Annotated in this window: 51 protein-coding genes and 1 tRNA gene (1 of these 52 only partly in view); 24 read left to right on the forward strand and 28 right to left on the reverse strand. The window is 73.1% G+C overall.

Going from position 1 to position 57,120, the window contains the following annotated elements; genetic code table 11:
- Positions 1-127: 127 nt before the first annotated feature.
- Both leuA and AB0B20_RS06505 read right to left on the reverse strand, forming a co-directional pair.
- The gene (gene leuA, locus AB0B20_RS06500) at positions 128-1,873 is read right to left on the reverse strand and encodes a 2-isopropylmalate synthase (RefSeq protein ID WP_357385337.1); all 1,746 of its coding nucleotides are present in this window, start codon (positions 1,871-1,873) and stop codon (positions 128-130) included.
- 238 nt (positions 1,874-2,111) lie between these two features.
- Entirely contained in the window at positions 2,112-3,386 is a 1,275-nt protein-coding gene (locus AB0B20_RS06505; protein ID WP_357468699.1) for an MFS transporter, read from the reverse strand.
- A gap of 71 nt (positions 3,387-3,457) precedes the next feature.
- Between AB0B20_RS06505 and AB0B20_RS06510 the strand changes: the two genes are divergently transcribed.
- On the forward strand, positions 3,458-4,444 hold the full coding sequence (locus AB0B20_RS06510; protein WP_357468702.1) for a DUF5937 family protein: 987 nt from the start codon (positions 3,458-3,460) through the stop codon (positions 4,442-4,444).
- A gap of 10 nt (positions 4,445-4,454) precedes the next feature.
- Here the strand turns inward: AB0B20_RS06510 and AB0B20_RS06515 are convergent, their stop codons facing one another.
- Positions 4,455-5,219, reverse strand: a complete 765-nt coding sequence (locus tag AB0B20_RS06515) for a hypothetical protein (RefSeq protein WP_357468705.1) — start codon at positions 5,217-5,219, stop codon at positions 4,455-4,457.
- Between the two features lie 237 nt (positions 5,220-5,456).
- Here AB0B20_RS06515 and AB0B20_RS06520 point away from each other — a divergent pair, with 237 nt between their 5' ends.
- A complete protein-coding gene (locus AB0B20_RS06520; protein ID WP_357385345.1) occupies positions 5,457-6,722 on the forward strand; it encodes an aspartate kinase in 1,266 nt (421 codons plus the stop codon).
- Between the two features lie 6 nt (positions 6,723-6,728).
- Entirely contained in the window at positions 6,729-7,790 is a 1,062-nt protein-coding gene (locus AB0B20_RS06525; protein WP_357385347.1) for an aspartate-semialdehyde dehydrogenase, read from the forward strand.
- A 37-nt stretch (positions 7,791-7,827) separates the two neighbouring features.
- On the opposite strand, the gene AB0B20_RS06530 is transcribed toward AB0B20_RS06525, so the two are convergent.
- Complete coding sequence (locus AB0B20_RS06530; RefSeq protein ID WP_357468709.1) at positions 7,828-9,285, reverse strand: diguanylate cyclase; 1,458 nt, start codon at positions 9,283-9,285, stop codon at positions 7,828-7,830.
- A 179-nt stretch (positions 9,286-9,464) separates the two neighbouring features.
- Between AB0B20_RS06530 and AB0B20_RS06535 the strand changes: the two genes are divergently transcribed.
- The 3 genes from AB0B20_RS06535 (at position 9,465) to AB0B20_RS06545 (ending at position 13,087) form a co-directional block, all read left to right on the forward strand.
- Positions 9,465-10,244: a phosphodiesterase gene (locus AB0B20_RS06535; RefSeq protein ID WP_357468714.1), complete on the forward strand. Its 780-nt coding sequence runs from the start codon at positions 9,465-9,467 to the stop codon at positions 10,242-10,244.
- 5 nt (positions 10,245-10,249) lie between these two features.
- Positions 10,250-11,029: a histone deacetylase gene (locus AB0B20_RS06540; RefSeq protein WP_357385353.1), complete on the forward strand. Its 780-nt coding sequence runs from the start codon at positions 10,250-10,252 to the stop codon at positions 11,027-11,029.
- Between the two features lie 315 nt (positions 11,030-11,344).
- Positions 11,345-13,087, forward strand: a complete 1,743-nt coding sequence (locus AB0B20_RS06545; protein ID WP_357468717.1) for a bifunctional metallophosphatase/5'-nucleotidase — start codon at positions 11,345-11,347, stop codon at positions 13,085-13,087.
- Positions 13,088-13,182: 95 nt separating this feature from the next.
- Here the strand turns inward: AB0B20_RS06545 and AB0B20_RS06550 are convergent, their stop codons facing one another.
- The gene (locus tag AB0B20_RS06550; protein WP_357385357.1) at positions 13,183-14,472 is read right to left on the reverse strand and encodes an MFS transporter; all 1,290 of its coding nucleotides are present in this window, start codon (positions 14,470-14,472) and stop codon (positions 13,183-13,185) included.
- 110 nt (positions 14,473-14,582) lie between these two features.
- Between AB0B20_RS06550 and AB0B20_RS06555 the strand changes: the two genes are divergently transcribed.
- Entirely contained in the window at positions 14,583-15,056 is a 474-nt protein-coding gene (locus AB0B20_RS06555) for a hypothetical protein (RefSeq protein ID WP_357468720.1), read from the forward strand.
- Positions 15,057-15,128: 72 nt separating this feature from the next.
- On the opposite strand, the gene AB0B20_RS06560 is transcribed toward AB0B20_RS06555, so the two are convergent.
- The 4 genes from AB0B20_RS06560 to AB0B20_RS06575 form a co-directional block, all read right to left on the reverse strand.
- Positions 15,129-16,232, reverse strand: a complete 1,104-nt coding sequence (locus AB0B20_RS06560; protein ID WP_357468723.1) for an ionic transporter y4hA — start codon at positions 16,230-16,232, stop codon at positions 15,129-15,131.
- Positions 16,233-16,266: 34 nt separating this feature from the next.
- Positions 16,267-16,989, reverse strand: a complete 723-nt coding sequence (locus tag AB0B20_RS06565) for an HAD family hydrolase (RefSeq protein ID WP_357385363.1) — start codon at positions 16,987-16,989, stop codon at positions 16,267-16,269.
- 80 nt (positions 16,990-17,069) lie between these two features.
- Positions 17,070-17,146 (reverse strand) — tRNA-Pro (locus tag AB0B20_RS06570).
- A gap of 130 nt (positions 17,147-17,276) precedes the next feature.
- On the reverse strand, positions 17,277-18,170 hold the full coding sequence (locus AB0B20_RS06575; RefSeq protein ID WP_357468726.1) for a metallophosphoesterase: 894 nt from the start codon (positions 18,168-18,170) through the stop codon (positions 17,277-17,279).
- A gap of 25 nt (positions 18,171-18,195) precedes the next feature.
- On the opposite strand from AB0B20_RS06575, the gene AB0B20_RS06580 reads away from it, so the two are divergent.
- Positions 18,196-18,651, forward strand: a complete 456-nt coding sequence (locus AB0B20_RS06580) for a GatB/YqeY domain-containing protein (RefSeq protein WP_357385383.1) — start codon at positions 18,196-18,198, stop codon at positions 18,649-18,651.
- A gap of 76 nt (positions 18,652-18,727) precedes the next feature.
- Here AB0B20_RS06580 and AB0B20_RS06585 read toward each other — a convergent pair whose 3' ends face one another.
- On the reverse strand, positions 18,728-21,169 hold the full coding sequence (locus AB0B20_RS06585) for a transglycosylase domain-containing protein (RefSeq protein WP_357468731.1): 2,442 nt from the start codon (positions 21,167-21,169) through the stop codon (positions 18,728-18,730).
- 404 nt (positions 21,170-21,573) lie between these two features.
- Between AB0B20_RS06585 and AB0B20_RS06590 the strand changes: the two genes are divergently transcribed.
- Positions 21,574-21,894: a WhiB family transcriptional regulator gene (locus tag AB0B20_RS06590; protein ID WP_043327856.1), complete on the forward strand. Its 321-nt coding sequence runs from the start codon at positions 21,574-21,576 to the stop codon at positions 21,892-21,894.
- 9 nt (positions 21,895-21,903) lie between these two features.
- Here the strand turns inward: AB0B20_RS06590 and AB0B20_RS06595 are convergent, their stop codons facing one another.
- The 3 genes from AB0B20_RS06595 to AB0B20_RS06605 are packed head-to-tail and all read right to left on the reverse strand — an operon-like array spanning position 21,904 to position 24,712.
- Complete coding sequence (locus tag AB0B20_RS06595; protein ID WP_357385387.1) at positions 21,904-23,052, reverse strand: ArsA-related P-loop ATPase; 1,149 nt, start codon at positions 23,050-23,052, stop codon at positions 21,904-21,906.
- Between the two features lie 54 nt (positions 23,053-23,106).
- Positions 23,107-24,081, reverse strand: a complete 975-nt coding sequence (locus AB0B20_RS06600; protein ID WP_357468734.1) for an ArsA-related P-loop ATPase — start codon at positions 24,079-24,081, stop codon at positions 23,107-23,109.
- A gap of 49 nt (positions 24,082-24,130) precedes the next feature.
- Entirely contained in the window at positions 24,131-24,712 is a 582-nt protein-coding gene (locus AB0B20_RS06605) for a hypothetical protein (RefSeq protein ID WP_357468737.1), read from the reverse strand.
- A 334-nt stretch (positions 24,713-25,046) separates the two neighbouring features.
- On the opposite strand from AB0B20_RS06605, the gene AB0B20_RS06610 reads away from it, so the two are divergent.
- From AB0B20_RS06610 to AB0B20_RS06640, 7 genes are all read left to right on the forward strand, one after another.
- Complete coding sequence (locus AB0B20_RS06610) at positions 25,047-25,478, forward strand: hypothetical protein (RefSeq protein ID WP_357468740.1); 432 nt, start codon at positions 25,047-25,049, stop codon at positions 25,476-25,478.
- A 62-nt stretch (positions 25,479-25,540) separates the two neighbouring features.
- On the forward strand, positions 25,541-25,696 hold the full coding sequence (locus tag AB0B20_RS06615) for a DUF4177 domain-containing protein (RefSeq protein WP_013289021.1): 156 nt from the start codon (positions 25,541-25,543) through the stop codon (positions 25,694-25,696).
- A 5-nt stretch (positions 25,697-25,701) separates the two neighbouring features.
- Positions 25,702-26,163 carry a RidA family protein gene (locus AB0B20_RS06620; RefSeq protein ID WP_174535414.1) on the forward strand — a complete coding sequence of 154 codons (462 nt, stop codon included), beginning with the start codon at positions 25,702-25,704 and terminating at the stop codon, positions 26,161-26,163.
- Positions 26,164-26,299: 136 nt separating this feature from the next.
- Complete coding sequence (locus tag AB0B20_RS06625; RefSeq protein WP_357385582.1) at positions 26,300-27,082, forward strand: MBL fold metallo-hydrolase; 783 nt, start codon at positions 26,300-26,302, stop codon at positions 27,080-27,082.
- A complete protein-coding gene (locus AB0B20_RS06630) occupies positions 27,079-30,660 on the forward strand; it encodes an adenylate/guanylate cyclase domain-containing protein (protein ID WP_357468743.1) in 3,582 nt (1,193 codons plus the stop codon). Before AB0B20_RS06625 ends, AB0B20_RS06630 begins: the two co-directional genes overlap by 4 nt.
- A 135-nt stretch (positions 30,661-30,795) precedes the next feature.
- On the forward strand, positions 30,796-31,254 hold the full coding sequence (locus AB0B20_RS06635) for a hypothetical protein (RefSeq protein WP_357385396.1): 459 nt from the start codon (positions 30,796-30,798) through the stop codon (positions 31,252-31,254).
- A 30-nt stretch (positions 31,255-31,284) separates the two neighbouring features.
- Entirely contained in the window at positions 31,285-32,751 is a 1,467-nt protein-coding gene (locus AB0B20_RS06640; RefSeq protein WP_357385398.1) for a serine/threonine-protein kinase, read from the forward strand.
- Here AB0B20_RS06640 and AB0B20_RS06645 read toward each other — a convergent pair.
- Positions 32,738-33,202: a hypothetical protein gene (locus tag AB0B20_RS06645; protein WP_357385400.1), complete on the reverse strand. Its 465-nt coding sequence runs from the start codon at positions 33,200-33,202 to the stop codon at positions 32,738-32,740. The genes AB0B20_RS06640 and AB0B20_RS06645 overlap by 14 nt on opposite strands.
- A gap of 235 nt (positions 33,203-33,437) precedes the next feature.
- Between AB0B20_RS06645 and AB0B20_RS06650 the strand changes: the two genes are divergently transcribed.
- Positions 33,438-35,216 carry an alpha/beta hydrolase gene (locus AB0B20_RS06650; protein WP_357468746.1) on the forward strand — a complete coding sequence of 593 codons (1,779 nt, stop codon included), beginning with the start codon at positions 33,438-33,440 and terminating at the stop codon, positions 35,214-35,216.
- 137 nt (positions 35,217-35,353) lie between these two features.
- On the opposite strand, the gene AB0B20_RS06655 is transcribed toward AB0B20_RS06650, so the two are convergent.
- Genes AB0B20_RS06655 through AB0B20_RS06685 form a run of 7 tightly spaced genes read right to left on the reverse strand, consistent with a single transcriptional unit; the run spans position 35,354 to position 44,453 of the window.
- Positions 35,354-36,517 (reverse strand): acyl-CoA dehydrogenase, encoded by a 1,164-nt coding sequence (locus tag AB0B20_RS06655; protein ID WP_357468749.1) that lies wholly within the window; start codon positions 36,515-36,517, stop codon positions 35,354-35,356.
- Positions 36,514-38,529, reverse strand: a complete 2,016-nt coding sequence (locus tag AB0B20_RS06660; protein ID WP_357385406.1) for a biotin carboxylase N-terminal domain-containing protein — start codon at positions 38,527-38,529, stop codon at positions 36,514-36,516. The genes AB0B20_RS06655 and AB0B20_RS06660 overlap by 4 nt, the downstream gene beginning before the upstream one ends.
- Before the next feature lie 14 nt (positions 38,530-38,543).
- Positions 38,544-40,151: a carboxyl transferase domain-containing protein gene (locus AB0B20_RS06665; RefSeq protein WP_357385408.1), complete on the reverse strand. Its 1,608-nt coding sequence runs from the start codon at positions 40,149-40,151 to the stop codon at positions 38,544-38,546.
- On the reverse strand, positions 40,148-41,287 hold the full coding sequence (locus tag AB0B20_RS06670) for an acyl-CoA dehydrogenase family protein (RefSeq protein ID WP_357385409.1): 1,140 nt from the start codon (positions 41,285-41,287) through the stop codon (positions 40,148-40,150). The genes AB0B20_RS06665 and AB0B20_RS06670 overlap by 4 nt, the downstream gene beginning before the upstream one ends.
- The gene (locus AB0B20_RS06675; RefSeq protein WP_357469057.1) at positions 41,284-42,960 is read right to left on the reverse strand and encodes an acyclic terpene utilization AtuA family protein; all 1,677 of its coding nucleotides are present in this window, start codon (positions 42,958-42,960) and stop codon (positions 41,284-41,286) included. Before AB0B20_RS06675 ends, AB0B20_RS06670 begins: the two co-directional genes overlap by 4 nt.
- A gap of 53 nt (positions 42,961-43,013) precedes the next feature.
- Positions 43,014-43,808 (reverse strand): TIGR03084 family metal-binding protein, encoded by a 795-nt coding sequence (locus AB0B20_RS06680; RefSeq protein ID WP_357468752.1) that lies wholly within the window; start codon positions 43,806-43,808, stop codon positions 43,014-43,016.
- 33 nt (positions 43,809-43,841) lie between these two features.
- Positions 43,842-44,453 (reverse strand): TetR/AcrR family transcriptional regulator, encoded by a 612-nt coding sequence (locus AB0B20_RS06685; protein WP_357385413.1) that lies wholly within the window; start codon positions 44,451-44,453, stop codon positions 43,842-43,844.
- Positions 44,454-44,592: 139 nt separating this feature from the next.
- Between AB0B20_RS06685 and AB0B20_RS06690 the strand changes: the two genes are divergently transcribed.
- Positions 44,593-46,632, forward strand: coding sequence for an aminotransferase class I/II-fold pyridoxal phosphate-dependent enzyme (locus AB0B20_RS06690; RefSeq protein WP_357468755.1), 2,040 nt, complete (start codon positions 44,593-44,595; stop codon positions 46,630-46,632).
- A gap of 14 nt (positions 46,633-46,646) precedes the next feature.
- Here the strand turns inward: AB0B20_RS06690 and AB0B20_RS06695 are convergent, their stop codons facing one another.
- From AB0B20_RS06695 to AB0B20_RS06725, 7 genes are all read right to left on the reverse strand, one after another.
- A complete protein-coding gene (locus AB0B20_RS06695; protein WP_357468758.1) occupies positions 46,647-47,417 on the reverse strand; it encodes a class I SAM-dependent methyltransferase in 771 nt (256 codons plus the stop codon).
- A 4-nt stretch (positions 47,418-47,421) separates the two neighbouring features.
- Entirely contained in the window at positions 47,422-48,495 is a 1,074-nt protein-coding gene (locus AB0B20_RS06700; RefSeq protein WP_357468761.1) for a radical SAM protein, read from the reverse strand.
- Complete coding sequence (locus AB0B20_RS06705) at positions 48,492-49,280, reverse strand: methyltransferase domain-containing protein (protein WP_357468764.1); 789 nt, start codon at positions 49,278-49,280, stop codon at positions 48,492-48,494. The genes AB0B20_RS06700 and AB0B20_RS06705 overlap by 4 nt, the downstream gene beginning before the upstream one ends.
- Positions 49,277-49,771, reverse strand: coding sequence for a hypothetical protein (locus tag AB0B20_RS06710; RefSeq protein WP_357468767.1), 495 nt, complete (start codon positions 49,769-49,771; stop codon positions 49,277-49,279). The genes AB0B20_RS06705 and AB0B20_RS06710 overlap by 4 nt, the downstream gene beginning before the upstream one ends.
- A 2-nt stretch (positions 49,772-49,773) precedes the next feature.
- Complete coding sequence (locus AB0B20_RS06715; RefSeq protein ID WP_357385424.1) at positions 49,774-50,235, reverse strand: glycosyltransferase; 462 nt, start codon at positions 50,233-50,235, stop codon at positions 49,774-49,776.
- 76 nt (positions 50,236-50,311) lie between these two features.
- The gene (locus tag AB0B20_RS06720) at positions 50,312-51,055 is read right to left on the reverse strand and encodes a metallophosphoesterase family protein (protein WP_357468771.1); all 744 of its coding nucleotides are present in this window, start codon (positions 51,053-51,055) and stop codon (positions 50,312-50,314) included.
- Between the two features lie 114 nt (positions 51,056-51,169).
- Positions 51,170-51,847, reverse strand: a complete 678-nt coding sequence (locus tag AB0B20_RS06725) for a Crp/Fnr family transcriptional regulator (protein WP_007466162.1) — start codon at positions 51,845-51,847, stop codon at positions 51,170-51,172.
- Positions 51,848-52,066: 219 nt separating this feature from the next.
- Here AB0B20_RS06725 and AB0B20_RS06730 point away from each other — a divergent pair, with 219 nt between their 5' ends.
- The 6 genes from AB0B20_RS06730 to AB0B20_RS06755 form a co-directional block, all read left to right on the forward strand.
- Complete coding sequence (locus AB0B20_RS06730) at positions 52,067-52,774, forward strand: adenosylcobinamide amidohydrolase (RefSeq protein ID WP_357469060.1); 708 nt, start codon at positions 52,067-52,069, stop codon at positions 52,772-52,774.
- A 106-nt stretch (positions 52,775-52,880) separates the two neighbouring features.
- Entirely contained in the window at positions 52,881-54,098 is a 1,218-nt protein-coding gene (locus AB0B20_RS06735) for a CapA family protein (protein ID WP_357385429.1), read from the forward strand.
- A 59-nt stretch (positions 54,099-54,157) separates the two neighbouring features.
- The gene (gene nth / locus AB0B20_RS06740) at positions 54,158-54,937 is read left to right on the forward strand and encodes an endonuclease III (RefSeq protein WP_357468774.1); all 780 of its coding nucleotides are present in this window, start codon (positions 54,158-54,160) and stop codon (positions 54,935-54,937) included.
- Positions 54,934-55,539, forward strand: a complete 606-nt coding sequence (locus AB0B20_RS06745) for a TlpA disulfide reductase family protein (protein ID WP_357468777.1) — start codon at positions 54,934-54,936, stop codon at positions 55,537-55,539. Before nth ends, AB0B20_RS06745 begins: the two co-directional genes overlap by 4 nt.
- Positions 55,536-56,228 (forward strand): CoA pyrophosphatase, encoded by a 693-nt coding sequence (locus AB0B20_RS06750; RefSeq protein WP_357385435.1) that lies wholly within the window; start codon positions 55,536-55,538, stop codon positions 56,226-56,228. The genes AB0B20_RS06745 and AB0B20_RS06750 overlap by 4 nt, the downstream gene beginning before the upstream one ends.
- A gap of 76 nt (positions 56,229-56,304) precedes the next feature.
- Positions 56,305-57,120 carry the 5' portion of a MarP family serine protease gene (locus AB0B20_RS06755; protein WP_357468780.1) on the forward strand. It continues 363 nt past the right edge of the window, so only the first 816 of its 1,179 coding nucleotides appear in the window; its start codon is at positions 56,305-56,307; its stop codon lies beyond the right edge, outside the window.

The following is a 57,120-nucleotide window of genomic DNA, read 5'->3' on the forward strand; positions in this document are numbered from 1 at the left end:
CATCCGCTGGGAAATCCGCGACGACATCCACGAAGCCTTCCTCAGCCTCGCCTGCGCCCTCATCTGCTGGCGCCAACTCCAACGTTAGGAGTTCTAAGAAGGGGCCCTTCCTTACACCTCAAGCACCTCAGGCGCGGGTGCGGTTCACCGCGCTCGTGACCGCCTTGATCGAGGCGGTGACGATGTTGGCGTCCACTCCGACGCCCCACACCGTGCGGCCGTCCACCTCGCACTCCACGTACGCGGCGGCCTGCGCGTCCCCACCGGAGGACAGCGCGTGCTCGTGGTAGTCGAGCACCCGTACCGCCACGCCCAGGGACTGCAACGCGTTGACGTACGCGTCGATCGGGCCGTTGCCGACGGCGGTGAGCGCGCGGGTCTCGCCGCCGAAGCCGACGCGGGCGTCGATCTCGACCTTGCCGTCGACGGTGCCGATCGTGTAGTCGGCCAGCTTCACGGCCGGGTCGACCTGGTGGTCGACCAGGTAGTTGCGGGCGAAGATGTCCCACATCGCGCCCGGCTCGACCTCGCCGCCGTCGTGGTCGGTGACGTGCTGCACCACGCCGGAGAACTCGATCTGGAGGCGGCGCGGCAGGTCGAGCTGGTGCTCGGTCTTCATGATGTACGCGACGCCGCCCTTGCCGGACTGCGAGTTGACCCGGATGACCGCCTCGTACGTGCGGCCCAGGTCCTTCGGGTCGATCGGCAGGTAGGGCACGGCCCAGGTGAAGTCGTCCACCGGCACCCCGGCCGCCGCCGCGTCGGCGTTCAGCGCGGCGAAGCCCTTGTTGATCGCGTCCTGGTGGGAGCCGGAGAACGCGGTGTAGACCAGGTCGCCCGCGTACGGGTGGCGCTCGTGCACCGGCAGCTGGTTGCAGTACTCGACGGCGCGCTTGATCTCGTCGATGTTCGAGAAGTCGATCATCGGGTCGATGCCCTGGGAGAACAGGTTCAGGCCCAGCGTCACCAGGTCGACGTTGCCGGTGCGCTCACCGTTGCCGAACAGGCAGCCCTCGATCCGGTCGGCGCCGGCCAGCAGGCCCAGCTCGGCGGCGGCCACGCCGGTGCCCCGGTCGTTGTGCGGGTGCAGGCTCAGCACCAGGCTGTCCCGCCGGGGCAGGCGCCGGTGCATCCACTCGATCGAGTCGGCGTAGACGTTCGGCATCGCCATCTCGACGGTGGCCGGCAGGTTGATGATCAGCTTGCGGTCCGGGGTCGGGTCGATCACGTCGATGACCGCCGAGCAGACCTCCAGCGCGTACTCCAGCTCGGTGCCCGTGTACGACTCCGGCGAGTACTCGTAGTGGATGTCGGTGTCCGGGGTGTGGATCTCCGCGTACTTCTGGCACAGCCGCGCGCCCTGGGTGGCGATGTCGGTGATGCCGTCGCGGTCCAGCCCGAAGACCACCCGGCGCTGCAGCGTCGAGGTGGAGTTGTAGAAGTGCACGATGGCCCGGCGGGCGCCGCGCAGGGACTCGAAGGTGCGCTCGATCAGGTGCTCCCGGCACTGCGTCAGCACCTGGATGGTGACGTCCTCGGGGATCAGATCCTGCTCGATCAGCTGCCGTACGAAGTCGTAGTCGGTCTGGCTCGCCGACGGGAAGCCGACCTCGATCTCCTTGTAGCCCATCTGCACCAGGAGCTGGAACATCCGCCGCTTACGCTCGGGCGACATCGGGTCGATCAGGGCCTGGTTGCCGTCGCGGAGGTCGACCGCGCACCAGCGGGGCGCGGCCTCGACGCGGCGGGTGGGCCAGGAGCGGTCCGGCAGGTCGACGCCGAACTCCCTGTCGTACGGGACGTAGCGGTGGACCGGCATCCGGCTGGGGCGCTGGCGGGCGAACGGATCGGTGGCGGTGACAGGTTGAGCCATCTCGGAGTGCTCCCTGGAACATGTGGCGTCAGCAGATCGGAAAGGTGTCGGCGGGATGCCGGGCGACGGTGCGCGGCGGTGCCGAGGAGAAGATCGGATGTGCTGGACGGCGCGTAGCGACTCCGCGACGAGGTGCCGGCCGGTCAGGCCTCGTCGCGGCAGCCAAGGAGAAGGTACGCGCGCCACATGACAAGGTCACCCTACGTGGTGGGACGGGTCGTGGGAAGGCTGGTCCGGACTATGGGATCAGAGTCACGGAGCCGGTGGACCTCGGCACGCCCGGTAGCCGGGGGGTCCGCTCCGCCCGGGTCACCGCCGGCACGATCACCAGCCCGACCAGGACGAACAGCGTCGCCGCCGGATACCAGCCCCAGCCGCCGGTGCTCACGCCGAGCGCGGTCAGCCCGGCCGGAGCGACCAGGAACTGCACCTGCGAGCCGAGCCCGAAAGCGCCGACGTACGCGCCGCGCCGGTCGGCGGGCGGCAGCGTGGCGGTGAGTCCCCAGGCGCCCGCCGCCTCGGTCAGCTCCGCCAGGATGAGCAGCATCGCGGCGGCCACCAGCGCCGCCACGGTGAGCCAGCCCCGGGTGACGCCGGAGACCGGCAGGACCACGCAGAACAGGGCGATCAGCAGCGCGCCCCGGCGGGACGCCCGGGCCGCGCCCGGCGCGGTGTCCGCGCCCCGGCTGGCCCGCACCTGGAGCAGCACGATCAGCACGGTGTTGAGCAGGACCAGCGCCGCGATGATCGTCTTCGGCGCGTCGGTACGGGTGAGGATCCACAGCGGCAGCACCGTCAGGTAGAGCGTCTGGTGCGCGGTGAGCAGCCCGGACAGCAGCGCGACGGTCATGAACGGCCGGTCCCGCAGCACCGCGAGCCGGCTCGTCGGCTCCGCCGGGCGGGTCACCTCCGGCAGTCGCGGCAGCCGGTGCACGAAGACGGCTGTCACCAGGAAGACCACGGCGATGAACCAGACCATCCCGCGGTACGCCCAGATCGTGTCGACGGCCAGCACCAGGCCGCTGATCAGCGCGCCGAGGCCGAAGCCGACGTTCATCGAGGAGCGCTGGTAGGCCAGCGCGGTGACCCGTTCCTCCGGCCGCAGCACATTGATCGAGTAGACCTGGCGGGCGCTGCCGAGAGCGGTGCCGGCCACGCCCAGCGCGATCACCACGGCGAGGAACCCGGCGAAGCCGCCGACGAGCGGGTACGCCGCGAAGAGAGCCGCGTCGAGCAGCAGGCAGACGATCCACACCCGCTGCGGGCCGTACCGGTCGGTGAGCCCGCCGAGCGGGACGCTGCCGAGCAGGGACACCCCGGCGGCGAGCGACAGGCCGAGTCCCACCTGGGCCGGGCCGAGTCCCAGCGCCCGGGTGAAGAACACCGCGCTGCCGGCCTTGAACAGGCCGTTGCCGACGGCGTAGACAATGGCCTGTACGGCCAGGGCGCGGGTCAGCCCGGCCGGCGGTACGACGTCGCGGACGGCGGTGCGGATGCTCTCTCGTGCCCCCATGGCCGGTGAGCAGATCGCGCCCCCCACGCATCGGTCGAGCCTTTTAGGCTGGACCGAATCCGGGGGTGCGCATGTCCGAGTTGCGGTTCACTCCGGCCGATGTAGCCGGCGTGCGGTTCGGCGTGTCGCCGGCCAACGAGACGGTCATGAGCATGTGGGCGCTCGCCGACCCGGCCCGCTACCCGGTGCACCTGCGGTGGATCGACAGCGCCCGGACGACGTTGCGCCGCCCGGAGGTGGCCGAGCGGGTCCGTCCGCTCGTCGAGTTGACCCGGCCGCGGCGCTGGCTGCCCGACTTCCTCACCCCGGCGGCCCGGCCCGGGGCGGAGATGGACGGCCAGCTCGACCAGATCGCGTCGACGCCGCCCGACGTGGTGGTCCGGGACCTGCTGGCCACCACCCCGAGGCGGCCGCTGAACCCGTTCGGGCGGGCGTTGCTCGCCGATCCGGCGGGGCTGCTGCCGCAGCTCGTCGAGGCGGTACGGGTCTGGCACGAGGAGGCGATCGCCGCCGACTGGCCGCGGATGCGGGCACTGCTCGACGCCGACGTCGCGTACCGGGCGGCCCAGCTCGCCGAGGGCGGCGCCGGGCAGCTGTTCGAGCGGATCCATCCCAGCCTGCGGTGGCTCGGTGACCGCGTGGTCAGCGACGACCCGTTCGAGCGGGACTTCGACCTGCGCGGGCGGGGCCTGGCGCTGAACCCGAGCGTGTTCACCGACCGGCGGGTGCTGTGGAACCTGCTGGAGGATTCGCTCCCCGCCGGGGCGTACCCGGTGCGGGCGGTCGGGACGCTGTGGGAACGCGGACCCGAACCGGCCGGCGACGCGCTGGCCCGGGTGGTCGGCGGCGGCCGGGCCGCGTTGCTGCGCCTGCTCGACGCGGCGACGACCACCACGGACCTCGCCCGGCTCACCGGGCTGTCCGCCGGGAACGTCTCCCAGCACCTCTCCGCGCTGCACGCCGCCGGTCTCGTCACCCGGCACCGGGCCGGGCGGCACGTGCTCTACCGCAACACCGAGGTCGGTGCCGCGTTGCTCCGCGCGGCCCGGGGCGGCTGAGCGGGACGGGTCACGGCGTGCCCGGGCTCGGGGCGTCCCGGCCCACCGGCTCGCCCTCGGTCACCGCGCCGGCCAGCTCGACGGTGCCCGGCGCGGCGCCCGGCTCGCCGGTCAGCGTCAGGGTGCCGAACCCGGCCCGTACCGCCGCCGGGGTGCCGTCCGCCCGGAAGCAGTAGATGCCCACGTCCAGCGGCGCGTTCAGCGACGCCGAGGTGCTGTCGACCGTGTAGCACGGGCCGTCGGTGCCGGGCAGCGACTCGGCGGGGGAGACCGCGAGCGGCGCACGCCTGTCGGTGAGCACCTCCAGCCAGTCGGTGAACGGGTGCTGCACGCGGGGGTCGAGCCGGCGCGGCACCGCGTCGTCGGCGTCGCCGAGGCGGACGCAGGTCGCCGCCCGGGCCCAGCCGGCCGAGGGCAGCGCGCACTGGAACAGCCCGTCGGAGGTGGCGGCCAGCGAGACGTCCACGGTGCCGGCGTGCCCCCAGCCGGGCACGTCGACCCGCCAGCTCCCGTCGTTCGCGCTGGTGACCGATACCGTGCGGGGCGTGCCCTCGGCGGGCGTGAAGGCGTACGTGGCGGTGAGGTGCCGGTCCTGCGCGGCGGCGGCCAGCCCGGCCAGTTCCTCGCGGGCGGCGTCGACCTGCACCGGGACCGGGTCGGCGGTGCCGGTGGGCGCCGCCTCGGGGTGGGCGCCGCCGCAGGCGGCCAGCAATGCCGGCAGGGTGAGCGCGAGCACGCCGGTCAGCCGGCGGGCCGCACGTCGATGAGCGTGCACCGGGTCATTCTGCGTCGTGAGGGCGGTCGCGGTCAGCCCACCGTACGGCTGTACCGCTTGGCGTGTCGCGTAGTCCCCGGCTCGTGAGCCGCCCCACGCCCGGGCCGGATGGTGGGATCACCCGGCCCGGCGTCGCGGCCCGCCCGATAGGCTGAGGCGGTCTGACACGCGCCGCCGGACCGAGAAACCCGGCGGCGTCGGCACGCTCAGGGTCGTCGCTGGGAGGGAGTGCACGTCGTGGCACTCGTGGTGCAGAAGTACGGCGGGTCCTCCGTCGCCAACGCCGAGCGGATCAAGCGGGTGGCCGAGCGCATCGTGGCCGCGCGCAAGGCCGGCGACGACGTGGTGGTGGTGGTGTCCGCCATGGGCGACACCACCGACGAGCTGCTCGACCTGGCCAACCAGGTCAGCCCGCTGCCGCCGGGCCGCGAGCTGGACATGCTGCTCACCGCCGGGGAGCGGATCTCCATGGCGCTGCTCGCCATGGCCATCCACAACCTGGGGTACGAGGCCCGTTCGTTCACCGGTTCGCAGGCGGGCGTGATCACGACCTCGGTGCACGGCCGGGCCCGGATCATCGACGTGACCCCGGGGCGCCTCAAGGGCGCGCTGGACGAGGGCGCGGTGGTCATCGTGGCCGGCTTCCAGGGCGTCTCGCAGGACACCAAGGACGTGACCACGCTCGGCCGGGGCGGCTCGGACACCACAGCCGTCGCGCTCGCCGCCGCGCTGGAGGCGGACGTCTGCGAGATCTACACCGACGTGGACGGCATCTTCTCGGCCGACCCGCGGATCGTGCCGAACGCCCGGCACATCAAGCAGATCACCTACGAGGAGATGCTGGAACTGGCGGCCTGCGGCGCGAAGGTGCTGCATCTGCGCAGCGTCGAGTACGCGCGGCGCGCGGGCTTGCCGATCCACGTCCGTTCGTCATACTCGACAAACACCGGCACGATGGTCACCGGATCGATGGAGGACCTTCCCGTGGAACAGGCACTGATCACCGGGGTCGCCCACGACCGCAGCGAGGCGAAGATCACGATCGTCGGCGTGCCCGACGAGCCGGGCGCCGCGGCGTCGATCTTCGACACCGTGGCCGGCGCGGAGATCAACATCGACATGATCGTGCAGAACGTGTCCACCGAGGGCACCGGCCGCACGGACATCTCGTTCACGCTGCCCAAGGCCGACGGCCCGACCGCGATGACCGCGCTCAGCAAGATCCAGGAGACGGTCAAGTTCAAGGGCCTGCTCTACGACGACCACGTCGGCAAGGTCTCGCTGATCGGCGCGGGCATGCGCTCGCACCCGGGTGTGGCGGCCGGCTTCTTCGCCGCCCTCGGCGCGGCCGGCGTGAACATCGAGATGATCTCCACCTCGGAGATCCGGGTCTCCGTGGTCTGCCGGGACACCGACCTGGACAAGGCGGTCCGCGCCATCCACGACGCCTTCGAGCTGGGTGGTGACACCGAAGCCGTCGTCTACGCCGGCACCGGGCGGTAACGCGCCGTGGCGTCGCTGCCCACCCTCGCCGTGGTCGGGGCGACAGGTGCCGTCGGTACGGTGATGTGCCAGATCCTCTCCTCCCGGCGCAACGTGTGGGGCGAGATCCGGCTGCTCGCCTCGGAGCGGTCGGCCGGCCGGCGCGTGCAGTGCCGGGGCGAGGAGCTGACCGTCCAGGCGCTCACCGCCGACGCGCTCGACGGCGTCGACGTGGCGATGTTCGACGTACCGGACGAGGTCTCCGCGCAGTGGGCCCCGGTCGCCGTCGCGCGCGGCGCTGTCGTGGTGGACAACTCCGGCGCGTTCCGGATGGACCGCGACGTGCCGCTCGTGGTGCCCGAGATCAACCCTGAGCAGGTACGCAACCGGCCCAAGGGCATCATCGCCAACGCCAACTGCACCACGCTGGCGATGATCGTGGCGGTCGCGCCACTGCACCGCGAGTACGGCCTGCGCGAGCTGGTGCTCGCGTCGTACCAGGCGGTCTCCGGGGCGGGTCAGGCCGGCGTGGACGCGCTGCACCTCCAGCTCGGCAAGATCGCCGGGGATCGGGTGCTCGGTTCCCGCGCCGGTGACGTGCGCCAGGCGGTGGGCGACGAGCTGGGTCCGTTCCCGGCGCCGCTGGCGCTCAACGTCGTGCCGTGGGCGGGGTCGCTGGCCGACGGCGGCTGGTCCTCCGAGGAGATGAAGCTGCGCAACGAGTCGCGCAAGATCCTCGGACTGCCCGACCTCAAGGTCTCCGCCACCTGCGTACGGGTGCCGGTGGTGACCGGTCACTCGGTCGCCGTGCACGCGGTCTTCGCCACCGAGGTGGCCGCCGAGGGCGCCCGTGAGGTGCTGCGCAACGCGCCCGGCGTGATCCTGGTCGACGACCCGGCGGCCGGGGAGTTCCCGATGCCGATCGACGCGGTCGGCACCGACCCGTCGTGGGTGGGCCGGATCCGCCGCGCGGTCGACGACCCCCGCGCCCTGGACCTCTTCGTCACGGGCGACAACCTCCGCAAGGGCGCCGCCCTCAACACGGCCCAGATAGCCGAACTCCTCGCCAAGGACCTGACCCGCCCCTGAGCGGTGTCCGCTCGCCGCGCCCGGTGTCTATGCGTTGTCAGGCGGCGGAGAGGTGGACGCCGTCTCGGCCGTGGCGCTTGACCGCGTACAGGGCCTGGTCGGCTCGGTGCAGGGTGCGTTCGGGGGACTCGCCGGGTCTGGGCAGGGCCACGCCGACGCTGATCGTCCGGCCGGTACGGCGGGCCGCCTCGGTGAGCCGTTCGGCGATCCGGACGGCCTCCTCCGGGCGGCTCACCTCGATCACCGCCACGAACTCGTCGCCGCCGGTCCGGTACAACTCGTCGCCCTGGCGCAGCGCGCCCTCCAGCGCCCGGGCCAGCCCCACCAGCAGCCGGTCGCCGGCCTGGTGGCCGTACGTGTCGTTGACGTCCTTGAACCCGTCCACGTCGATCGCCAGCAGCGCGGTACGCCCCGGCGTGGCGGTGGCGATCCGCTTCCCGAACGGGCCGGTGTGCCGCAGCCCGGTGAGCGGGTCGGAGCTGGCCTGCTCGCGGAGCCGGGCGAGCGTACGCAACCGGTCCAGGCAGGTCCACGCCTGCCCGGCGAGCAGCTCGATCAGGTTGACTGTGGTCGGGTCGGGACGCAGCCGCTGCTCGTCGGCGACCAGCAGCACGCCACCGGCGGCCGGTGTGCCGACCGGCACCGCCACCAGCGTGCGCGCGCCGGCCCGGGTCAGCGGCAGGTACTCCTCGGTGGGCGGGTGGCCCGCCTCGCCCAGCGTGTACGCCGAGCCGTACCGGTGGGCCCGGTCGATCATGCGATCGAGCGCGGCCGGTCCGGCCTCGTCCAGCTCGGCCCGGATTCTTGCCTCCAACTCGCCGGGTGTGCCGGTGGGCGCACCGAGGCGCGGGCCCTGCCGCCCGGTGAGCACCAGCACCGCGGCGGAGAGCGCCGACACGTCCCGGGCCGCGGCGAGCGCGGCGGTCATCAGGTCCCAGTCGGTCGGCGCTGCGGTGAACGCGGCGGCGTGCCGGAGCAGCTTCTCGCTGCGGCTCTCGGCCGGTGGCCCGCCCAGCGCGGCGATCCGCCCGCCGAGGCGGTCGGCCACCAGCTCGGCGGTCTCCCGCCACGCCGTGAGCACTACCGGCTCGCTCCACTGGAGGTCGAGCACCCCGATCGGACGGCCGTCCGGGTCGCGTACCGGCACGCAGAGTTCGGCGGTGACGTCCGGGCGGACCTCGAGGTAGTCGGGGTCGGCGCTGACGTCGGGCACGGCGGCGGTGATGCCGGAGGCGTAGACCCGCCGCACCACCGACGGTTCGGGCCGGTGGCGACCCGGCGGGGTGCCGTCGGCGGTGGCCGGTACGTGCGAGAAGACCTGCCAGGCGCCGGTGGCGGCGACGCAGCGCAGGCGGTCGTGGACGCGGAGCAGGACGGTGGCGGTCGCCGGCGTGTGCCGGGCGAGCGCGGCGACGGTCCACTGGCACGCCTCCGGGACGGTTGACGCCGTGGGGAGGCGCACCGTGACGTCGCGGAGAACTCGCTCGTGATCCACGTCGTTCCTGCTCGGAGGGGGGTCGGGTCGCGATCAAGGGTACTCAGCGCGACCGCCGCCGGCCTTCGTACACATGTGCTATCCACAGGCTGTGGACGCAGCCTGTGGGCGGAATCGGGCCTGCGCGAGGAGGGCGTACGGCGATAGCGTGAGGGCCCGGGCACCCGAGGAGGCCGCCGATGCTCATCGCCCAGCTCAGCGACCCGCATGTGACCACCGGCCCGCTCGCGGCCGATCCGGCGTCCGGGCTGCACCGGGCGCTCGGCGCGGTGCTCGCCCTGCGCCCGCGGCCCGACTGCGTGGTGATCACCGGTGACCTGACCGCCAACGGGCGCCCCGACGAATACCTCGCGCTGCGCGAGATCGTCGGCGCGTTCCCGCTGCCGGTGCACCTGGCGACGGGCAACCACGACGACCGCGAGTCGCTGCTCGACACGTTCGGCGGCACCCCCTACCTGGCCGGTGGCTTCTCGGCGCACTACCACGTCGACCTGCCGGACGCGACGCTCGTGGTGCTCGACTCGCTCACCCCGGGCGGCACCGGCGGCCGGCTCGGCGACGAGCAGCTCGCCTGGCTGGATGGGGTGCTCGCCGGGCGTACCGACGTGCCCGCCGTCGTGTGCCTGCACCATCCGCCGGTCGCGGTGGGCGTACCCGGCATGGACGCCGTCGGGCTCGCCGACGCCGAAGGGCTCGCCGCCGTGGTCGGCCGGCACCCCCATGTCGTACGCGTCACCGCGGGGCACCTGCACCGCCAGGTGACCAGCGCGTTCGCCGGTACGGTGCTGACCGTCGCGCCGAGCACCTGGATCCAGGTGAGCCTGGCCATGACCGACGAGGAGGTGCTCGGCTTCGTCGCCGAGCCGACCGCCTTCCTGCTCCACCTGATCGCCGACGGCGGCTGCGTGACGCACACCGTCCAGGTCAGCCACGCCGCCGGGCGCACCTGCTGGTTCTGACGCCGATGCTCTGGTATGTCGCGTACGGGTCCAATCTGCACGCCGCACGGCTCGACTGGTATCTGCGTGGCGGGTGTCCACCCGGCGGGCTGCGCACGTACCCCGGCTGCCGGGACCGCCGGCCACCGCGCCGGACGGTCCCGGTGCTGATCCCCGGCGGCGTCTACTTCGCCGGGGAGTCGCGGGCCTGGACCGGCGGCATGGCGTTCTACGACCCGCTGCTGCCCGGCCGGGCGGCAGCGCGCGGCTACCTGGTGACCGTCGAGCAGTTCGCGGACATCGCCGCGCAGGAGATGTACCGGCCGCTCGGCGCCGACCTGGCCGGGATCCGCGTGGCGGTCGAGACCGGCCGGGCGAGGCTCGGGCCGGGCCGCTACGAGACGCTGCTGCGCGTCGGTGTCCACGAGGGCCTGCCGATGCTCACGTTCACCGCGCCGCACCGGGCGGTGGAGGTGCCCTGGACCCGGCCCGCACCGGTCTACCTCGGCCTGCTGGCGCGCGGGCTGCGCGAGGCGCACGGATGGGACGCCGCGCGCACCGTCGGCTACCTGGCGGGCCGGCCGGGGGTCGCCGGGCGGTGGACCCGGTCCGCGTTGCGCGCGCTCGTCGGCGCCGCCTACAGCGGACCGCCGGACCGGCCCTCCGGGGCGTCAGTCGAGTTCGGACAGTTTGCTCGATATGCCGGGCCGTCGAAGATGAACGACCGTTCGGTCGGCGATGGGTGTCCGGCAGGAGGTGATTCGGGCGAAGACGGTTGCCAGCGCAAGGAATTCCGCGTGACATGAGCGTCGGCGCCGGCTCCCTGTCCCTGGGAGCCGGCGCCTTCGACGACGGCCGGCGCCGACAGCGTGCGCCGCGCGGAATTTCATCTGACCGTCATGTCCGACTCGTCCGGCAGACCGGTACCCGCCGTCCGAGACAGCGACGATTCCTGATGCCGCCCCGTTCGACCTGGCGGCTGGTGGATGAGAAGCTACCCCGGCGGGGTGGCGTTCCCCCGAGTACCGCTCTCCGCGATCGACACCTGTCACGGCACGGATAAGGGTCGCCGGGCGAACCATCGTCCGGACGCCACATACCTGCATCTCACGAGGAGTTCCATGTCCGTCACCGGGATGCGACGCCGGGCCGCCGTCGGCCTGGCCGCACTCGCCGCGACCGCGTTCACCGCGGTCGCCGTCACCCCCGACCAGGCCGAGGCCCGCCCGAAGCCGGTCGACGTCCAGTTGCTCGCGCTCAACGACTTCCACGGCAACCTGGAGCCGCCGAGCGGGTCCAGCGGCACCATCGACGGTCAGCCGGCCGGTGGTGCGGAATACCTGGCCAGCCACCTGAAGTCGATGCGCGCCGCCGCGAAGCAGCAGGGCAAGGGCACCGTCACCGTCGCCGCCGGTGACCTGATCGGCGCCTCGCCGCTGCTGTCCGCCGCGTTCCACGACGAGCCCACCATCGAGGAGATGAACCTCGCCGGGCTGGAGTTCGCGAGCGTCGGCAACCACGAGTTCGACGAGGGCGCGGCCGAGCTGCTGCGCATGCAGCGCGGTGGCTGCCACCCGGTCGACGGCTGCGCCGACGGCACGCCGTTCGGCGGCGCCAAGTTCACGTACCTCTCGGCGAACGCGTTCAAGACCTCCACCGGCCTGCCGCTGATGCAGCCGTTCGGCATCAAGATCGTCAAGGGTGTCCCGATCGGTTTCATCGGGATGACCCTGGAGGGCACCCCGAACATCGTCAGCCAGCAGGGCGTCGCCGGCCTGCGGTTCACCGACGAGGCCGACACCGCCAACAAGTACGCCAAGATCCTGCGCCTGCTCGGGGTCAAGAGCATCGTCGTGCTGCTGCACGAGGGTGGTGTGCAGAACGGCGGCGGCATCAACGACTGCACCGGGTTCAGCGGCCCGATCGTCGACATCGCCAACCGGATGGACCCGTCGATCGACGTGATCGTCAGCGGGCACACTCACGCCGCGTACAACTGCAACATCAACGGCAAGCTGGTCACCAGCGCCAGCTCGTTCGGCCGCCTGGTCACCCAGATCGACCTGAAGATCGACCCACGTACCCGCGACGTGGTGAGCGCGTCCGCGAACAACGTGGTGGTCACCCGGGACGTGAAGCCGGACCAGCCCTCGACCGACCTGATCAACAGGTACAAGACCGCGCTCGGCCCGGTGGCCGACCGGGTGGTCGGCGAGACCACCGCCGCGATCACCAAGACCCAGGAGAACCTGTACCAGACCGGGGTCGACGTCAACGGCAAGCCGACGTACCAGACCGGTGAGTCGCCGCTGGGCAACCTGATCGCCGACGCCCAGCTCGCCGCCACCGACACCGAGCAGAACGCGGTCGCCGCGTTCATGAACCCCGGTGGCGTACGCGCCGACCTCGACGCCGGCCCGGTCACCTACGCCGAGGCGTTCACCGTGCAGCCGTTCGCCAACAACCTGGTGACGCTCGACCTGACCGGCGCGCAGCTCTACTGCATGCTGGAGCAGCAGTTCACAGTGGCGCGTGTGCTCTACGCGTCCTCGACCGTCAACTACGTCGTGGACGTCAACGGCACCACCGCGCCGGCCGGCACGCCGTGCGCGGGCACCCGGGTGGTCCGGGGCAGCCTGACCATCAACGGCGCCCCGGTGGCGGACACCGCCACCTACCGGGTCACCGTGAACAACTTCCTCGCCGGTGGCGGCGACGGCTTCAGCGTCCTGACCGGCGGCACCAACGCGGTGACCGGCCAGATCGACCTGGACGCCTTCACCGCGTACCTGACCGAGAAGTCGCCGGTCTCCCCGCCGGCGCTGGACCGGATCCGCACGACCACCGAGGTCGCGGCCGGCTGACGGCCGACCGCACCGCCGACGGGCCCCGGAGCGTTCGCTCCGGGGCCCGTTCGCGTGTCAGGCTGCGCGCTTCGTCGCAGGCCGCCGGCTTCGTGTCAGGTCGCCCGCGCGGGCTCGGGCTCCGGCGTCGCGGCGGCCGTCGGACGGCCGTCCTGCGCGGCGGTGAGCAGCGGACGCAGCGACAGCGCGAGCAGCGAGGCGGCCAGGCAGCCGCCCACCACCACCGCCACCCAGACCCGCCCGTCGGCCGCACCGATCAGCGGGCCGGCGGTGACCGGACCGACCACGCCGCTGATCCCGAAGATCATCGAACTCATGGCGTTGTACCGGCCGCGCAACTCGTCCGTGGCCAGCGCGTTCGTGAGCGCCGGCATGACCGGCGACAGCATCGTCTCGCCGAACCCGAAGATCGCCGAGCAGGCCACCACGCCGAGCGCCGCGAGCACCGCGTTGCCGCCGCCCACCACGCCCGCCGCGCCGAGCACCAGCCACGCGCCGGCGAAGACCGCGCCGACTGTGGCGAGTGCCCGGGTGCGGCTGCGTCCCTCCAGCCGCCGGATCACCAGCAACTGCGAGAGCACGATCATGACGGTGTTCGCGGCGAGCGCCCACGCCACCACCCGGGGCGTCACCTCCACCACCCGGACCGAGTACGCCGCGAAGCCCACCTCGATCTGCGCGTACCCGCAGGTGGTGAGCACCAGGCCGAAGAGGACCAGGCGGCGGAACGGCCGGTCCCGCAGCACCGTCAGGTAGCCGCCGGTGCTCCGGCCGGCGGACTTCGCATCCGCGGCCACCGCCGGCCGGCGCCCGACCCGCGGCAGGCTCAGCAGGATCAGCGCCGGGATCAGGTAGCTCACCGCGTCCAGCAGGTAGATCACCTCGAAGGTGAACGGACGGGCCACGTCGACCACCGCGCCGGAGATCAGACCGCCCGTGCCGATACCGAGGTTGAGCAGCGCGAAGTTGAGCCCGAAGACGCGTTGCCGCTCGCCGTCGTCGGTCAGCGACGCCAGGATCGTGTTCTGCCCGGCCCAGATCGCCGAGCTGCCCACGGCGACAAGCGTCATCACGCCGAACGCCGACGCGGTCGAGTCGACGAGCGCCAGCGAGCCGGTGCCGATCGCCTCGATCACCAGGCAGGGCAGCACCACCCGGCGTGCACCGAACCGGTCGATGAACGTGCCGGCCAGCGGCGAGAGCGCCAGCGTGACAGCGCCGAACCAGCCGATCACCAGACCGGCCCGGGTGTCGGTCAGGCCGCGTACGTCGGTGAGGTAGATGAACAGGAACGGCAGGGTGAGGCCGCGCCCGACGGCGGAGAAGAGCGTGCCGAGCAGGATCCGGCGGGCTTCGGGACGGGCGGGCAGGGCGCGGCGCAGCATGGCAGGGATTCTGTTCGGCGGGTACGACGACCGCGACCCGTTTACTCCTTACACCCGCCGTCGCCGGGCCGGAAGGTGAGCGAGCACACGTGCTCTGCCATGCTGACCCGGTGACGACGACCTGGCGGCACCTGCCCGCACCGGCCCGCGAGATCGCCGAGACGGCCACCGACGCGGTGGGCGCCGCGCAGGCCCGCGACACCGAGGCGTACGCCCCGGCCGTCGAGCGGCTGGCCGCCGCCGACCGGGCCGGGCTGGTGCTGGGCGGCGTGGTCCGGCTGCTGCTGGAGGAGGGGCACCCGGACGGGCTGGACGGCGACGACGTACGGCAGGTGCTGGAACAGTGCGTCAGGTCGGCGGCGCCGTGGTGGCCCGACGTCGACCCGCACGTGTTGCTGGTGCTGCTGGCCGGCGCGCTCGGCGTCTACGACCCCGGCGACGACGACAGCCCGCCCGACCCGGCGGCGGTCGCCCGGCACGCGCCGCTGCTCGTGGCCGATCTGCTCGCGGTCACCGGACGGCCGTTCGCCGATTACCTGACCGCCGCGTTCGCCGAGGTGGCGCGCACGGAGACGCACGACTGACGGTTCTGTCGACCCTCCTCTTCGGCGGGCTTGATCACGGCCTGGCCTGTTCACGGCCTGGCGGCTGCCGGCTTACGGGCTGGCGGCCAGGAAGACGAACGCGGCGAGCAGGACCAGGTGCACCCCGCCCTGGAGCACAGTCGCCCGGCCCGGCACGACGGTGAGCACCGCTGTCACGGCGGTCAGCGCCAGCAGCGTCATCTGGGTGCCGCCCAGGCCCAGCACCAGCGGCCCGTCCAGCCAGATCGAGGCGATCGCGATGGCCGGGATGGTCAGGCCGATGCTGGCCATGGCCGAGCCGAGCGCGAGATTGAGGCTGATCTGCACCCGGTCCCGCCGGGCCGCCCGGGCGGCGGCGAGCGTCTCCGGCAGCAGCACCAGCAGCGCGATGACCACGCCGACGAACGCCTGCGGCAGGTTGGCCGCGCTGACCGCCGTCTCGATCGCCGGGGAGATCGTCTTCGCGTCACCGACCACCGCTACCAGCGCCACCACCAGCAGGGCCAGGCTGGCCAGCGCGGTACGCGTGGACGGCGGCTCGGCGTGCCCGTCTCCGGTCTTGTCCTCGGCGAGGATGCTGCCCTCCTGGGTCACCGGGAGGAAGTAGTCGCGGTGCCGGCCGGTCTGCACCATCACGAACAGCAGGTAGAGCGCCAGCGAGGCGACCGCCGCGAAGGCGAGCTGCGCGGGGGAGAACTCCGGCCCCGGCCGGCTGGTGGTGAACGTCGGCACCACCATGCTGAGCGTGGCCAGCGTCGCCACTGTGGCGAGCGCCCCGCCGGTGCCCTCCGGATTGAACACCGCGACCTTTCGCCGCAGCGCGCCGAGCAGCAGCGACAGGCCGAGGATGCCGTTGCAGGTGATCATGACGGCGGCGAAGACGGTGTCCCGCGCCAGCGCCTGCGTCTTGTCGCCGCCGCTGATCATCAGCGTGACGATCAGACCGACTTCGATCACGGTGACAGCCACCGCGAGCACGAGTGACCCGTACGGCTCACCGACCTTGTGCGCGACCACCTCGGCGTGGTGCACAGCGGCGAGCACAGCCGCCGCGAGCAGGGCCGCCACCACGAAGATGAGCGGGCCGGGCAGCTCCCGTCCCCAGGTCATCACGAGCACGAGCACGGCGACCAGGGGCGCGACGGTGGTCCAATCGGTGAGTCGGGATCGGATCATCGGCGGCATGCGGATACTTTGCCAGGAGGCACTGTCAACCCCGAGTGGCGGGGTGGCTTCGCGTAGTCGTGTCGATCTCGTCCGATCCCGTCAGGACCGGCTCCACGAGCCGAGCGGGTAGGTCACGGAGGTTCGCGATCACGGTTCCGATCCAGCCCGGGTCGGTGTCCTGGTGCTCGATGGTGCGCAGCACCATCATGCCGGTCGCCGCCGCCCCCGCCAGCTCGCCGTCCGCGCCGTCACCCACGTACACGCAGTCGGCGGGCGTGACGTCCAGCCGCTGCGCGGCGGTGCGGTAGATCGCCGGATCCGGCTTGGCCAGCCCGACGGCACAGGAGAAGACCGCGACGTCGAAGCGCCGGGCCAGCGGGGCGTCCGCCCACGCCTCGGCCGTCTCCGAGGTGGCGTTGCTGATCAGCGCCAGCCGGTGCCCGCGCTCGCGCAGCGCGTCGAGCACGTCCAGCGTGGCGGGCGAGACGCGGCCGAGCACGCGACGGGCGAGCGCGCGCCGGTGTGCCGCGGCCTCAGCCACCTGCTCGTCGGTCGGCGTACCGCCGAGCCGCCCGGCGAGGATGCGGACGGTCTCCTCCGCATCCCACCGGACCAGCCGGTCCCGCCAGGTCGCGTGGTACGCGGCGACGAGCGCCGCCGGATCCACCCCGACGATCGGAGCCATCTCGCCGACCACCCGGTCCCGCTCGTCGTCGGCGCCGTGGACCAGGGTGTGGAAGAGGTCGAAGACGACCGGGCGTGGCATGGCGGGATCCTACTGCGACGGTGGGCGGGGCCGGGAAACGCAGAGGGCACATCCGATCATCGGATGTGCCCTCTTACCTCTGGTCGGGGTGGCCGGATTCGAACCGACGACCTCTTCGTCCCGAACGAAGCGCGCTACCAAGCTGCGCCACACCCCGAGGCGTGCCGACAAATAGTAGCCCACCCGCCCGCACGGTCAAACTCGGTACCCCCCGCCCCGCGTACCCGGCAGATCTTGGTACGGATCGGCCCCGGGAAGGGCGGGCGCGTACCAAGATCTGCCGGGGGTCAGCGGGGGATCAGGGTGAGGATGCTGGCCTCCGGGGGGCAGGCGAAGCGGACCGGGGCGGTGGGGTGGGTGCCGAGGCCGGCGGAGACGTGCAGCCAGGAGTCCGAGCCGGGCCAGCGGTGCAGTCCGCGCGCCATCGAGCGGGGCAGCCCGCAGTTGGTCACCAGGGCGCCGTACCCGGGCACGCATACCTGGCCGCCGTGGGTGTGCCCGGCGAGCAGCAGGCCGAAGCCGTCGGCCGCCATCCGGTCCAGCACCACGGGCTCGGGGGAGTGGGACACCGCGATCGACAGCGCCGCGTCGCAGCTGACCGGGCCGGCCACGGCGTCGTAGTCGTCCCGTTCGATGTGCGGATCGTCGACGCCGACGAGTTCGATCTCCCGCCCGCCGGCCTTGAGCGTGGTGCGGGCGTTGTTCAGGTCGGCCCAGCCCGCGCCGGTGAGGATGTCGCGCAGCTCCTCGTACGGCAGCGGCACGCCCTCGGTGTACTCCCGGTCGGGCAGGAAGTAGGTGAAGGGGTTCTTGAAGACCGGCCCGGTGTAGTCGTTGGAGCCGAAGACGAACGCGCCGGGCAGGTCGAGCAGCGGTTGCAGGGCGCGCAGCACGCCCGGCACGGACTCCGGGTGCGCCATGTTGTCGCCGGTGACCACCACCAAATCGGGGTCGAGCGCGGCCAGCGAGGCCACCCAGTCCTGCTTGCGTCGCTGGTCGGGCGTCATGTGCAGGTCGGACAGGTGCAGCACCCGCAGCGGTTCGGCGTCGGTCGGGAGGACCGGTACGTCGTACCGGCGGAGGGTGAACATGTTGCGCTCGATGAGCGACGCGTACGCCAGGGTGGCCGCACCGGCGGCGACGGTTCCGGCCGCGAGCCGGAATAGTGTGCGCTTTCGCATGGCGTTCAGGGTAGTTTCACCGTCCATGAGCACGCTGAAGGACCGTCTCACCGCCGACATGCGCGCCGCTCTCAAGGCGCGCGACGAGCTGACCACCTCCACGCTGCGGATGGCCCTGGCCGCCGTGGGCAACGCCGAGGTCGCCGGCCGGGAAAAGCGCGAGCTCAGCGACGACGAGGTGCTCGCCGTGCTGACCAAGGAGGCGAAGAAGCGCCGGGAGGCGGCGGTGGCTTTCGCCGACGCCGGGCGCGCCGAGCAGGCCGGCAAGGAGACCGCCGAGGGTGAGGTGCTGGAGCGCTACCTGCCCAGGCAGCTCCCCGACGAGGAGCTGGCCGAGCTGGTCTCGGGGGCGCTCGCCGCGGGTGGCTTCACCGGCAAGGCGCAGATGGGCCCGGCCATGAAGGCCGCCCAGGCCGCGGTGGCCGGCCGGGCCGAGGGTGGCCGGGTGGCCGCCGAGGTACGCCGCCAGCTCGGCCTCTGAGCCGGCGCTCCCGTAGTGCGGAAAGGACGACGGCCACCTCCCGTAGGAGGTGGCCGTCGCTGTCTGCTGTCTGGAATCAGTTCCCGGGTCGTCCCGGTCGGCCGTTACCTGGTCCGCCCGGGCCACCCGGCCGGTCCGGCGTCGCGCCGCCGCCCTGCTCCGGGGTGGTGCCCTTGCCGGAGCTGACCTCGATCATCACCACGCCGCCCTTGATGGTGCGCCCGTCCGGGCTGGTGCCGGCCGCGGTGCCGGCCGGGCACTCCGACGCCACCTTGTTGCTGGAGACCACCGGCTCGAAGCCGGCGCCCTTCAGCCGGGACTTCGCGGTCTCGATGGACTCGCACTTCACACCCGGGATGGAGCGCTGGTCGCCCAGGACGATCTTGCCGCTGGGCGGCGTGAAGTTTTTCCGCTCCTTGCCCCTCATGGCGTCGCGCAGCGTCTGGTAGACCGCCGGGTTGATGCCGGTGGGCACGTCGTGACCCATCTTCTGGGTGGTCTGCGGCCAGTCCGGGTCGGCCATGATGCCGGCCACCGCGTACTGCTTGGTCATCGCGACCAGCGCCGAGGTCTTCTCCGAGTCGGTGGTGCCGGACTTGCCGGCCACCGGAGCGTCGACGATGCCACGGACGTTGCCGGCGGTGGGGGTGCCGCACTTGGTGGTGGAGGAGCGGTCACCGACCGGGCAGCGGGCGGCGTCCACGGCGGCGCGGGCCACCTCGGTGCTGATCCGCTGCTCGCAGCGCGGGTTGGCGACGTCCAGCTTGTCGCCGTCCGGGCCACGGATCTCCTGCACCGGGATCGGCTCGCAGTACTTGCCGTCGGCGGCCAGCGTGGCGTACGCGTTCGCCAGCTCCAGCGGCGTGGTCTGGGAGACGCCGAGGCTGAACGCGCCCCACTGGTGCGGGTTGGCGGCGAGCTGCGCGTCGCTCGACGAGCGGAACGAGATGCCGAGCTTCTGTGCCGCCTTCACCACGTTCTCCGCGCCGACCCGCTGCTGCAGGTCGATGAAGAACGTGTTGACCGAGAAGCCGAAGCCGCTCCACATGTTGTGCATGCCGGCCATCGCGGGGTTGGCGTTCTTCGGGCAGTACTTGTTGGTGCCCGGGCAGGCGGCGGGCGAGTTGAACTCGACCGGGTAGTCGGACTTGAAGACCGGCCCCGCGTTGATGGGGTAGCTGAGCGGGTAGCCCTTCTCCAGCGCCGCCACCAGCGTGAAGATCTTGAAGGTCGAGCCGGCCTGGTAGCCGGCGATGCCGGGACCACCAGTGACCAGCGGGTTCACCGTGTTGGGGTAGTTACCCCGGATCTTCTTCTTGGCCTTCTTCGGGTCGCTGGAGATCTTGTTCTGCGGGTCGGCCGGGTCGTCGAGCTTGAAGTTCCGGTTCACCGCCACGGCGCGGACCCGGCCGGTGCCCGGCTCGATGGCGGCCACCATGCGGGCCGCCTTGCTGCTCTCGCCGAGCTTGTTGCGGACTGCCTTGTCGGCGCCCTTCTGGGCCTGGACGTCCAGCGTGGAGATGATGGTGTAGCCGCCGCTCTTGAGCCGCCGCTCACGGTCGTACGAGGTGGCGCCGAACGTCTCCTGCTGGAGCCACCAGCGGTAGAGGTAGTCGCAGAAGAAGCCCCACGAGCGGGTGGTGGTCTGGGTGCAGCCGTTCGGGGTGCGCTTGCCCTTGACCACGAGCTTGATCTTCTTGGCGGCGTCGGCCTCCTGCTGGGTGATCGCGCCGATCTGCACCATGTTCTGGATGACGTAGTCGCGCCGGCCGGCCGCCTCCGGGTAGCCCGACTTGGTGGTCGGGTCGAACGAGGTGGGGGCCTTCACCATGCCGGCGAGCATCGCCGACTCCTGGATGTCGAGCTTGCTCGGCGGCTTGTTGAAGTAGACCTGGCTGGCCGCCCAGATGCCGTACGCGCCGTTGCCGAACGCGGCGATGTTCAGGTAGCGCCGGAGGATCTCGTCCTTGGAGAGTTCCTTGTCGACCTGGAGCGCCAGGCTCATCTCGCGCAGCTTGCGGCCGCTGGTGTCCTCGGTCGCGGCGACGACGTCGGCCGGGTGGGTGGCCGAGTAGGAGATGGCCAGCCGGACGTACTGCATGGTGAGCGTTGACGCGCCCTGCCGGGAGGAGCCGGCGGCCTGGTTGTTGACGAAGGCGCGCGCCACACCGTTGATGTCCACGCCGTTGTGCTTGTAGAAGTCGTGGTCCTCGGCCGCGATGATGGCCTGCCTCATGTACGGCGAGATGTCCTCGAACTTGACGTCCTTGCGGTTCTCGTCGTACATCGTGGCCAGCACGGTCTTGCCGTCGGACGCGAGCAGCTTGGTGATCTGCGGGGCGCGGGCGACTGTCAGCTCCTTGGGCAGCGCCTCGAACGTCTCCGCACCCGCCTTGGCGGCCAGTCCGGACATCGCCGCCACGGGGAAGGCCGCCGCGGCGACCACCACTCCGGCCAGTAGGCCGCAGATCAGCAGCGATGCGGCGTTGGTCAGCACGTTGTGGTCACGTTTCCGCATCCAGGTCACCTCGACAGGGTACGCGAGCAGGGAACGGCGGGCGCGCGGGGAACTTTCCCCATTTCCTGCACGCGCCGGCCTCGTTGTGCTAAACGCACGAGCCCTGGTCCGAGGTTGCGTGAGATCCGGCGGAAGTCTCGCCGAACTCCGGGAGCGGCGCAGCGTTTTCACGTAGTCGGGCCGGGTAGTCGCGGGGCGAAAGCCCGGGAAGCCGGGAGTGTCCGGAATGATGGATTTCGCCGACAACGTTGCGTAATCGGGCGACTACACAGCATGATGGTGGCGGCGACCGCAGCCATGTGTCGTTCGTGCCTCCCTGGGGAGGCCGGCGCGAACGACCGGGGGGATGTACGAGGGGCTGCTCGCGCGAAGTCGGTAGGTACTGCAAGGGGGGACGTGTACAGATGGGCATGATCACTGACTGGCCGTCACTGGCGGCGTGTCAGAACGGAGACCCGGACGCGTTGTTCGTACAGGGCGCCGAACAGAACGTGGCGAAGAGGATCTGCCGGAGCTGCCCAGTTCGGTACGAGTGCCTGGCCGACGCGCTCGACAACCGGATCGAGTTCGGCGTGTGGGGTGGCATGACCGAGCGCGAGCGCCGGGCGTTGCTGCGCCGTCACCCGCAGGTGACCAGCTGGCGCAAGATGTTCGAGGCGGCCATGAAGAAGAACGCCAAGGAGAAGGCCGGCAAGGACAAGGTCCTGGTCACCACGGCCACCTGACCGGCCCGGTCAGCTCCGGCTGATCGCCTCGCCGATCGTCCGCAGCCCGTCGACGTCGTGCACGTCGGCGGGCTGCGCGGTCACCGACACCGCCGGCACCGCCGGGAACGCCTCGGTGAACCGGGCCGCCACCCGCTCCTCGCGTACCGCCTGCTGGGCCAGCGCGGCGTGCGCCCGCAACACCTCGGCGGCGCCCTCGTGCCCGCCCATGCCGGCCAGCCGCTCCGCGGCGGCCAGGCTCTCCGCCGCGGACAGGTCCGCCGCCGGCCGGTGCACCCGGTTGAGCACCAGCCCGGCCAGCGGCATCCGCTCTTCGCGCAGGCGGCCGGCGAAGTAGGCGGCCTCCCGGACCGCGTCCGGCTCCGGCGCCGCGACCAGCAGGAACGCCGTCTCCCGGGCCTGCAGGATCCGGTACGTCTGCTCGGCGCGCTGCCGGAACCCGCCGAACATCGAGTCGAGGGCGGCCACGAAGCCGGACAGGTCGGTGAGCAGCTGGGCGCCGATCACCTTCTGCACCACCTTGGAGAACATCCCGAAGCTGGCCGTGACCAGGCTGAACATGCTCCGCCCGCCGCTGCGCGCGGGGGCCAGCAGCAGCCGCAGCATCCGGCCGTCGAGGAACCGGGACAGCCGGGCCGGCGCGTCAAGGAAGTCGAGCGCGGACCGCGACGGCGGCGTGTCCACCACGATCAGGTCCCACTCGCCCCGGGCGTGCAACTGGCCCAGCTTCTCCATCGCCATGTATTCCTGCGTGCCGGCGAAGGTGGAGCTCATGGCCTGGTAGAAGGGGTTGGCGAAGATCTCCGCCGCCTTCGCCGGGTCGGTGTGCTGAAGCACCACGTCGTCGAACGTGCGCTTCATGTCCAGCATCATGGCGTGCAGTTCGCCGCCGCTGGCCTCGACGTCGATGCCCTTGACCTGGCGGGGTGTGTTGTCCAGCTCGGTCAGGCCGAGCGACTGCGCCAGCCGGCGGGCCGGGTCGATGGTGAGCACCACCGTCCGCCGGCCGTGCCGCTCGGCGGCCCGCAACGCCAGCGCCGCAGCGGTGGTCGTCTTGCCCACTCCGCCCGCCCCGCAGCAGACCACGATCCGTACGCCGTCGTCGGCGAGGATCTGGTCGACGTCGAGCGGAGGCGCCGCGTCTTCGGAAGGCACCAATCGAGCGTATCGGTCCCGAGGGGCACTCTGCTCCGTGCCGGCCGCAGGTGTGAGTCAATCCGCCCGGACGAGGGCCTCGGCGAGCGTCTCCAGCCCGGCCCGGTCGACCCCGTCGGGCAGCAGCGGCAACTCGACCAGGGGCAAGCCGAGATCCACCAGGTCACCGCGGAGCGAGTCCTCCAGCTCACGGCGTACCTGCTGGTCACGAGCCTCCTCGACGAGCCCGGCCACGGTCGGGCCGTCGGTCGGCAGGCCGGCGGCGGCCAGCCCGCGCTTCAGCTCGGCCGCCGTCACCGCCCGCCCGGCCGGCACCGGCGGGCGGACGCCGTTGACGATCACCCGGCCGACCGGGAAACCGAGCTGGGTCAGCTCCGCCACCGCGTCGAGCGTCTCCTGGACCGGCATCTCCTCCAGCAGCGTGACCACGTGCACGGCGGTCATCGGCGACCGGAGCAGCGCGGAGACACCGTCGCTCTGGGTCTTGATCGGGCCGACCTTGGCCAGCCGGGCGGTCTCCGCCGTCACGTTGAGGAAGCGGCCGATCCGCCCGGTCGGCGGCGCGTCCAGCACCACCGCGTCGTACGTCCGGCGCGACCCGCTGGTCCGGGTGGTCGCCTCCTTGACCTTGCCGGTGAGCAGCACGTCGCGCAGGCCCGGCGCGATGGTGGTGGCGAAGTCGATCGCGCCGAGCTTGCGCAGCGCCCGGCCGGCGGCGCCGAGCTTGTAGAACATGTCCAGGTATTCGAGGAGCGCCTCCTCGGCGTCGACCGCCAGCGCCCGCACCTCACCGCCGCCTGGCGCGTCGGCGAGGTGCCGTTCCTCGTACGGCAGCGGGTCGGTGCCGAACAACTGGGCGATGCCCTGCCGGCCCTCCACCTCGACGAGCAGGGTGCGCCGGCCCCCGGCGGCCAGGCCGAGGGCCAGCGCGGCGGCCACGCTCGTCTTACCCGTGCCGCCCTTGCCGGTCACCACGTGCAGGCGGGCCGGCCATCTGCCGGCGGACTCGGCCGGCTGCTCACTAGCTGCCACCCGTCGAGCCTAACCAGCCGTTGGGACCAGCTCTGTCCGGCCGGTGGGATCAGCCGACCTCGCAGACCCACCAACCCGTCTTCCGCACCACGGTGAAGCGCAGCGCCTGCTCGGCGACCTTCTCGTCGGCGGTGGTCATGGTCACCCGGGCGGAGACGGTGGCCCGGTCGCCGGTCTGGTTGTCGACTGTCGGGGTGGCCCAGCGGAACCGGGGGTTCTGGTACTGCGCGACGTACTCCCGCACCTCGGCGACCTTGGTGGCGATCCTCTCGTCGTCGCGGGCCGCCGAGCAGACGAACGTGGTCGCCTTCTCGGCGTCGCGCTCCTGGTAGACGGCCTTGAGGAAGCCGTCCACCGCGACCTGCGGCTCCTTCGCGCCCTGGCCGTCCTCGCTGTCGCGCAGCGCGAGGAACGCGGCAGTGCCCCCACCGCCGCAGAGCAGGACGGCGGCGGCCAGCACCAGCGAAGCGATCAGCGCGGCCGGTCGCTTGCGCGGCTGCGTGCCGCCGGACGGGTACGCCGGCGGACCGGCTGTGGGAGGGGATCCCGGCGGCGCGCCGCCGGGAGGCGGCGGTTGCGGATTCGGGTCGCCGGGCGTGCCGGCGTCGCCACCGGCGGGTGGTTGGGTCATCTGTCTCCCCCGGGTTGCGGCTCCCGTCGCCGCCCCAGGCGACGGGCACGGGTCGAGGTGTGCGGGCGCGCGTCGGCGCGCGTCCAGCCGGAAGGGTAACGGTCGGCGAGGCGCTTGCCAGCCCCGCGTACACGCCCCATCGGACGGAAACCGGCTATCGCCTTCCCGACCAGCCTTGTGTCGTAAATGTGACTCGACGTGACCAGGCGTGCGCGTCCCGTTGCCGGGAGTTGGTGGAGGCTCTACGTTCGTCCAGACGCGGAGAGCCGGACCGGGGACGGTTCCGAGCCGAATGGCGGTTTTGGTGAACAGGTACGACGCCCGGAGGCGACGGATGCGCGACGCGGAGAACAGTCCCCGAGCCCAGTTTCCGGGTGACCGGGCCGGGCGGCCGGGGGAGGCGGAGCTGCCGTTCAACGAGCGGTCCTACGGCCTTCCGGCCGAGGTGGTCCGGACGCTTCCCCGCCCCGGCGGGAAGGGACGGGACGAGGACGAGCCCGGCTACGTCATCCACCTGCCGGTCCGGGTGTCCGACCTGGCGGCGGCCACCGCGCTCGCCGGCACCGTGGCGACCTCGCTCGGCTTCCTCGTGGAGCTGGACGCGGGCGAGACCACCGTCTCCACCGCCGACGACCAGAACAACAGGCACCGGGTCTTCTGCGACCTGCTGCTGCCCGACCGCAGCCGGTGTCCGCAGCCCTTCGAGCACGAGGGCCCGTGCGGCGAGCCGCCACTGCCGCCGGAGCCGCGTCCCGCGTCCTGGTGACGGCGGCGGACCGTAGGCTGTGCCTGACCGAAGTCCAAGTCAGGCAAGGGAGCCCTCCTCCGATGCAGAAGTGGGAATACGCCACGGTGCCGCTGCTGGTCCACGCGACCAAGCAGATCCTCGACAACTGGGGCGAGGACGGCTGGGAACTGGTCTCCGTGGTCCCCGGCCCGAACCCGGAGCAGCTCGTCGCGTACCTGAAGCGTCCGAAGGGCTGACCCGGATGAGCAACGGACCCCACGCGAAGCTCGCCGAACTCGGCCTCGAACTGCCCGAGGTGGTGCCGCCGGTGGCCAGCTACGTGCCGGCCGTCCAGTCCGGGCAGCACGTCTACGTCTCGGGCCAGTTGCCGATGGCCGAGGGCAAGCTGCTCGCCACCGGGAAGGTCGGCAACGGCGTCTCGGCCGAGCAGGCGAAGGACCTGGCGCAGCGGTGCGCGCTCAACGCGCTCGCCGCGATCGACGCGCTGGTCGGGCTGGAGAACGTGGTGAAGGTCGTGAAGCTGACCGGCTTCGTGGCCAGCGCACCGGGCTTCACCGGACAGCCCGGCGTGATCAACGGCGCCTCCGACCTGTTCGGCGCCGTGTTCGGCGAGGCCGGGCGCCACGCCCGCAGCGCCGTGGGCGTGGCCGAGCTGCCCCTCGACGCCCCGGTAGAGGTAGAGGTCATCGTCGAGGTCGCGTGACCCGGCCGTCCCCCGCCCGTGATCTTGCGGTTGCCGCCCCGGCAGAAGCCCCAGACGGGGACAAAGCTCGGGCTGGTACCGCAAGATCGCGGGGAGCGGCGGGCGGAGTCGTACGATCGCAGCCATGGGTGGGCGGATGGCCGGGGCCGCGGGGGCGCTCGCGGAGGAGCTGCCGGCGTGGGTGACGTTGCTGCGTGCGCCGAACCCGGGGCCGATGACGCTCGACGGGACGAACACGTGGGTCCTGCGGGCCGGGCCGGACGCGCCGGCCGTCGTGGTCGACCCCGGGCCGGCCGACGAGGGTCATCTGGCCGCGATCGCGGCGCAGGGGCCGATCGGGCTCGTGCTGATCACGCACGGGCACGCGGACCACACCGAGGGCGCGCCCCGGCTGCGCGAACTGCTCGACGGCGTGCCGGTGCTCGCCGCCGACCCGGCGCACACCGCCGGAGGCGAGCCGCTCACCGCCGACACCACCCTCGACCTGGGGCTGGACCTGCGGCTGCTGCCCACCCCCGGGCACACCGCCGACTCGGTCTGCCTGCTCGCCGCGCACGACGGCGACCGCGTCGTGCTGACCGGTGACACCATCCTCGGCCGGGGCACCACAGTGGTCGCCCACCCGGACGGGCACCTCGGCGACTACCTGTCGAGCCTTGAACTGCTCTCCGCGTACCGGGAGATCCCGGCGCTGCCGGGCCACGGCCCGGCGCTCGCCGACTGCGGTGTGGCGGCCGACTTCTACCTGGCCCACCGGCGGGCCCGGCTGGACCAGGTGCGCGCGGCCGTCGCCGCGGGCGCCACCACCGCGGCCGAGGTGGTGGCGGTGGTCTACGCCGACGTCGACAGGTCGCTGTGGTGGGCCGCCGAGTGGTCGGTCCGGGCCCAGCTCGAACACCTCGGAGTGGAGCAGCCGTGACCTGCCCGGTGTGCGGAACCGTAGCCGTGCCCGGGGCGCGGTTCTGCCACAACTGCGGGGCGGCGCTGCCTGCCGCCGCCACACTGCCCGCCGCCGAGCGCCGTGTGGTGACAGTGCTCTTCGGCGACCTGTCCGACTTCACCTCCTGGTCGGAGGACCTGGACCCGGAACGGGTCGGCGCGGTCACCGACCGGGTGCTCGCCGCCCTCGCGGGTGCGGTGAAGACGTTCGGCGGGCACGTCGACAAGCTCACCGGCGACGGGATCATGGCGGTCTTCGGCGCCCCGGTCGCGCACGAGGACGACGCCGAGCGGGCGGTCCGCGCCGCGCTGTCCATGCAGCGCGCGGTGCGGCGGGTGCTCGACGACGAGCGCGGCGGCGGCGCACCGCTGGGCCTGCGTGTCGGCCTCAACACCGGGGACGTGATCGCGGGCATCCAGGCGGCGATCGAGTACACGGTCATCGGCGACACGGTGAACACCGCCGCCCGGCTGGCCGACGCCGCCGCCGTCGGCGCGGTCTACGCCGGTGCGCGTACCTCCGCCGCCACCCGGCACGTCGCGTCCTGGCGGGCGTTGCGCCCGCTGCGGCTCAAGGGCAAGCGGGAGCCGGTCGAGGCGTACGAGCTGCTGGGCCTGCTCGACGCGCCCGGCACCCGGTCCGGCCTCGGTGACGAGGCGCCGTTCGTGGGCCGGGAGACCGAGATCGGCCGGATCGCCGGCCGGCTCGCCGAGGTGATCGACCGGGGCGAGCCCCGGGTGCTGCTGATGACCGCCGAGGCCGGGATCGGCAAGTCCCGGTTCGCTGCCGAGGTGGAACGCCTCGCCGCCGGCTACGACGTCGGCGCCGGGCGGTACGCGGCGCACACCGGCGCCCGGGTGCTGTCGGTGCGCTGCGCGGCGTTCGGCGAACGCCGCCGGCTGGCGCCGCTGGCCGACCTGGTCCGGGCCGCCGTCGGCCTGCCAGGTGACGCGGCCACGGCGGTGACACGGGCGGCCGTCGAGGAGCGGCTGCGCCGCCTCGGCCAGCGCCTGTCCCGGCTGCCCGGCGACCCGCCGCCGATCGCCGTGGACCAGCTCCTGGCACTGCTCGGGTACGCCGAACTCCCGCCCGCCACGGAGAACGGCGAGTGGAACGCGGCCGGGCCGCCACCCGACGACGAGGCGGTGCCGACCGCTGTCGCGGACCTGCTCAGCGCGCTCGCCGGTGAGGCGCCGCTGGTGATCGTGGTGGACGACCTGCACGACGCCACCGCCGAGACGCTCAAGGCGCTGGCGCTGACCCTCAACCGGCTCAGCGGGCCGGTGCTGGTGCTGCTGCTCGGCCGCCCCGAGCTGGTACGCACCGCCGGCGCGCTCACCCGCGTCGCGGACGCCGAGGTGCACGCGCTGCCGCCGCTGCGCGGCGCGGACGCCTCCCGGCTGCTCACCAGCTACCTGTCCGGTGGCCGCATGCCCCAGGCCGACACGGACCGGCTGCTCGCCACCGCGCAGGGCAATCCGTTCTACCTGGCCGAGCTGGTCACGTTGCTGATGGAGCGCGGAGCGCTCACCGCCGGGCCCGGCCGGGGCGTCGATGTCGGCTGGCGGCTCGCACCCGGTTCGCTCGGCAGCCGGCTGCTCTCCCGGGACCTGGCCGCGGTGCTCGCGGCGCGTATCGACGCGCTGCCGCCGAACGCCCGCTCGGCGCTGCGCGACGCCGCGGTGGTGGGCGACACCGTACCGGCGGGCGCGCTGGAGGCGCTGCGGGAGCAACGGGTCGGACGCGACGGGCGGCCCGCCGCGGTGGCCGCCGTCGAGGAGGACCGGGCGGTGGAGGAACTGCTGCAACGGCGCATGCTGCACCGCACCCGCAGCGGGTTCGCCTTCGCCACCCCGCTGATGCGCGAGGCCGCGTACGCCGGGGTGAGTAAGGCCGAACTGGCCGAGCGGCACGCGGCGCTGGCCCGCTGGGCCGCGCCGGAGAGCGTCGACGGGACCGGTGCCGCTCCGGGTGGCACCTTCACCGAGGCCGCCCGGGACGACTTCGTCGCCGAGCACGTGGAGCGGGCCACAGTCCTCGCCGACGCGGTCAAGCTGCGCCCGGACGCACCGGCCCGGGCGGTCACCCCGCTGGGCGTGGCCGCGCTGGGCCGGGCCGCCCGCCGGTCGCTGCGGTCGGGGGAGCCGGCGCTGGCCGTCGAGTACGCCGAGCGCGCCGCCGAGCTGGCCCGCGACGGGGTGCCGGCGGCCGACCGGGTGACGCACGCCCGGGCACTGCTCCAGATCGGCCGCCCGGCCGACGCGCTCGCGTTCGCCGAGAAGATCGCCGCGAACACCGCCGACCCGGCCACCCGGACCGCCGCGCTGCTGCTCGCCGGGCAGGCCCAGCAGACCCTCGGTGACGCCGAGCGGGCCGAGTGCAACTGGCAGGAGGCGTTGCAGGTGGCCACCGAGGCCGGCCTGCCCACCCTGCGGGCGTCGGCGATGCGGCGGCTCGGCATGGCCGACTTCATCGCCGGCCGGCTCGGGCAGGCCAGCAGCCGGCTGGCCGCGTCCTATCAGGTCAGTCTCGCCGCGCGGGATCCCCGCGGCCAGGCGTGGTCGTTGCAGAACCTGGCCTGGGTGACCACCACCCGTGGCGACTTCGCCGGCACGGACGCGGTGCTCGGCCGGGCCGCCCGGCTGTTCGCCGAGCTGAAGGACCCGTACGGTCGGGCCTGGCTGCGCGGCACCACGGCGTTCGCCCGGCTGCTCGCGGGCCGGCTGCGGGAGGCGTGCCGGATGGCGCGGGTGTTCCTGCCGTTCGGGGAGCGCGTCGGCGAGGCGTGGGCGGTGGGTACGTTGCGCGCGGTCGAGGCGTACGCCACCGCCGAGCTGGGCGACCTGGCCGAGGCGGACCGGGCCGCGCGCCGCGCGTACCGGGACTTCGCCGAGGTCGGCGACGACTGGGGGCAGGGCTTCGCGCTGGTGGTGCGTGGGGTGGTGGCGCGCGGGCTGGGCGAGCCGGAGCACGCCGGCGACCTGCTCACCGACGCGCTCGAATACGCCGACCGGACCACCCACCCGCTGCTCACCGGCATGGCCGGCACGCTGCGCGGCTTCGTGGCGCTGGACATGGGCGACCACGAGACCGCCGAGCGGGAGGCCCGGTCGGTGCTGACCCGGGTGGAGCCGCACAACCCGCAGGCGCCGGCCCAGGTCGCGCCGCGGGTGCTGCTCGCCATGGCCCGGCTCGCGGCGGGTGATCCGGGCACCGCCGTGGGGCTGCTCGCCCCGGTCGCCACCGGTGCGGCGAACGCGCCCTCGCTGCTGTTCTCCCGGCGGCAGACGATGGCCCGGTACGCCGCCGCGCTGCTCGCCCACGGCCAGCGCGAGCAGGCGCTCGACTGGGCCCAGCGGTCGATCACCGCGCCCGCCGAGGACGTGCGCAGTCAGGTGGTGGCGCGGCTGGTGCTGGCCGAGGCGCTCGACGCCTGCGGTCGCCGGGCCGAGGCGCTGACGAACGCGGAGGAGGCGGTACGCCTCGCGTACGCCACCGAGCAGCGCAGTGAGCGGATGGTCGCGGACGCGTTGCGGGTGCGCCTCTCCGGCGGCTGATCGCCGCTTGTTCTGACGGTTCCGGGGATGTGTTCGGCCCGGTGGCCGGTTAGCGTGGGTCGGCGACAGTCGTGGATCGACTGTCGCCTCCCGGTGCGCGTACGTGTCACCGGCAGGACACGCTGGGGAGGAACGATGAGGCTGCCGCGCTCGGGCGCCGGCTGGACGATCGCCGTCTTCGGACTCCTCGCGCTGCTGCTCGGCGCGCTCGGTCTGATCTGGCCGGAGACGCAGCTGCGCCTGCTCGGCTTCGAGGTGCCGGCCGAGCGCGCTCCGGGTGACTACACCGGCACGTTCCTCACCGCGTCCTCGATGGCCTCGTTCAACATGGGGGTCTACTACCTGCTCGCCGTCGCCACCGAGTGGCGGCCGTTCTACCGGTTCACCGTGTGGTTCCGCCTGGTCACCTTCACCGTGTTCACCATCGCGGTGCTCTCCGACGTCGCGCCGGACCGCTTCTTCGCGGTCGCCGCGTGGGAGGGGCTGGGCGCGGTCGCGACAGCCGTCGGCCTGTGGTGGGACGCCCGGCGCGGGGCCGCCGTCACGCCCGACTCCGTCCCGGGTCCGGTGCCGGCCACCGACGCGGCGCGCTGACGGGCCCGGATCGTTGGGTATTTTCGAGCCGTGACCGAGACCCCGCCCGGCGCCGTACGGCTGCCCATCGTGCCCGGTCTGACCGACTTGCAGGTGTTCGCCCGGGGCGGCTACGCCACCATCTACCGGGCCACCCAGATCTCGGTGGGCCGCGAGGTCGCGGTGAAGATCGAGAACCGCACGCTGGACAGCGAGCGCGACCAGGCCCGCTTCCTGCGCGAGGCCCGCGCCGCCGGGCGGATGTCGTCACACCCGCACGTGGTCGACCTGTTCGACGTCGGGGTCACCGTCGACCAGCACCCCTACCTCATCATGGAGCTGTGCGACGGCTCGTACGCCGAGCGGATGCGCACCTCCCCGCTGGGCCCGGCGGAGACCCGCGACCTCGGCGTGAAGATCGCCGACGCGCTGGCGCACTCGCACGCGGCGGGCGTCCTGCACCGCGACGTCAAGCCGGCGAACATCCTGCACTCCGAGTTCAACTCGGCCGTACTCGCCGACTTCGGCCTGGCGGTGCTCGCCGAGTTCCGTGACTCCTCGGTCATGCTGGAGGCGCTCACCCCGGCGTACGCGCCGCCGGAGACGTTCAACCACAGCCCGCCCACGCCCGCCGTGGACGTCTACTCGCTGTGCGCCACGCTCTACGCGCTGATGTACGGCCGCCCGCCGCGCTGGCACTCCGAACGCAACCCGAGCCTGGTCACCGTGCTGGAGATGTTCCAGCAGCCGATCCCGGGCCTGCCCGGCGTGCCCGGCGAGCTGATCGACGTACTCCGGTTGGGCATGTCGAACGACCCGGGCGCGCGGCCCTCGGCGGTCGAGCTGCGTGGCCTGCTCGCCTCGTTGCCGCTGGACGGCGCCCCGGCGACCGGCGGCCTGTACGACGGCGGCCGGTTCCACAGCGGCGGTGGGCCGAACCCGCGACCGCCCTCGGACGACGACCACCCGACGGTGGCCTCGCGTGGCCGCCGCTGGCCCCGGCGCTGGTTCCTCGGCGGGGCCGGGGTGCTCGCGCTCGCCGCCTCGGCCGGAGGCGGCTGGGTGGCCGCCGGCCACACGCCGGCCGCCGTGCCGACGCCGGCAACAAGCGGTGTGGCCGGGGCGGCGCCGGCACCGGGATGCGCGTCCGCCGACGTGCGGTTGCCCGCCGGGGCGCGCTGCGCGGACGAGCTGGAGTGCTTCGGTCCGGTACGGCTGCGCCGCGACCGCGCCGAGGCGAGCCGGGTGCCGTGCGACGGCCAGCACACCTGGGAGACCTACGCCGCCGGTGACCTGCCGGCGGGGCTCACCGGTGCCCGGCACGAGAAGGTCGCGGCCGACCCGGCCGTCGGCAAGGTGTGCAACGCCGACACGTTCCGGCTGGTCAGCGGCGGCAAGTCGGCGAGCGGGTGGAACCTGGAGGTGCTGCCGCCGGAGGCCGAGGCGGACCGCACCTACCGCTGCCTGGCGGGCCGGGGCGTCAACGCCCTCGCCGGCCCCACGCTCACCGGTCGCTGAGCCCGTTCACGGTCCGGCCCTGCCGCACCGACCTCGGGTCGAGCGTCTCCAGCGTGTCGGCGTCCACGGCTGCCGGCGTCCGCATGCCGCGTACCACCCGTGGGTCCAGCGTCTCCAGCGTGTCCGCGTCGATCGGCTGACCCGCCGGGGTGCGCAGGTTCCGTACCGCGCGCGGGTCGATCGCCTCGAGCGTGTCGGCGTCCACTCCATAGCCGGCGTGGGGGACCGGCCAGCTCTCCGACTGCGGAGCCGGCACGCCGGTGCCGCCGGGCTGGCGGGCGGCGGTGATCGTCACTCCCGCGATCATGGCGAGCAGGACGCAGGCCAGGGCCAGTACGACCGACAGGATGCCGGGCGGACGCCACACGGCGAGGGCCACCACCGCCGCCACCGTCGCCATGGACGCGACGACGGCCTTCACCCGCGCATCGGGCTTCGGGAACGATCTCACCCGACAAGCATGGCCCAGCACGTCGACCTGTCAACCGGCGGGATGAGACGGCTTCCCGTCAGCAACGCTCCACTTCGGAGCGGCGAGTAGCGACGATCGAGAAAAAATCGTTACATCCTTTGGTCGTTTGCCGTATCGATCCCCGTTTGGGGCCCACCAGCGTGCCTCCCGATCCCTAGAGTGACGAGGGTCGAGGTCTCCTCGACGCACTTGTTCCCCGACGGAAGGCAGCCTCATGCCCCGTACATTCCGATCCCTGGCCGCAACCGGGATCGCCGGCGTCCTCCTCGCCGGACCGGCCGTCGCGCCCGCCGCCGCGGCGACCCCGCAACCGCCCGCGTACGACAGGACCAGCGCCGCCGAGGCACGCCGTGTCGACCGCGTGCCGACGCCGAAGCTCGACTGGTACGCCTGCTACGACTACGCCGAGTGCGCCACGGTCCGGCTGCCGCTGGACTACGACAACCCGAAGGGCGCCACCACCGAGGTCGCCCTGCTGCGGGTCAAGGCCCGCGACCAGCAGCACAGGGTCGGCAGCCTCTTCCTCAACCCGGGCGGCCCGGGTGGCTCCGGCACCGGCATCGCGCTCGCCGCGCCCTACTTCCTCGGCGACGACCTGCTCGACCGCTTCGACATCGTCGGCGTCGACCCGCGCGGCGTCGAGGCGAGCGAGAACATCAAGTGCTTCCGCTCGGTGAAGGACCAGACCCGGGCGTACGCCGGGCTGAACGTCGCGTTCCCGTGGACCAAGGCGGAGGAGAAGGCGTACGTCGCCGCGTCCAAGGCGGTCGGCAAGGCGTGCTCCACCACCGGCAAGCCGCTGACCGGCGCGGCCTCCACCGCCGAGGTGGCCCGCGACATGGACGTGCTGCGCCGGGCCGTCGGCGACAAGTTGCTCAGCTACCTCGGCTTCAGCTACGGCACCGCGCTGGGCCAGTACTACGCCAACATGTTCCCGGACCGCTTCCGCGCGCTCGTCGTCGACGGCGTGCTCGACCCGAACGCCTGGGTCGGCCAGGGCAGCGCCCGCAACCAGCTCCAGGAGACGCGGCTGCGCAGCGCCGACGGCGCCTACCGGGCACTGCGGGAGATCCTCGTCCGGTGCGGCAAGGCCGGCGCCGAGAAGTGCGAGGTGGCCGCCCACGGCAACCCGCTGGCCGTGTACGACACGGTGGCCAAGCGGCTGCGCAAGAAGCCGGTGGTGATCGACGACCCGGACTTCGGCTCGTTCACCGTCAGCTACGCCGACTTCGTCGGGGCCACGCTCGGTTCGCTCTACGACCCGTACGGCTGGCAGTCGGTGGTCGAGATCACCGTCGAGCTTCTGGCGCTGACCGACCCGGCCGCCGGCAAGGCCGCCACCGCGTCGGCCCGCAAGGCGCTCGCCGCCCGCGCCGCGCAGGCCCGGGAGCAGCGGGGGTACGACTTCCCGTACGACAACGGGCTGGAGACGTTCCTGACCGTCGACTGCACCGACGCGTACCACCCGAAGAACGCCGACGCCTGGCCGGCGCTGTCGGCGAAGGAGGACAAGCGTGCGCCGTACTTCGGTCGGGCGTGGGCCTGGGGCACCTCGCCCTGTGCCCGCAACACCTGGACGGTGCGGGACGAGGACGCCTGGACCGGGCCGTTCAACCGGGTGACCGCCGCTCCGGTGCTGGTGGTCGGCAACTACTGGGACCCGGCGACCAACTACCAGGGCGCGGTCAGCTCGGCGAAGCTGCTGCCGAACAGCCGTCTGCTGAGCAGCGACAGCTGGGGGCACACCGCGTACGGCACCTCGGCGTGCGCGACCGGCCGGATCGACGCCTACCTGCTCACCGGCAAGCTGCCGGCCAAGGGCACGCTCTGCGTCGGTGACGCGCAGCCGTTCCAGGAGGAGGCGTCGGCCGAGCGGGCGGACGCGTCGAAGAGCGAGCTGGCCCGGGCCGGCGAGCCGAGGCGGGGCGAGCCGAAGCGGCTGCCGCCGGTGGCGACGCCGCGTCCGGCGGTCGGCTCGCTGACCGTCCGCTGATGGACCCCCGGGGTACGGCGGGTGATCGGGCACCCGCCGTACCCCGGGCCCACCCGGCGCTCGCCGAGGCGAGGAACGTCATGGGTGTCAAAGCGGGCCGGAGGCACCCATGACGTTCCACTCACCGGACGGGTGGGTCAGTAGGACTTGTCCTGGCCGAGGACGTGCTGGGCGACGAAGTTGAGGATCATCTCCCGGCTCACCGGCGCGATCCGTCCGGCGCGTACCGCGCCGAGCAGCGTCGACACGCCGTACTCGGTGGTCATGCCGGCTCCACCGAGCGCCTGCACGGCGGTGTCGACGGCGAGTGCGGCGGCCTCGCCCGCCGCGTACTTGGCCATGTTGCCCGAGATGCCGGCTTCCAGGTCGCGGCCCGCGTCGTAGAGCGTGGCCGCCTTGTAGATCATCAGCCGGGCCAGCTCGACCTGGACGGCCGCGTGTGCCAGCGGGTGCGACACGCCTTGGTGGGAGCCGATCGAGTTCCCGCCCCACACCTTGCGGGTGGACGTGTAGTCGCTGGCCTTGTCGATCGCGTACCGGCCGGTGCCGGCACCCATCGCGGCCACCGTGATGCGCTCCGGGTTGAGCCCGGCGAACAGCGCCGGGAGGCCGGCGTCCAGCGACTCGCCGACGAGCGCGTCGGCGGGGAGCCGGACGTCGTCGAGGAAGAGCATGAACTGGTTCTCCGGCGACAGGATCTCCATGTCCAGCTTGGACTTCTCGAAACCGGGCGCGTCGGTCGGCACGATGAACAGGGCCGGCTTGAGCTTGCCGGTGGACGCGTCCTCGGTGCGGGCGACCACGAGCACGTGCCCCGCCTCGTCCACCCCGGAGATGTAGATCTTCCGGCCGCTGAGCAGCCAGTCGTCGCCGTCACGGCGGGCCACTGTGGCGAGACGGTGGAAGTTCGAACCGGCGTCCGGCTCGGTGATCGCGAAGACGATCTTCTGGGAGCCGTCGGCGAGACCGGGGAGGTGCTTCTTGCGCTGCTCCTCCGTGCCGTGCCTGTGGATGATCGTGGCGGCGATGGCGGGGGAGACCACGAGCAGCAGCAGCGGGCAGCCCGCCGCCGCCAGTTCCTCGCAGACGAGCGTCAGGTCGGTGATGCCGCCGCCACCGCCGCCGTACTCGGTGGGGATGTTGACGCCCAGGTAGCCCAGCCGGCCGGCCTCGTGCCACAGCTCGGTGGTGTGCTCACCGGCCTTCGCTTTCGACACGAAGTAGGAGTGGCCGTACTTGCGGCCCAGCTCCCGCACCGCGTCGCGGAGCTGGTCCTGCTCGGGGGTCAGGTCGAAGTTCACTGCGGGTCCTCCTCGGGGTCCACCACGGCAAGTACGGCACCCGTCTCGACCTGGCCGCCGGCCGGTACCGGCAGCTCCGTCACCACGCCGTCGGCGGGGGCGAGCACGGGATGTTCGAGCTTCATCGCTTCCAGCGTCAGCAGCAGGTCACCGGCGGCGACCCGCTGACCGACCTCGACGTGCACCCGGGTCACCGCGCCGGGCAGCGGCGCGAGCAGCGACCCGGCCGCGAGTTCCGCGGTGGGCAGGGGCAGGCGGGGCAGCTCGGTGAGGCTCGCCGCCCCGTCCGGGCCGTCCACGAAGACCGACGACCCCGCCCGGTGTACGCGGAAGGCCAGCCGCACCCCGTCGACGTCGAGCACCACCCGGTCCGGGGCGGCCGCCACCAGCTCGACCACCGGCAGCTCGGTGTTAACAGGGGACCCTTCCTCTACCGGATCCGTTAAGAGGGGGCCCTTCCTTCCCCACTCGGCGAGGGCGCCGGTGCGGTCGAGGCGGTAGTGCACCTCGATCTCCTCGTCACCCGGGCCGGTGAAGCGGGTGACCTGCGGGAAGGACGGCACGTTGCGCCAGCCCGAGGGCAGACCGGCCAGCACCGGCGCGACCGCCCGGCGCGCGGCGGCCCCGGCGAGCGCCGCCGCGAGTGCCGCAACCGGAAGCTGCTCGGCGGGGAGCAGCGGCTCGAACACCTCCGGGTGCCGGTCCAGGAAGCCGGTGTCCAGGTCCACGGCGGCGAACTCCGGGCTGCGCAGCACGCGGACCAGCAGGTCCCGGTTGGTGGCCACGCCGTGCAGCTCGGCGCGGGCGAGTGCGCCGGCCAGCGCCCGGGCCGCCTCGGTGCGGGTGGGCGCCCAGGCGACGAGCTTCGCCAGCATCGAGTCGTAGTGCACGCTCACCGTCGAGCCGTCCACCACACCCGAGTCCAGGCGCAGCCCCCGGGCCGGGCCGAACTCGGCGGCCACCCCGGGGATCGCGAACCGGTGCAGCGTGCCGGTGGCCGGACGGAAACCCTGGGCCGGGTCCTCGGCGCACAGCCGTACCTCGATGGCGTGGCCGTCGGCCGGCGGTGTGGCGGTGACCGGCAGCGGCTCGCCCTCGGCGACGAGCAGTTGCAGCCGGACCAGGTCCAGCCCGGTGGTCAGCTCGGTGACCGGGTGCTCCACCTGGAGGCGGGTGTTCATCTCCAGGAAGTACACCTGACCGTCCGGCGCCAGCAGGAACTCCACCGTGCCGGCACCGACGTAGTCGACGGCCCGCCCGGCCGCCACCGCCGCCTCGTGCAGCGCCGCCCGCACGTCGTCGGGCAGCACGCCCGGCGCCTCCTCGACGATCTTCTGGTGGCGGCGCTGGATGGAGCAGTCGCGTACCCCGAGGGCCACGACGGTGCCGTGGGCGTCGCCGAAGATCTGCACCTCGACGTGCCGGCCGCGTTCCACGTACCGCTCGATGAAGACCGTGCCGTCACCGAACGCCGCCGCCGCCTCGCGGCGCGCGCCCGCGACGGCCTCGGCCAGCCCGGCCGCGTCGCGGACGATCCGCATGCCCCGGCCGCCGCCGCCGGCGGAGGCCTTGACCAGCACCGGGAAGGCGGTCACCTCGGCCGGGTCGGTCCAGGTGGGCAGCATCGGCACGCCCGCGTCGGCGAGCAGCGCCTTGGCGGCCATCTTGTCGCCCATCGCGGCGATCGCCTTCGCCGACGGGCCGACCCACGTCAGGCCCGCGTCGGTCACCGCCGCCGCGAACTCGGCGTTCTCGGCCAGGAAGCCGTAGCCGGGGTGGACGGCGTCAGCGCCGGAGCGCCGGGCCGCGTCCAGGATGGCGTCGATGCGCAGGTACGTCTCGGCCGGTGTGTTGCCTGGTAGCCGGACGGCCTGGTCGGCGTCGGCCACGAACGGCGCGTCGGCGTCCGCGTCGGAGTGCACGGCGACGGTGGCCACGCCGAGGGCGCGGCAGGTGGCGAAGACCCGGCGGGCGATCTCCCCCCGGTTCGCAACCAAGAGCTTCGTGATCAATTTGGGTACGCCCCCTACATCCGGAAGACGCCGAAACCGTCGGCGCCCTTCACCGGTCCGTTGTGGATCGCCGACAGGCACAACCCGAGGACGGTACGGGTGTCCCGGGGGTCGATCACGCCGTCGTCGTAGAGCCGCCCGGACAGGAACAGCGCCCCGGACTGCGACTCGATCTGCTGCTCGACCATCATCCGCATGGCGGCGTCGGTGTCCTCGTCGTACTCGCGTCCCCGGGCGGCGGCCGCCTGCCGGGCCACGATGGACAGCACACCGGCGAGCTGCGCCGGGCCCATCACCGCCGACTTCGCGTTCGGCCAGGTGAAGAGGAACCGCGGCTCGTACGCCCGGCCGCACATGCCGTAGTTGCCGGCGCCGTAGGAGGCGCCCAGGTTGACGGTCAGGTGCGGCACCTTCGAGTTCGACACCGCGTTGATCATCATGGCGCCGTGCTTGATGATGCCGCGCTGCTCGTACTCGGTGCCGACCATGTAGCCGGTGGTGTTCTGGAGGAAGATCAGCGGCGTGTCCGCCGCGTTGGCGAGCTGGATGAACTGGGCCGCCTTCTGCGCCTCCTGGCTGAACAGCACGCCCCGGGCGTTCGCCAGCACACCGACCGGGTAGCCGTGCAGCTCACCCCAGCCGGTGACGAGCGCGGTGCCGTAGCCGGGCTTGAACTCGTCGAACGCGCTGTCGTCGAGCACCCGGGCCAGCACGTCGCGCGGGTCGAACGGCACCTTCAGGTCGGCGCTGGCGATGCCGAGCAACTCCTCCGGGTCGTACCGGGGCGGCAACGGATCCGGGTTGCGCGGCGCCGGGCCCTGCTTACGCCAGTTGAGCCGGCGGACGCACTGCCGGGCCAGCCGGATGCCGTCGCGCTCGTCCTCGGCGAGAAAGTCGGCCAGGCCGGACGTGGTGGCGTGCATCGCCGCGCCGCCGAGCGACTCGTCGTCGGTGACCTCGCCGGTGGCCATCTTCACCAGCGGCGGTCCGGCCAGGTAGACCTGCGAGCGGTCGCGGATCATGATGGTGAAGTCCGACATGCCCGGCACGTACGCGCCGCCGGCGGTGGCGTTGCCGAAGACCACGCTCACTGTCGGGATCCGCTGCGCCGACAGCCGGGTCAGGTCACGGAACACCCGGCCGCCGGGAATGAAGATCTCCGCCTGGGTGGGCAGGTCCGCGCCGGCCGACTCGACCAGGTTCACCATCGGCAGCCGGTTGGCCGCCGCGATCTCACCCGCCCGCCGGGTCTTCGCCAGCGACCACGGGTTGATCGCGCCGCCGCGTACCGTCGGGTCGTTCGCCACGATGAGGCACTCGACGCCCTCGACCACGCCGATGCCGGTCACGGTGCTGGCGCCGACCGGGAAGTCGGTGCCGAACGCGGCCACCGACGACAGCTCCAGGAACGGGCTGTCCGGGTCGAGCAGCAGCTCGATGCGCTCCCGGGGCAGCAGCTTGCCGCGACCGTGATGGCGGGTCACGTACTTCTCGCCGCCACCGCCCCGGGCCTGGTCGAGTGCCTCCTCCAGCTCGGCGAGGCGTTCCAGCAGCGCCTCCCGGTTGGCGGTGAAGGCGGGCGCGGACGGGTCGATCGTGCTCTGCAGAACTGTCGTGCTCACAGGCCCATGCCCTTCGCGATGATCTCGTTCATGATCTCGGTGGCGCCACCGCCGATGCCGAGCAGCCGGGCGTCGCGGTAGTGCCGCTCCACCTCGGCGTCACGCATGTAGCCGAAACCGCCGTGCAGTTGCAGCGCCGCGTCGACGACGAAGTCGCACGCGGACACCGCCACGTTCTTCGCGACCGCCACCTCGGTCACCACCGGCTGCCCGGCGGCGACCCGCTCGGCGACCTCGTGCACGTACGCCCGCGCCGCCTCGGTACGGGAGTGCATCTCGGCCAGCCTGTGCCGGACGACCTGCCGCCCGACGAGCGGCCGGCCGAACGTCTGGCGGTCCCGGCACCACCGCACCGTCAGGTCCACGCAGCGCTGCGCGGTCGCGTACGCCTGGGTGGCGAGCGAGATCCGCTCGTTGGCGAACTGCTGCATGATGGCGAGGAAACCGGTGTCCTCCGGGCCGACCCGGTTCGTCACCGGGACCCGGACGTCGACGAAGGACAGCTCAGCGGTGTCGGAGCAGTGCCAGCCCAGCTTCTCCAGCCGCCGGCCCACCGTGAAGCCGGGCGTGCCCTTGTCGATCACCAGCAGGCTGACCGAGCCCGAGCCGGGGAAGTCGGTGCAGACAGCAGTGGTGACGAAGTCGGCGCGGACCCCGCTGGTGATGTACGTCTTGGACCCGTTGACGACGTAGTGGTCGCCGTCGCGGACCGCGCAGGTGCGGATACCCGCCACGTCGGAGCCGCCGTCCGGTTCGGTGATCGCCAGCGCACCGATCATCGTCCCGGCGAGCGCCGGCCGGACGTACCTGTCGATCAGCCCTTCGTCCTGGGTCTCGACCATGTGCGGCAGCGCGATCCCGTGCGTGAACAACGCGGCGACCAGCCCGGACGACCCACCCGAGCGGATGATCTCCTCGGTGACCACCATCGAGTCGAGCAGGTCGCCGCCGCTGCCGCCGACGGACTCAGGGAAGCCGATGCCGAGCAGGCCGATCTTCGCGGCGGTCTCGTGCAGCGACCGGGGCAGCTCGCCGGCCCGCTCCCAGTCGGACAGGTGCGGCAGCACCTCCCGGGTGACGAACGAGCGGGTCAGCTCGCGCAGCTGCCGGCGTTCCGGCGTGTCAACGATGGTCATGCGGGTGCCTCCGTCGGTAGGTCGACCACCCGGGAGCGCAGCAGCTCCCCGAGGGCCTTGGCCTGGGGGTCGAACCGGGTGGAGGCGGCCACGCCCTGCCCGAGCAGGCCGCGGATCACGAAGTTGACAGCGCGCAGGTTCGCCAGCTCGTACCGCTCGACGGTGAGCGCGGCGGTCTCCGGCAGCAGCTCGGCCAGCCGTTCCACACTCAGCCAGTCGCGCAGCCAGGGCCAGGTCGCATCGGTACGCGCCCAGACGCCCAGGTTGGCGTCGCCGCCCTTGTCGCCCGACCGCGCGCCGACCAGCTCACCCAGCGCCCCCCGCCGGGTGCCGTGCAAGGAAGGGCCCCCTGTTAACGCCTCGTGTTGTATAAGGGCCCCCTGCAAACCGCTCGTCACCGTAGGCGGCGCGATCGGCACCCGCTCGCCGGAGGGCAGCACCGCCACGTGCTCGACCGCGTCCTGCGCGATCGTGTCGGCGGTGAACACGCCGTACGGCGTCGCGTCGCCGGGCAGCGTGGTGAGCGTGCAGCCCGGGTAGGAGGCCAGCGCCAGCTCCACCGCCGCCGCCGAGAACGCCCGCCCGGCCCGCGACTTGTCGCCGTCACGCACGTGTACGTGCAGCAGCGCGCTCGCCGCCTCGGTGTCGCCGGTGTCCGGGTGGTCGGTGCGGGCCAGCGTGAACTCCAGCCCCTCCGTGCCGACCGACTCCTCGATCTGGCCCCGGACCAGCGCCGCCTTGGCCGGGATGTCCAGCCCGCACAGCACGAACGTCATCGAGTTGCGGAAGCCGCCCAGGTTGTTGACGCCCACCTTGAGCGTGTCCGGCGGCGGCGTGCCGCGTACCCCGGACACGCGTACCCGGTCCGGGCCCTCCTGCTCCAGCCGTACCGTGTCCAGCCGGGTCACCACGTCCGGCCCGAGGTAGTCCGGCCCGCCCACCTCGTACAACAGCTGGGCGGTGACCGTCTCGACGGTGACCGCGCCGCCGGTGCCGGCGTGCTTGGTGAGCACCGACGAGCCGTCCGGGTGCAGCTCGGCGATCGGGAAGCCGGGCCGGTGCCCGCCGTCCGGCAACTCGGTGAAGAAGCTGAAGTTGCCGCCGGTGACCTGCGCCCCGCACTCGATCAGGTGCCCGGCCACCGTGGCGCCGGCCAGCGCGTCCAGGTCGTCGCGGGTCCAGCCGAAGCGGGCGATCGCCGGGCCGACAGCCAGCGAGGCGTCGGTGACCCGCCCGGTGACCACCACGTCCGCGCCCGCGTCGAGGCAGGCCGCGATCCCGAACGCGCCCAGGTAGGCGTTGGCGGTCAGCGCGTCCGGCCGCTGGATCGCGTCGCCCTCGACGTACCCGACCCGGACCTGGAGGCCGAGCCGGTCGCCGAGCGACTTGATCGCGTCGGCCAGCCCCGCCGGGTTGAGGCCGCCCGCGTTCGTGACGAGCGTGACGCCGCGTTCCAGCGCGGTGCCGAGCACGCCCTCCAGCTGGCGCAGGAACGTCTTCGCGTAGCCCAGCGACGGGTCACGCATCCGGTCGCGGCCGAGGATGAGCATGGTCAGCTCGGCCAGGTAGTCACCGGTCAGCACGTCCAGCTCGCCGCCGTCGATCATCTCCCGCCAGGCGGCGAAGCGGTCGCCGTAGAAGCCCGACGCGTTCCCGATCCGCAGCACGCTCATGGCGGGCCGGTCGGGCATGCTCTCACGGCCCTCGCTTCGCTCGGTGCGTTCGCTCATGCCGGGCCCCCGTCCGCCGGCTCGCGCTTGTCGCCGGGCGGGCCGGCGAACGCCTGGGCCACGTCCAGCCACTCGTCGGCCACCGGCCCGGTGGCAGTCAGGGCCAGGTCGGCGCGGTGCCGGCGCTGGGTGACGAGCAGGCAGAAGTCGAGCGCCGGGCCGGTCACCCGGTCGGCCGCGTCGGCCGGACCGAACTCCCACACGTCGCCGCCCGTGGGCGCGGTCAGCTCGACCCGCACCGGCGCCGTGGGCACCTCGCGGCCGTGGGCTGCGAAGCCGTGCCCGAGGGTACGGAAGCCGAGGTGCGCGATGTGGCGCAGGCGCCCGGTCGGGGTACGGGTGACACCCAGCGCGTCGGCGACGTCCTCGCCGTGCGCCCACGTCTCCATCAGCCGGGCGGTCGCCATCGAGGTGGGCGACATGCTGGTGCCGTACCAGGGGATCTTCTGCCCGGCCGGGACGGCGGCGAGCGCCCCGGCGAGCGCCGACCGGCCGGCACGCCAGCGGGCCAGCAGCGCGGGCGCCGGTGCGAGGAAGGACTCGGCGCCGTCCTCGACCAGACGCGACGGGTCCGGCGCGGCCATAACCGAGGCGAAGAACGCCGACTCGTCGGTGGCCGCCAGGTAGGCGACGTGGTCGGTCCAGGCCAGGTGCGCGATCTGGTGCGCGACGGTCCAGCCCGGGGCCGGTGTCGGCCGCTCCCATCCCTCCGGCGGCAGGTCCGCGACGAGCGCGTCGAGTTGTTCGGACTCGGCGGCCAGGTCCGCGAGCAGGGCTGTCAGGTCGACCATTGTGCCTCCGGGCGGGGGTGGGGCGTCAGGTGATCAGTGCCGCCGGCTCTCGGGGGTGAGCAGCGCGGCGAGCTGGCGTTTCCAGGTGCTCAGCAGGGCGGAACGGCGGGGCGAGTCGTCGCTGAGCAGGTTGGCCACGCCGAGGCCGCGAAGCAGGTCGAGGGTGGCCTGCACCGACTCGCGCACCCCCGGCTGGCGCTCGTCCACGCCGAGCAGCTCGACGGTGAGCCGGTACATCTCGCGGCCGATCCGCGCCTCCAGCGGCACCAGCGCGGCGCGCAGCTCGGCGTCGGTGCGGGCGGCCACCCACAGCTCCAGCGCTGCCGCGAACAGCGGGCCGGTGAACGAGGCGGCGAGCAGGTCCACCACTCCGTCGAGGCGCTGCGGCCCGGACGGCAGGACCGCCGCCTCGGCGCGCAGCTCGGCCGCCCGGCGCTCGGTCAGGTGCGTGACGGCGGCGGTCACCAGCGCGGCCTTGGTGGGGTAGTGGTGCAACTGGGCGCCCCGGGAGACGCCGGCGTGGGCCGCCACCACAGTCGTCGTGGTGCCGGACCAGCCGTGCTCCACCAGGCACTCGACGGTCGCCTCCAGCAACCGGGCCTGGGTGGCCCGGCTGCGCTCCTGCTGTGGAACTCGGCTCGACACGCAGACAGCCTGCCCCGCCCAAAACAAACAGTCAAGCCTGACTTTTTTGGCCGTCCCCGACGTCGAACCCGGACCGCTATCCGACACCTCCGCGCGGCCGTCATCCGCGATATCGTGCTGGATCACGGGGAGGCACAACATGAATGAATTTGTGCTCGTCGGAGGGGCGGGTTTCCTGGGCACGGCTACCGCCGAGGTGCTGCTGGCCGCCGGCGCGCGAGTCACCACCGTGGACCGTCACCCACCCGCCGAGGCGAACACCGCCGCCGGCCTCGACTGGATCAGGGCGGACCTGCTCACCGCCGAACCACCCGAGCTGCCGCCCGGCATCGTCGTGGTGCTGCTCGGCGCGAGCCACCCCCGGCCCCGCCACCCCTGGACTCTGCCGCTGGACAACGCGGTCAGCACCGCCCGGCTCCTGCCCCGCCTGGCCGGACGCCAGGTGGTGCTCACCTCCTCCGTCGAGGTCTACGGCGCCGCATCCGGCCCGCTCACCGAGGACACCACGCCCGACCTGCCGTGGTCCGCCGGGGAACTCGACAGCTGGTGCGCCCGCGTGCGCGACCTCGCCCGGGAACCCTGCCCGCCGTGGCGGGCCGCCCCACTGGCCCGGGCGATGGCCGACGCCGACCCCACCCGGCGGTGGACGTACGCGATGGCGAAGCTCGCGCAGGAACGACTCGTCGCGGACGCGATCCCGCCCGACCGGCTGACCGTGCTCCGGCTCGCGAACGTCTTCGGCCCGGGCCAGCACCGGGTGGCCACCCGGCTGGTCCGCCGGGCCCGCCAGGGACTGCCGCTGCCGGTCACCGCGGACACCGTACGCAGCTTCCTGCCCGCCGACACCCTCGCCCGGCTTCTCCTGCGCGGGATCGACCCCGGCGTATGGAACGTGGGCGGGGAACCGGTGCCGCTGACCGACCTCGCCACCTGGATCCGGGACCTGTGCGGCTCGTCGGCGCCGCTGCTGACCATGCCGCGCCCGGCGCCGGACAGCTCCGGCCTGGTGGTCACCGACAAGCTGACCGCCGCCGGCCACCGGGTCGAGCCGCTCCACCCGGCCCTGGCGACGCTGGTGGCCGAGGTCGACGACGACCGGGCACCCCTGTTCCGGCCGCCGCTGCCGGTCGTCGTACCACCCCCGCCGGCACACCCCGAGACGGTCGTCGCCCGCCAGCAGGAGGCGCTCGTCAGCGGGGAGGTCAAGCACGGCAACCGGTGGACGCGCGAGCTGACCGAACGCCTCGGCAAGGAGCTGCAACTCGACGACGACCATCGGGTGCTGGTCACCGCCTCGGGGACCGCCGCCCTGCGGATCATGGTGGCCGCCACCGTCGGCCCGGCCCGCCCCGGCGACGTGGCGGTGCTGCCGTCCTACACCTTCCCCGCGACCGCGGAGATCCTGGTCCAACTCGGCTACAGACTGCGCTTCGTCGACGTGGACGCCGCGACCTGGACGATCGACCCGGTAGCCGTCGCCGCCGCGATCGAGCGGGGCGGCGTACGACTGGTGCTCTGCGTCGACACCTTCGGCAACCCGTGCGACTACCCGGCCCTGCGGGCGGTCTGCGACCCCGCCGGGGTGGCCCTGCTGGCCGACTCCGCCGCCGCCCTCGGCAGCCTGCACCAGGGGCGGCCGGTGGCACAGCAGGCGTTGTCGCACTCGTACTCGATGAGCTTCGCCAAGGTGGTGTCGGCCGGCGGCGCCGGCGGTGCGCTGGTGCTGCCCACCGACGCCGCCGAGGCGGTCCTCGCCGCACCGGCCGGCTGGACCCGCTCCGAGCTGATGAACGAGCTGCACGCCGTCGTCGCGGTCGACCAGCTCGCGGAGCTGGACACGCTGGTCCGGTGCCGGAGCGAGGTGGCCGAGGTCTACGCCGCCGCGGCGTCCGCCCTGCCGGTGGAGGTCCAGCGGGTGCGCCCCGGGGACCGGCACTGCTGGGTGCACTGGGTTGGTCGCTTCGCCCGGCGCGACCGCGTGGCGACGCGGCTGGCCGCACTCGGCGTGCGGACCAAGCCCTACTTCGCGGCGATCCACAGTGGCCCACTCGGCGGCGGTGAGCGCCTACCGGTGACCGAACGGCTGGACGCCGAGGCGCTGGCCCTGCCGATGTCCTCGGAACTCACAGTGGAACAGGCGGAACGGGTCGTCGCCGCGCTCCGCCGCTGCCTGGACTGAACCGGGACGGGCGGTCACCCCGGCGCGCGGCGGCCGGTCACCAGGAGCTGCTTGCCGGCGTCGGCGAGGACCGGGTCGTCGCCCAGCCGTCGCTCCAGCTCCAACAGCGCGTCCCGGTTGGCGTCCAGCCGTCCGGCCAGCCCGGCCCGCCCCAGCGCGGCGGCGCTGACCAGCAGCCCGGCGCTGCGGATCTCGACCAGGCCGGCGGCGCGGAACGCGGCCTCCAACCGGGCCCGGTCCAGCAGGTGCAGGTCGGCGGCGTGCCCGTCGGCACGCCAGACACCCCGCCGGCGGGCCAGCCGGTCCACCGCCTCGTCGTCCCGGCCCGCACCGACCAGCTCCAGGACCAGGCCCACCAGCGAGTCGACGAGCACGGCCAGTACCCCGCCCGGACGCAACCACCCGGCCAGGTGCCGGACCGCCCGCTCGGGATCGGCTGTGTACTGCAGGGAACCCATCGCCAGCACCGCGCCGGCCGTAGCCGGCAGCGTCACCTCCGTCATCGAGCCCTCGACCAGTGTGAAGCCGGAACCGGGCGGCCGGCGGCGCAGCTCGGCCACCATCCCCGGCGCCTGTTCGACGCCGGTCACCGGATGGCCGAGGTCGAGCAGCCGCCGCGCCCACCGGCCCACGCCGCAACCGGCGTCCACCACCGGGGCGCCCGGCGGCACCAACGCGAGCACCCGCTCCCACGCCAGGTCGTCGTAGGCACGCCGGTGCGGCACCGCGAAGTGCTCCTCGTAGCCGGACGCCAGCGCGTCGTACAGCGGCTGGCTCGGGCGCATCGGCTCAGGCAAGACTGCGCCGCCCCCGCAGCCACTGCCGGTCGGCCAGATAGGTGCCCGGCCGCCAGCGCAGGTTGAGGCTGTAGTTGCTGCCGCAGCCGACACACTCCTTGCGGAACAGCCGCGCGTGCTCGGCACGGTATTCCGGACCGTCGACGATCTCGGCGATCGGGCGCTGCCGGACCGAGGCGGTCGGATCGTGGGCCCAGCAGCCGCCGATCTCCCCCCGGGAGTGCACCATCAACTTGAGCTGCGACTCGGCGCACGGCAGGTCGCGCTGGACGAGGTCGTCGAAGTGCCCACGCAGGTAACGCAGCTCCGAGTAACGCGGCAACCACCGCCGGTCGGCCCGGGCCATCGCCTCCAGCTCGGCCAGCGCCGCGTCGAGCCGGTCGCCCGCCACGTCGGTCTGGTCGGTGACCGCGTCGGTGCGGAACAGGAACGTCCGGTCGGTGACGAGGTTGAGATAGAGCGTCACGCCCAGCTCCTGGGCCAGCGCCGCGATGCCGGGCAGGCTGTCCACGTTGTCCCGCATGACGGTGAAGTTCATCCGTACCTTCAGACCGAGCCGGTCCCGGGCGGCGATCAGGTTCCGCAGGTGCCGGGTCGTCGTCTCGAACGCGCCGAGCCGCCCGCGGATCCGGTCGTGCACAAGTGCCGTCGGGCCGTCGACGGAGACGTTGAAGCTGCGTACGCCCGCGGCGAGCACCTCGTCCAGCACGGGCGGGGTGAGACGGATGCCGTTGGTGTTCAGATGCAGGTGGCGTACCCCCACCTCGCGGGCGTACGCCATCAGGGTCAGCGCGTCCGGCCGGATCAGCGGCTCGCCGCCGGTGAAGTTGACCTTGTGGATGCGCAGCGCGACGAGCTGACGCAGGACGTCGCGCCACTCGTCGGTGGAGAGTTCACCCTTGGTGTTCGTGGTCCAGCAGCCGCAGCTCGTGCAGCGCAGGTTGCAGTTGTCGGTGAGGAACAGCTCGGCGACCAGTGGCCGTACGTGCAGCCGGGGCGCGAACCGTTCCTTGACGGCGAGCCGGCCGAAGAACCAGGCGAGGCGGGCGGTGTCGGCGACGGTCACGGCAGTCTCCGGGCGATGACGAAGAGGTTGGCCGAGCGGAACAGCCGGCCGTCGAGGTGGATGCCGCGCTCCAGCAGGCGGCGCACCGGGCCGCCGGTGAGCAGCGCCGGGATCTGCAACCACCGCCAGAACAGGTTGGCGCCGGTCACAGTGGTCGGGGTGAAACCGGTCGCGCGCAGCAGGCCGAGCAGGTCTTCGGTGCGGTAGTTGGTGTGCCGGTCCCGGCCGACCGACATGTCGCCGCGCAGGTTGTCGGAGAGGTCGGCGAACCGGCTGTGCCACACCTGCGACCCGAACCGCCACGAGTAGATCCGGCGGTGCAGCCGGGGGAAGTCGAACTTGGCGTTGTCGGGATCGAGGAAGGTGAAGACGTGCCGCCGGGGAACGGTGAGCACCAGCAGCCCGTCGGGGGCGAGCACCCGGTGCGTCTCGGCCAGCAGCGCGGTCTCGTCGGGCACATGTTCCAGCACGTCGAGCAGGCTCACCGAGTCGAAGTGGCGGTCGGCGAACGGCAGCGGCTCGCCGACCCCGAGCCGGTGCAGCGGCAGATCCGGGTGGCGGGCCGCCAGCTCGGCGAGGTAGCCCGGGTGCGGGTCGGCGCCCTCGCAGGTCACGGTGCCGTGTTCGTGCAGCACGGCGAGGAAGTCTCCGGTGCCGCAGCCCAGATCGAGGTGCCGGCCGGTGCGGCCGGACAGCGCGTCCCAGGCGAACGCGTACCGGCGTAGCGGGTGGGTGGCGAAGGGCCGTACACCCGCCCGGTGCGTCGCCTCGTCGGCCCGGCTCATCGGACCAGCCGGGCGCAGAGCGCGTCCAGAGTGGCGGCCAGGCGTTCGCCGTCGACCGGGCCGGGCAACGGGCGTTCCGCGAGCAGCAGCTGTTGCCGTTGCGGATGCTCGGCCACCACGGCCGGCAGTTCGGCCACGTCCCACACCGCCACCACCCGGCCCGAGCGATCCTCCGCGCGCAGGTAGTCGACCTGGTGGTCGTTGCCCATCTCGCCCCGTGCCGCCTCCCGGGCCACCGCGACCGGCACCCGGCCGAGCCGCTGGACCAGCCGCACCGTGTTCCCGGCGTGGGTGATCACCACGTCGGCGGCGGCCAGCCGACTCCGCAGGTCGTCCAGGGGCAGGAACGGGGCGTGCGGGCACGGCGGGGTCACCGCCGACGTGCCGGTCTGGACGAACACCTCGTGCGCGGCACAGAGCGGTGCGACGGCCTCGACCAGGCGGTCGAACGGCCACGGGCCCATGCCGACGGTGACCAGGAGGCGGGCCATGACTAGTAGAGCTCCCCGATGAGGACCGCGCGGGGCCGGGACGCCAGCAGGGCGGGTCGCTGCACCAGCACTGCGGCGGCGAGGCGGGAGCAGAGCCGCGCGGCGGCCCCGGCGGGCCCGGTCATGTTGAACGTCTCCAGCCACAGCGACGGCACCCTGAGCAGGCGGGCGGCGAGGAAGACGCCGACGGCCACGCCGGTGCCGGCCGAGACCACCACGTCGGGTCGCTCCCGGCGCAGCAGCCGCAGGGCCCGCCAGGCCGCCGGCAGCACCTGCCACCGGGTGCGCGTCGACAGCTCGGGCTGCCAGTGCACCCGTTGCCCGGCCAGCGCCACCTCGGTGTCGGGGGCGCGGACCGCCACCCACACCGGGTCGTGCCGCTCCCACCACGGGCGGAGCGCGAGCAGATCGAGCAGGACCCCGCCGCTGCTGGAGACGAGGAGGATCCGATACCGCCGGTCCATCACCTCACGCTATCCCAGCGTCGCGGATCGCGATGTCCCGGTCCAGACAGGACGGTCGATCCCCGGGTGACCCGGGTCAGCGGCCGTCGCGCGGTGCGAAGACGGCCAGGGCGTCGGCGTCGGAGTGGCGGGAGCGGACGTACTCGTCGGCCCAGGCCTCGGCGTCCGGGAACGCCGAACCCGCGGCGACGGCGGCGCACGCAGCGTCCACGTCGAAGCGGGTCCGGCGTAACTGCACGCCCGGGCCGAGCAGCGCCCACCAGGCGCCGGCGCCCCCGTACGGCATGCCGACGCTGCCCGGGTTGACCACCAGGCGGCGGTCGACCAGCCGGGTGAACGGCATGTGCGTGTGCCCGCAGACCACCGTGCCGACCTCGGCCGGCAGGCCGGCGAAGACCTCTGCCCAGCGGTCGAGCCGGGAGTCGACGAGCACTACCTCCTCGTCGTCACGCGGGGTCGCGTGGCAGAACAGCACCTCGCCCAGCCCGGTGACCGGCACCGTGACGGACGGCGGCAGCGCGGCCAGCCGGGCCACCTGGTCGTCGCGCAGCTGCCCGGCGGCCCAGTTCGACACGGCGACGGGGGCCGGCCGGCCGGCCCGCGCCTGCACCAGCTCGCGGTCGGCGTTCCCGCCGACCCAGCACGCCCGGTCACCGAGCGCAGCCAACCGGTCCAGCACCTCGACCGGCTGCGGACCGGCCGCCAGGTCGCCGGTGAGGACGATCAGCTCGGCGGCGGCCACGTCCGGCTCGGCCAGGACGGCGTCCAGGGCGGGCAGCACACCGTGGATGTCGGAGAGGACGGCGACGCGATCAGGCATCGTCCCAGCCTGGCGTCACCGGTCCGGGAGGGCCAAACGATTCTGCGGCGGGCAGAGACGGCAGCGGCCCGGCTCCACGCTGAGGCGGGCCGGGCCGGGAAGCCGGTACGGAGGTCAGACCCGCGCGCGGCGGGCCAGGCGCTCCGGGTCGAGGATGATGATGCTCTTGCCGTCCAGCCGCAGCCAGCCGCGCGAGGCGAAGTCGGCCAGCGCCTTGTTGACGGTCTCCCGGGAGGCACCGACGAGCTGGGCGATCTCCTCCTGGGTGAGGTCGTGCGTCACGCGCAGCACGCCGCCGTCGCGGGTGCCGAACCGGCCGGCCATCTGGAGCAGGTTCTTGGCGACCCGCCCGGGCACGTCGGTGAAGATCAGGTCGGCGAGCGAGTCGTTCGTGCGGCGCAGCCGGCGGGCCAGCACCCGCAGCAGCTGCTCGGCGATCTCGGGCCGGTTGTTCAGCCACGGCCGCAGGGCCTGCTTGCGCAGCCGGACCAGGCGGGTGTCGGTGACCGCCGTGGCCGTCGCCGTACGCGGACCGGGGTCGAACAGCGACAGCTCGCCGACCATGTCCGACGGGCCCATCACGGCGATCAGGTTCTGCCGGCCGTCCGCCGCGCGGCGACCAACCTTGATCTTGCCGGACAGGAGGATGTAGAGACTGTCGCCGGGTTCGCCCTCGTTGAAGACGATTTCGCCCTTGCGGACCTCGATCGTCTCCATCTCCTTGGCGAGCGCCTCGGCAGCCTCCGGGTCGACACCCTGGAAGATCCCGCTGCGGGCCAGTACCTCGTCCATCGCGCACCTCCGCCTGCGCGTGCCGTCCGTCGGCCGGGTCCGCCGTCCGCTGATCCCTCGCGCGCCGCCAGTCTAGGCGCACATGAGTAGGAATCAGAGGTGCACCCCTGGAATCTTGATCGTTGGGCGTAACCCACCGGACCTGGTGAGCAGCTAAGATCCCGCACTCGGCCCGGCCCGGCGCCACCCGTTCCCACCTGTGATCGTAGGGTGACCGGCGTGCTGTGTGAGCCGTTCCTGACCAGCCGGTCCGAAACCGGGTGGGACATCCCGCTGCTGGTGTGGCGGGCCGAGAGGCCGCTGCTGGCGGTCGGCTCCGCGCCGCTGGGCGGGGGGATCGGCGTCCGCGGGTGGGTGCTCAACGCGACGGTGCCGATGTCGTACGACCGGGACGACCCCGCCGCCCACCTGGCCGACCTGGCGGACGGCCTCGGCCTGGACGGCCCCGGTGTGGGGCTGCTGACCGGCGTGGACGTGACCGAGATGGTGCGCCGCACCGACGGCGGCGTCCGGGTCTGGGCGACTGTGGGCCTGGGCACGCCGGTGTGGGCCGCCGCGCCCGAGCCGGCCCACGCCGCATCCGGCCCGGCCCCGCACGCCGCATCCGGCCCGGTCCGGCCCGCGCAGCACGTCGGTACCGTCAACATCGTCGCGTACGTGCCGGTGCGGCTGAGCGAGGCCGCACTGGTGAACGCCGTGGCCACCGCCACGGAGGCGAAGGCGCAGGCGATCTGGGAACTGGGACTGCCGGCCACCGGCACCCCCACCGACGCGGTGACTGTGCTCTGCCCGGCCGAGGGCGATCCGGCGGCTTACGGCGGCCCTCGCTCGGCCTGGGGCGCGCCGCTGGCCCGGGCCGTGCACGCCGCCGTGCGCTCCGGTGGCACCGGGACCGTGGTGCCGTGGTCCGACCGGCGGGCGGGCTGACGTGGGCTCGGCGTATTCGACACGCCGGGTTTTCCGACCGATCGGCCCTCGTCGCGGCGTTCCGGGGACGGTAGCGTCGCCGACGATGTACGCTCCCGCCCGTTCTGTGCCCCGTACCCTCCGTGCCGCCGTCGCCGGGACGCCCGCCGCCGCTCCCGGGCCGCGTCGCGCGGTGCTCGGCCGGCGCCTCGCCGCGTTCGCCGCGCTCGTCGCCGTCCTCTTCGTCGCCGGCTGCGGCGGTGAGGCCGGCGGGTCCGGCGATCCCAGGTGGCAGGCGGGCCAGGGCGGCGGGTCGACCGGCTCGGCCGGGCCCGCGACCGGCGACCAGCCGGCGGCGCCGGACGGCGCGAACGAGCCGTCGATCTCGCTCACCGCGACCGGTGACGTGATCATGGGGAACGCGCCGGACCGGCTGCCGCCCAACGGCGGCAAGGGCTTCTTCGACGACGTGAAGTCGGCGCTCAAGGGCGACCTGGTGATGGGCAACCTGGAGGAGCCGCTCACCGACGACACCGGCGCCGGCAAGTGCGGCCCGGAGCCGAAGAACTGCTACCAGTTCCGCGCGCCGCCCGGCTATGCCGCGCACCTGCGCTCGGCCGGGTTCCAGCTGCTCAACCAGGCCAACAACCACGGCTACGACTACGGCCGGCAGGGCTACGAGAACACCCAGTCGGCGCTTGAGGCGCACGGGCTCAAGCACACCGGCGCCCCGGGCGAGATCACCGTGGTGGACGTCAAGGGCGTCAAGGTCGCCGTGGTGGGCTTCTCGTCGTACCCCTGGTCGAACAGCCTGGTCGACCTCGACGCCGCCAAGCAGGTGATCGAGATGGCGAAGGAGTCGGCCCAGATCGTCGTGGTGCAGGTGCACATGGGCGCCGAGGGCGCGGACAAGACCCGGGTGAAGCCGGGTACCGAGATGTTCTTCGGCGAGAACCGCGGCGACCCGATCCGCTTCTCCCGGACCGTCATCGACGCGGGCGCCGACCTGGTCATCGGGCACGGCCCGCACGTGCTGCGCGGGATGGAGTTCTACAAGGGGCGGCTGATCGCGTACAGCCTGGGCAACTTCGCCGGCGGCGGGAAGTCGCTGAACAGCTCGGGCCGGCTCGGCTGGGGCGGGGTGCTCAAGGTGTCGCTCACCGCCGAGGGGAAGTTCGTCGGCGGCACGTTCACCTCCACCGTGATGAACGGCGTGGGCCGTCCGTCGGTCGACCGGCAGAACCGCGGCCTCGGGCTGGTCCGCGAGCTGAACCGGACCGACTTCCCGGACACCGGCGCGAAGCTCGACGGAACCGGCAAGATCACCGCACCGGCGGGTGGCTGAGCGCACGCCGGCCGCGCCGAGCCGCCGGAGCGTCGGCCCCGCGACGTAGGCTGGCCGACGTGACCACGCGCTCCCCCGAGACCGACCTCGGCCGTACGCGCCGTGCCCGGCGCATCGGCCGGGTGCTGACCGAGACGCACCCCGACGCGCACTGTGAGCTCGACCACTCCAACGCGCTGGAGCTCGCCGTCGCGACGATCCTGTCCGCCCAGTGCACCGACAAGAAGGTCAACGAGGTCACGCCGAAGCTGTTCGCCCGCTACCGCACCGCCGCCGACTACGCCGCGGCGGACCGCGCCGAGCTGGAGGAGCTGATCCGGCCCACCGGGTTCTACCGCAACAAGACCAGCTCCCTGATCAACCTCGGGCGGGCGCTCTGCGAGCGGTACGACGGCGGGGTGCCCGGCCGGCTCGACGACCTGGTGACCCTGCCCGGGATCGGCCGCAAGACCGCGAACGTCATCCTCGGCAACGCCTTCGGCGTCCCCGGCATCACCGTCGACACCCACTTCCAGCGGCTGGTGCAGCGGTGGCAGCTCACCACCGAGACCGACCCGGTGAAGATCGAGCACGCGATCGGCGCGCTCTACCCGAAGCGCGACTGGACGATGCTGTCGCACCGGGTGATCTTCCACGGCCGCCGCGTCTGCCACGCCCGCAAGCCCGCCTGCGGCGCGTGCACGCTGGCGAAGCTGTGCCCCGCGTACGGCACCGGGCCGACCGAGCCGGCCGCCGCGGCCAAGCTGCTGAAGGGCCCCCGGGCCCGTGACCTGGCGGTCGCCGTCGGCCTCGACCCCGACCTGGTGCCGCAGCAGGCCGCCGCGGCGGACGTGCCGTGATGCGCCGGCTCGCGTACCTGCTCGTCCCGCTGCTGCTGGCGGCGGCGGGCTGCACCGCCACGGCCGAGCAGCCGGAACGCCCGGCGCCCGCCACCCGGGCCCAGCGGCCCTCGCCGTTCGCCGACTGCACCCCGCTGACCGTCGCGCCCGCCGCCGCGTCCCCGGCGCCCGCCGGGAAGGCCGGGGAGCAGCTGCCCGACCTGACGCTCAACTGCTTCACCGGCGGCACACCTGTGAATCTGCGCGACGTCAAGGGCCCGGCCGTGATCAACGTGTGGGCGTCCTGGTGCCCGCCCTGCCGCAAGGAGCTGCCCGCCTTCCAGCGGCTCAGCGAGCGGGCCGACGGCCGGTTCCAGGTGATCGGCGTGAACAGCCGGGACAGCCGCGGTGGTGCGCAGTCCATCGGCGAGGACTACGGCGTCGACTTCCCGATGCTGCTCGACCAGGGCGACGCGTTCCAGCGCGCGCTGGAACGCAACGCGTTCCCGCTGACCGTGCTGGTCGACGCCGACGGGCGGATCCGGCACACCGACGCGACCGGCGCGCTCGACGACGCCCGCCTCGCCGCTCTGCTCGAACGCCACCTCGGGGTGCGGGTATGACCCGACGCCCGCCGGGATGGTTCGACCCGTTGCTGGGCCGGCTCGGCACCGCGCGGGCGGAGGACTTCACCCGCATCGTCACGCCGGAGAGCGGCGGCCGGGAGAGTGCCGTGCTGGTGCTGCTCGGCGAGGAGCCCGGCGCCGGGCCGGACGTGCTGGTCCTCCAGCGCGCCGCGACGCTGCGCAACCACGCCGGGCAGCCGGCGTTCCCCGGCGGCGCGGCCGACCCGGAGGACGCCGACCTCCGCGCCACCGCGTTGCGCGAGGCCAACGAGGAGGTCGGCCTCGACCCGGGCAGCGTCACGGTGCTGGCCGAGCTGCCCCGGCTCTGGATCCCGGTCAGCGACTTCGTGGTCACCCCGGTGCTCGCCTGGTGGCACGACCCGCACCCGGTGCATCCGCGTGAGCCGGCCGAGGTCGCACACGTGGCCCGGCTGCCGGTGACCGAGCTGGTCGACCCGGACAACCGCATGCGGGTACGCCACCCGAGCGGCTGGATCGGCCCGGCCTTCTCGGTGCGCGGGATGCTCGTCTGGGGCTTCACCGCGGGCGTGATCGACCGACTGCTGGAGATGGGCGGCTGGTCCCGGCCCTGGCCGCACTCCCGGGTGGTGGATCTGCCGCCGGTCGACGCCACGCCCGCTCCCTCGGCCGGCACCGAGACGGCCGACGAGAGCCCGGTGCGCTGATCACCCGTACGCATCCCCGGGTCACGTTCCGCGAGCGCTGAGCCGACCGCGGGCAGGGTGCCCGTACCCTTGGGGCGTGTCCGCCGTGGATCTCGTCCTTCTTCTGCTCATGCTCGTGTTCGCGATCAGCGGATACCGTCAGGGTTTCGTCATCGGGGCCCTGTCGTTCTCCGGCTTCTTCCTGGGTGCGCTGCTCGGCCTCCAGGTCGGGCCGCTGATCGCCCAGCAGTTCGAGGCCAGCGGCACCCGCGTGCTGATCTCCCTGGTGGCGATCTTCGGGCTCGCCGTGCTGGGGCAGGCGCTGGCCGGCTGGCTCGGCTCCAACCTGCGGGCCGCCATCACCGGGCGGACCGGCCGGAAGATCGACGACGTCGGCGGCGCGTTCATCTCGGTCGTCGCGGTCATGCTGGTGGCGTGGCTGGTGGCGGTGCCGCTGGGTTCCTCGTCGGTGCCCTGGCTGGCCGCCTCGGTCAAGAACAGCGCACTGCTCACCGTGGTGGACCGGGTGCTGCCCGACCGCGCCCAGGACCTGTCCACCGCCCTGCGGGACACCGTCGACACGAACGGCTTCCCCGACGTGTTCAACGGTCTGGGCAGGACCCCGGCCCGGCAGGTCGCACCGCCCGACCCGGCGCTGGCCAACTCCCAGGTCGTGCAGAACAGCAGGCGGTCGGTGGTCAAGGTGCTCGGCTCCGCGCCGAGCTGCTCGCGCCGCATCGAGGGCTCCGGCTTCGTGTACGCCGACGACCGGGTGATGACAAACGCGCACGTGGTGGCCGGCACCCGCTCGGTGGCGGTGGAGTTGCGCGGCGAGCGGTACGACGGCGAGGTCGTCGTCTACGACCCGGACCGGGACCTCGCCGTGCTCTACGTGCCGGGGCTGCCCGGACCG

This window comes from Micromonospora sp. NPDC049151 (genome assembly GCF_040648395.1).
Classification (GTDB): domain Bacteria; phylum Actinomycetota; class Actinomycetes; order Mycobacteriales; family Micromonosporaceae; genus Micromonospora.

Excerpts from the sequence above, each read along its gene's own strand:
- AB0B20_RS06675 (WP_357469057.1), bottom strand. The coding sequence starts at position 42,960 with ATGAGCGTGCTGCGGATCGGGAACGCGTCGGGCTTCTACGGCGACCGC.
- AB0B20_RS06510 (WP_357468702.1), top strand. The coding sequence starts at position 3,458 with ATGTCCGAGTTGCGGTTCACTCCGGCCGATGTAGCCGGCGTGCGGTTC.
- AB0B20_RS06650 (WP_357468746.1), top strand. The coding sequence starts at position 33,438 with ATGCCCCGTACATTCCGATCCCTGGCCGCAACCGGGATCGCCGGCGTC.
- AB0B20_RS06565 (WP_357385363.1), bottom strand. The coding sequence starts at position 16,989 with ATGCCACGCCCGGTCGTCTTCGACCTCTTCCACACCCTGGTCCACGGC.
- AB0B20_RS06580 (WP_357385383.1), top strand. The coding sequence starts at position 18,196 with ATGAGCACGCTGAAGGACCGTCTCACCGCCGACATGCGCGCCGCTCTC.
- AB0B20_RS06560 (WP_357468723.1), bottom strand. The coding sequence starts at position 16,232 with ATGATCCGATCCCGACTCACCGATTGGACCACCGTCGCGCCCCTGGTC.
- AB0B20_RS06615 (WP_013289021.1), top strand. The coding sequence starts at position 25,541 with ATGCAGAAGTGGGAATACGCCACGGTGCCGCTGCTGGTCCACGCGACC.
- AB0B20_RS06545 (WP_357468717.1), top strand. The coding sequence starts at position 11,345 with ATGTCCGTCACCGGGATGCGACGCCGGGCCGCCGTCGGCCTGGCCGCA.
- AB0B20_RS06710 (WP_357468767.1), bottom strand. The coding sequence starts at position 49,771 with ATGGCCCGCCTCCTGGTCACCGTCGGCATGGGCCCGTGGCCGTTCGAC.
- leuA (WP_357385337.1), bottom strand. The coding sequence starts at position 1,873 with ATGGCTCAACCTGTCACCGCCACCGATCCGTTCGCCCGCCAGCGCCCC.
- AB0B20_RS06550 (WP_357385357.1), bottom strand. The coding sequence starts at position 14,472 with ATGCTGCGCCGCGCCCTGCCCGCCCGTCCCGAAGCCCGCCGGATCCTG.
- AB0B20_RS06620 (WP_174535414.1), top strand. The coding sequence starts at position 25,702 with ATGAGCAACGGACCCCACGCGAAGCTCGCCGAACTCGGCCTCGAACTG.
- AB0B20_RS06690 (WP_357468755.1), top strand. The coding sequence starts at position 44,593 with ATGAATGAATTTGTGCTCGTCGGAGGGGCGGGTTTCCTGGGCACGGCT.
- AB0B20_RS06715 (WP_357385424.1), bottom strand. The coding sequence starts at position 50,235 with ATGGACCGGCGGTATCGGATCCTCCTCGTCTCCAGCAGCGGCGGGGTC.
- AB0B20_RS06695 (WP_357468758.1), bottom strand. The coding sequence starts at position 47,417 with ATGCGCCCGAGCCAGCCGCTGTACGACGCGCTGGCGTCCGGCTACGAG.
- AB0B20_RS06670 (WP_357385409.1), bottom strand. The coding sequence starts at position 41,287 with ATGACCATCGTTGACACGCCGGAACGCCGGCAGCTGCGCGAGCTGACC.
- AB0B20_RS06590 (WP_043327856.1), top strand. The coding sequence starts at position 21,574 with ATGGGCATGATCACTGACTGGCCGTCACTGGCGGCGTGTCAGAACGGA.
- AB0B20_RS06575 (WP_357468726.1), bottom strand. The coding sequence starts at position 18,170 with ATGCGAAAGCGCACACTATTCCGGCTCGCGGCCGGAACCGTCGCCGCC.
- AB0B20_RS06535 (WP_357468714.1), top strand. The coding sequence starts at position 9,465 with ATGCTCATCGCCCAGCTCAGCGACCCGCATGTGACCACCGGCCCGCTC.
- AB0B20_RS06635 (WP_357385396.1), top strand. The coding sequence starts at position 30,796 with ATGAGGCTGCCGCGCTCGGGCGCCGGCTGGACGATCGCCGTCTTCGGA.
- AB0B20_RS06505 (WP_357468699.1), bottom strand. The coding sequence starts at position 3,386 with ATGGGGGCACGAGAGAGCATCCGCACCGCCGTCCGCGACGTCGTACCG.
- AB0B20_RS06540 (WP_357385353.1), top strand. The coding sequence starts at position 10,250 with ATGCTCTGGTATGTCGCGTACGGGTCCAATCTGCACGCCGCACGGCTC.
- AB0B20_RS06625 (WP_357385582.1), top strand. The coding sequence starts at position 26,300 with ATGGCCGGGGCCGCGGGGGCGCTCGCGGAGGAGCTGCCGGCGTGGGTG.
- AB0B20_RS06705 (WP_357468764.1), bottom strand. The coding sequence starts at position 49,280 with ATGAGCCGGGCCGACGAGGCGACGCACCGGGCGGGTGTACGGCCCTTC.
- AB0B20_RS06720 (WP_357468771.1), bottom strand. The coding sequence starts at position 51,055 with ATGCCTGATCGCGTCGCCGTCCTCTCCGACATCCACGGTGTGCTGCCC.
- AB0B20_RS06680 (WP_357468752.1), bottom strand. The coding sequence starts at position 43,808 with ATGGTCGACCTGACAGCCCTGCTCGCGGACCTGGCCGCCGAGTCCGAA.
- AB0B20_RS06585 (WP_357468731.1), bottom strand. The coding sequence starts at position 21,169 with ATGCGGAAACGTGACCACAACGTGCTGACCAACGCCGCATCGCTGCTG.
- AB0B20_RS06610 (WP_357468740.1), top strand. The coding sequence starts at position 25,047 with ATGCGCGACGCGGAGAACAGTCCCCGAGCCCAGTTTCCGGGTGACCGG.
- AB0B20_RS06750 (WP_357385435.1), top strand. The coding sequence starts at position 55,536 with ATGACCCGACGCCCGCCGGGATGGTTCGACCCGTTGCTGGGCCGGCTC.
- AB0B20_RS06725 (WP_007466162.1), bottom strand. The coding sequence starts at position 51,847 with ATGGACGAGGTACTGGCCCGCAGCGGGATCTTCCAGGGTGTCGACCCG.
- AB0B20_RS06605 (WP_357468737.1), bottom strand. The coding sequence starts at position 24,712 with ATGACCCAACCACCCGCCGGTGGCGACGCCGGCACGCCCGGCGACCCG.